This window comes from Anaerolineae bacterium, assembly GCA_025062375.1.
Taxonomy (GTDB): domain Bacteria; phylum Chloroflexota; class Anaerolineae; order SpSt-600; family SpSt-600; genus SpSt-600.
Genome location: JANXAG010000001.1, coordinates 1 through 57,524 on the forward strand (window position 1 = coordinate 1; position 57,524 = coordinate 57,524).

A 57,524-nucleotide genomic window follows, 5' to 3' on the forward strand; every position below is an offset into this window, starting at 1 on the left:
GGAGGAGAACATATGGGAAAGGCTCAGTCCAGTGGGTGTACGACTTGAGCGATGGATCTTCCCTTCACGTCACGGTCGCCCAGTGGTTTACTCCCAATTACCGCAAAGTGGAAGGGAACGGTCTTGAGCCCAACATTCAGGTGGAGCCGAAGGAAGGAGTTGATGCTTGGCTGGAGGAGGCGCTTAATTTTCTGAAAAAAGGAGGTGCTGAATGAAATTTCTCAGAATTTTGATGGTAGCTTTCCTGAGTGCTTTGGCTGTAACGGCTTCTTTCCTGACAGGAATGGGCATTGGAATGTATCAGGTTTCTGCCCCGGCCGTTACACCGGCTGTTGCCCCGGCCAGAGAGGGGGAAAAGTTTGATTTTTCCGTTTTCTGGGAAGCCTGGGAAATCTTGGAAAAGGAGTTCTACGGGGAAGTGCCTTCACCACAGGAAAGGATGTATTCGGCCATAAAGGGTGTGATTTTGTCCCTGGGTGACCCTTACACCTCTTTCCTGGACCCGAAGCATGCTTCCCTGGCCCGAGAGGATATAAAGGGAACCTTTGAAGGGATAGGAGCCATTGTGGATATGAGAGAAGGAAGGCTGGTGATTGTGGAGGTGATAGAAGGGCAACCTGCGGAGAAGGCCGGCCTCAAAAGCGGGGATATAATCCTCAAGGTGGACGATAAACCCATTGAGAACATGAGCCTCCTGGAAGCAGTGCTCCTGATCCGGGGCCCAAAGGGTACCCCGGTTAAGCTTACCGTTCACCGGGAAGGACTTGAGGAGCCCTTTGAAGTAACGATAATCCGCCAGCGGATTGAAATACCCACGCTCTCTTATAAAATGCTGGAAGGGGGCATAGCATACATAAAATTAAGAGAATTCAACGAAATTGCCCCCCGGAAGCTCAAGGAAGCTTTGAAGGAGCTCATGCCCAAGAATCCCAGAGGGATAATCCTTGACCTGAGGGGTAACCCTGGGGGACTTCTTTCGGCAGCGGTGGAGGTAGCAAGCCAGTTTGTGGACCAGAGTCCAATCCTCATTGAAAGATTGAAGAGCGGTGAACAGAAGCTTTTCAAACCTGTGCGCGGTGGCCTCGCTACTGATCCGAGAATCCCTATGGTGGTTTTAATCAATGGGGCCAGCGCCAGTGCTTCGGAAATCGTTGCCGGAGCTATAAGGGACCACAAGAGAGGGATTCTTATAGGTGAAAAAACTCTGGGGAAGGGATCAGTCCAGCAGCCTTTTACCCTCAAGGATGGCTCTGAACTCCGGGTTACTATTGCCCGTTGGTTCACACCTTCGGGCCAAGCCATCCATGGAGAGGGGCTAATTCCCGACATAGAAGTTAAGGCTGGCGAGGAAGGCCAGGACCCTCAGCTGGAAAAAGCGGTGGAGTATCTGCTCACATTGAGAAGGTGAAAGGATGAGCGTGAAAGTTGTGGCCAGTAACCCTAAAGCTTTTCACGATTATTTCATTGAAGACCGATATGAGGCGGGTATTGTCCTTACAGGCTCCGAGATAAAGTCGGTGAGGGAGGGGAGGGTAAACCTGCGGGATAGTTTCGTCCTGATAAAAGACGGAGAAGCCTGGCTTATGGACGCCCATATAGCTCCCTATAAACAGGCAGGGCGTGAAAACCACGATCCCCGTCGCCCCCGCAAGCTCCTCCTCCACCGTTACCAGATAAATCGCCTCATGGGCAAAGTCAGGGAAAAAGGCTACACTATAGTCCCTCTCCAGATGTACATTAAGGGAAGATGGGCTAAAGTGGAAATAGCCTTAGCCAAAGGCAAGAAGCTTTACGATAAGCGCCGAGCCATAGCCGAAAGGGAGGCTGAAAGGAAAATCCGCCGTGCTCTCCGAGGGCTTGATGACTACTGAACTTGCCTTTCCTTAAAATACTGCTGCCCATTCTGGGCCGAGTAGCCACAATAAATAGTTGTCCGTAGCTTTGATGTAGCCTATAAATCGTTTGTTTCTCCCTCTTTTTCCTGAAAACTGGCCTTGCACCTCGCCCCTTGAGAGATATAATTGGGGAAGGGGGTATGAAGGATGGCTTTTGTGCATCTCCATGTCCACAGTGAATACTCTCTTCTGGACGGTCTTCCTCATATTGATGAGCTTCTGGAGGCGGCCCGGAAGATGGGCATGCCCGCTCTGGCTCTTACCGATCACGGCGTCATGTATGGAGCCGTGGAATTCTACCTCAAGGCCAGGGAAAAGGGGGTGAAGCCTATAATAGGGTGCGAAATGTATATCGCCCCCAGGAGGATGCAGGATAAAGACCCCAAGCTGGATAAATTCCAGTTCCACCTTGTCCTTCTAGCCATGAACGATACCGGTTACCGGAACCTGATCAGGATAACCACCGCAGCGCAGCTGGAAGGCTTCTACTATAAGCCCAGAATTGATAAAGAATTCCTGGCCGCCCACTCCGAAGGCCTTATCGCCCTCACCGCCTGCGAATCTGGAGAAATTCCCAAATTGATCCTGGAAGGGAAAAAGGAAGAAGCCTACAGGGCTGCAGCCTGGTTCAGAGAAGTCTTCGGTCCCGAAAGGTTCTTCCTGGAACTCCAGGACCACGAACCCGAAGAATACCGGCTCGTAAACCGGGAACTTGTGGCCATGGGAAAGAAACTCGGGATACCAGTCGTGGCCACCAACGATGTCCATTACATCCACCCGGAAGATGCCCCCTATCAGGACATCCTCCTCTGCCTTCAGACAGGCTCTATCATAACCGATCCCAACAGATTGAGGATGGACGGCCTCACCTATTATATGCGTTCCCCTGAAGAAATGGCTTCCCTCTTTTCCGAAGTCCCCGAAGCCATCAAAAACACCCTCCTCATAGCCGAAATGTGCGAGTTGGACCTGGGACCGAAAACGTTCCATATCCCCCATTTCCCCGTCCCCGATGGATTTACCCCCGATTCCTACCTTGAAGCTCTGGCCCTGGAAGGCCTCAGGAAACGCTACGGGACCATAACCCCGGAAATTGAAGCCCGCTTCCGCCACGAGCTTGAGGTGATTAAAAGCTTGGGCTTTTCCGGATATTTCCTCATAGTGCAAGATATAGTCCGCTTCGCCCGGGAGAGGGGAATCCTGGTAGGGCCAGGACGAGGCTCAGCAGCAGCCAGCATCGTCTCCTATGCTCTTGGGATAACGGAGCTTGACCCTCTGCGGTATGACCTGATCTTTGAACGCTTCCTCAACCCGGGAAGGGTCTCCATGCCTGATATTGATATAGATTTCCAGGATGACCGCCGCGACGAGGTTATAGAATACGTGGTCCGGAAGTATGGCCAGGACAGGGTGGCTCAGATAATAACCTTCGGGACCATGGGCGCCAGAGCTGCCATAAGGGATGTGGGGAGAGCTTTGGACATGCCTCCTGGCGAAGTGGATATGGTGGCAAGGCTTGTGCCTCCAGGGCCCAGGGTCACCATAGATTACGCTCTGGAAGTTTCCCCCAAACTCCAGAAGCTCTACGAAGAAAGCGATTACATCCGCAAGCTCATTGACACCGCCCGCCGCCTTGAGGGGGTAGCAAGGCACGCTTCCACCCACGCTGCCGGCGTCGTGGTGGCCGACGCTCCCCTCACCCATTACGTTCCGCTGCACCGCCCCACCAGGGGAGAGGAAGGGAGTGGAATCGTCACCCAGTACCCGATGGAGATCCTGGAAGAGCTGGGCCTGCTCAAGATCGACCTTCTGGGGCTATCCACCCTCACTCTTATCAGGAAGACTTTGGATCTCATCCGGGAAAGGCGAGGGATAGACCTCAAACCTCAAGATATACCCCTCGATGACCCTGAAATCTACAGGCTTCTCTCTTCGGGAGAAGTCACTGGAGTATTTCAGGTGGAATCGGCGGGGATGAGAAGGACTCTAATGAAACTGCAGCCCACTGTTTTTGAGGACGTGATAGCCGTTCTGGCCCTGTACCGCCCCGGCCCGATGCACTACATTGACCTTTACATAGACCGCAAACACGGCCGGAAGGAGGTGGAATACCGGCATCCAGCGCTGGAACCAATCCTGAAAGAAACCTATGGAATCATGATCTATCAGGAGCAAGTTATCCGCACTGCTATGGACCTGGCTGGCTATTCAGCTTCGGAAGCGGACCTGATGCGTCGGGCGGTGGGCAAGAAGAAAGAGGAGGAGCTCAAGGCCCACCGAAACCGCTTCGTGGAGGGAGCGATCCAGAGGGGAATAGCCCCTGAGGTGGCTCATGAAATCTTTGATGATATTGAATTCTTTGCCGACTACGGTTTCAACAAAGCCCACGCTGCGGCTTATGCCGTTCTGACCTGTCAGACAGCTTACCTTAAAGCGCACTATCCCCTGGAATTCATGGCTGCGCTTCTCACAATAGAGCGCCACAACACCGACAAGCTTCCGCTTCTCATCGCTGAATGCCGCCGGATGGGGATAGAGATTCTGCCTCCGGATATAAACCGCTCGTCCACAGGCTTTACCATTGAGGGGAACGGCATTCGCTTCGGGCTTGAAGGGGTGAAGAATGTAGGGGCGGCGTCGGTAGAAGCGATCCTGAGGGCCAGGGAAAAGGGAGGGCCCTTCAGGAGCCTGGAGGATTTCTGCTTCCGGGTGGACCTGAGGGATGTTGGTAAGAGAGCGCTGGAGTGCCTCATAAAAGTTGGGGCCTTTGATTCCTTTGGAGAAAGGGCTTCCCTTCTGGCAGCGATGGAAAAAATGGTGGCCCTGAGCACTGAGGCCCACAAAGCCAGGGGGATGGGTCAGCTTGTGCTTTCCCTCCCCATTTCTATCAAACTTCCGAAAGTAAAGCCCGCCTCCAGAAAGGACATACTGAGCTGGGAGAAAGAACTGGTGGGTGCTTATATTTCGGAGCACCCCATATCTCAGGTCCTCCGTTCTCTTCCTGGCCATATAGTGACCCATTACCTTGGGGAGATAAACGAGGAGCTGGAGGGGCAGAAAGTTTCCGTCCTTGGTCTTGTCACTTCAATAAGGGAAATAACTTCCTCTAAAGGCAAACCCATGGCTTTTGCCCAGATTGAAGACCTGCAGAGCAGCATCGAAGTGGTAATAAGGCCTCAGGTGTGGGAAAAGACAGCCCCTCTGTGGGAGGAAGGGCGAATTCTCCTTGTAAAGGGTAAGGTGGAGACAAGGGAGGGCAAACCATCCATCATTTGTGAAGATGCCCAGAACCATGTAACGCTGATAAAGCCAGTTGAGCCCCCAAGGCACCTCCACGTGACCATTAGGCGCACAGGCAATCCGGAGGCTGATTCTGCGCTTCTGGAAAGAATTTACCATCTCCTTACCCGCTACCAGGGCAAGGACAGGTTCACCATCTATCTGGAAGATTACGTCCTGGAATTTCCCGAAGCCCAGACCCGTTACTGTTCGGAGTTGGAGGAAGAACTTTTCTCCATCCTCGGCCCTGGTGCAGTGAGGGTAGAGATTACCAATCCGTAAACTGACTAATACAAGTTTTTCCTGGGGCGGAGGTTTTACGGGATATCTGGCCTTTAGTGTTTCCCGAATGCGTTCCCGGCCTCCTTGATTCCAAGGCAATAGACAACGCCACTGGTGGGAGAAATTTGTAGAAGGCTGGGTTCTTTAATAGTGAGACTTAACCCAAAGGTTTGCAGTTCGCTCCAGAGGTTAGCACCCTTATAGGTTAAAGCCTGGTCTTCGGAGGGGAATTCTTTCAATTGCTGGCCCTTAGTTGGTGTGTCCTGCACAGCTTTCCATCCCGGAGCGGAGACAAACCCAAAAGGCCCTCGCTTTTTCCCACCCTGAGCTGGCAAGGAAGGAAAAGGCTAAAAAACCTTTAGTTCTCTACCGATGCTAGAGCGTCTATAACCCCGGGTTATCGTAACAGTAAAGCTTGCCTGGATTTTCCTATGTCCTTCTATTTAAGGGTGGGCTTGAGGCCATAGGAAAGCAGGCAATTGTCATTACATCGTCCGGCAAGCCCCGGAGGTGTTCATAGTGCATTGATAAAAATAAAACGGGGCCGACGGGCCTCGAACCCGCGACCTCCGGCTTGACAGGCCGGTATTCTAACCAGCTGAACTACGGCCCCAAAACTGCGGGGGTGGGACTCGAACCCACAACCAGACGGTTAACAGCCGCCCGCTCTCCCCGTTGAGCTACCCCGCATCCTATGGCGCATAGGGGACTCGAACCCCTACTACGGGCTTGAAAGGCCCGTGTCCTAACCCTTAGACGAATGCGCCTCTAATTGCCGAGGGTCGGAGTCGAACCGACGACCCTGCGGTTTTCAGCCGCATGCTCTACCACCTGAGCTACCTCGGCCCAGAGCGGGCGATGGGATTCGAACCCACGACCTCTTCCTTGGCAAGGAAGCGTTCTACCGCTGAACTACGCCCGCACTTTCTATTTATGGACCCGGCCGGATTCGAACCGGCGCTCTCCTCGGTGCAAACGAGGTGCCTTCCCACTTGGCCACGGGCCCCCCTTTTTAAAGAACGGGGAGGCAGGGATTCGAACCCTGGAAGGAGCTTTTTAGGCCCCTTAACCGCTTAGCAGGCGGCCCCGTTAGACCTCTCCGGCACCTCCCCTTTTAACGTGCCACTGGGGGACGAGGATTCGAACCTCGACTGGCGGATCCAGAGTCCGCTGTCCTGCCGATTAGACGATCCCCCAATTTTCGGTATATATTTTATCACTGCCTTCTTTTCCTGTCAAGCACCGGCCATTGTCAAGCCCTGGCTTTTATTGTATAATCCCAAAAGGGGCGAAAATGGGCCGAGTTTTTGTAGCTTTAGACCTTGAAACCACAGGGTTTGACCCAGAAAGAGATGCTATCATTGAAATAGGCGCCGTTAAATTCCGCGGCGATAAAGTCCTTGGCACCTTTTCTTCCCTCGTAAATCCTGGTCGCCCAGTTCCCTTTAAAGTCCTGCACCTTACAGGCATAACCCAGGCCGAGCTGGATAAAGCCTCCCCCCTTCGTTCCCTCCTCCGTCCTCTGGAAGAATTTGTGGGGGAAAGCATAATTGTAGGCCACAGCATTGATGTAGACCTGGCATTCCTCAGGCGGTGGGGTCTTTTTATCTTCCATCAGGCTCTGGACACCTTTGAACTGAGTTCAATTTTTGTTCCCTACGCTGCCCGTTACAGTCTCGTGAAATTAGCCGAAACCCTCGGAATAAAGGTCATAACTCACCACAGAGCTTTAGATGATGCCATTACTTCCATGCGCCTCTTCAATGCCCTCCTAGATAAAGCCCTTGAACTTCCAGCCGAAACCCTGGAGGAAATTATAAACCTTGCAAAAAAGGCACGCTGGCCTATTGAGGCCTTCTTTCAAGAGGCCCTGGAGAGAAAACGGCGCCTCCCTTCTGCTCCGAGCCTGGCCCAGCAACTTAAAGCAAAAGGCCTGCTGGGGGAAACCCCCCTTACCTTACTCCTCAGGGAGGAAACTCCACCCCTCAAACCCGAAGCAGAAAGGAAACCCGTTGACCCCAATTTGATGGGAAGCCTCCTGGAGGAAGGAGGGCTATTTGCCAGGCGCTTTCCTGGTTACGAATACCGCCCACAGCAGGTGGAAATGACCAAAGCCGTGGCCAGAGCTTTGAACGAAAGCCACCACCTTCTGGTTGAAGCTGGCACAGGGGTGGGAAAGTCTGTGGCCTATCTCCTGCCCGCCATTTACTTTTCAGTCCAGAACGGCGAAAGAGTAGTGGTCTCCACCAACACGATAAACCTCCAGGACCAGCTCTACCGGAAAGATTTACCAGACCTCAAAAGAATTTTGCCCTTTGACTTTAAAGTGGCAATTCTGAAAGGACGCTCCAATTACCTGTGTATGCGAAAGCTTTCCATAATGCGTAATAGGGTGGAAATGCGCCCCGACGAAGCCAGGCTTCTGGCCAAAGTCCTGGTCTGGCTTCAAAGCACTTTATCAGGGGATGTAGCCGAGCTCTTTATCCCTGCAGTTGGGGAAAAGGCTGCCTGGGAGGAAATAGCCTCTGATCCCGAATCATGCCTGGGAGAGCGTTGCCCCTACCATCGGGACAAACGATGCTTTTTCTATGCAGCCCGAGATAGTGCCGAAAAAGCCCACATAGTGCTCATAAACCACGCCCTGCTCCTCTCTGACATAGCCCTGGAACATAAGGTCCTGCCCGATTATCGCTTCCTGATAATAGACGAAGCCCACCATTTAGAGGATGCGGCCACAAAGCAATTGGGCTTTTCAATAGATCAGGTGGGGATTGAAGGGCTTCTCACATGGCTTGGGCGCGACGAAAAAAGCGGAGACCTCCTGGGCCAGCTTCTAAGCAAAATAAGCCCCCTCGTATCCCGAACCTTCCGACCCCAGCTTGAAGAATTTATCCAGGCCAAAAGGAGAGAGATCAAACTTCTGCAGGAACACATCTTTTCACTTTTCTCCATATTGAAGGAATTCTTTACCCTTAGAAAGGATGAAGCGGGCGATTCCGAATACGATTATAAAATTAGGATTACCAGAGCCATAAGGACTCAGCCTGATTGGGCCAGAGTGGAAATAGCCTGGGAATCGGTGAATCGATCCCTTTCCAGGCTTATAGATGGGCTTTCACGCTTCCTCAGAGACCTTCAGAGTCTATCAGAAATGGCCGAAGATTATTACCTTGAAAGCTTACTTCAAGAACTCGGGGGAACCTTATCCCGCCTTTTGGAGTGGCAGGCGAGAGCACACACTATCCTCGTGGCCCCATCCGAGCAGGGAATATACTGGGCCCACCTGAACCCTTCCGGCGGATACATCTCCCTAAATGCAGCCCCCCTCCATGTAGCTCCGGTGTTGGAAAAAAGCATCTTTAGCTCCAAGGAAAGCGTGATCCTGACCTCCGCTACCCTAAGGGTGGGAGAATCCTTTGAATACATACGGGAACGCCTGGGGATAACCGAGGCAGAGGAGCTGGCTCTGGGTTCCCCCTTTGATTATCGCTCCTCAGCCCTTCTTTATTTACCCTCTGATATCCCTGAGCCCGATACCCCTAACTACCAAAGGATGGTAGAAGAGGCCATCCTTAAGCTCGCCAAAGCTTTGGAGGGTAAAACCCTTGTGCTCTTCACTTCTTACCGCCAGCTCCAGCGGACGGCCAAAGCCATAACCCCTGCCTTAGCCGAAGAAGGGATCCTGGTCCTAGAACAGGGCGAGACCGCTTCTCGCACCCAGCTTCTTGAAACCTTCCGCACAGCCGAGAAGGCTGTGCTCATGGGCACAAGGAGCTTCTGGGAGGGAATCGACGTGATGGGAGAAACTCTCAGCTGTGTAATTATACCAAGGTTGCCCTTTTCAGTGCCCACGGACCCCATCTTTTCCGCGCGAAGCGAAACTTATGAGGACCCCTTCCACCAGTATGCCCTTCCTGAAAGCATTTTAAGACTCCGTCAGGGCTTTGGCCGCCTCATAAGGAGCAGGACCGACCGGGGCATCGTTGTCATACTGGATAAGCGCATCCAAACAAGACAGTATGGTAAACTTTTCCTCCAATCTCTACCCCCCTGCACCGTGATGAAAGGCCCTCTTGAATTTCTGCCCTATGAGGCTTTGAAGTGGATGAACAAGTTAACAGGACCAGAACTTACCACGGGAAAATAAAGATGGCTACTCAGGTCACCCGCCTGAAGATCGCCCATCAGTGCTCAACCAGTTGAGCCGGGTTTATATAACAAGATAAAACTTCAAGGAGGGAGGCCAAATGGGAATGAGAGAGCTAATAGAGGACCTCAGGAAGAAAAGAGAAGAAGCTCGGCTCGGAGGGGGATTAAAAGCTATAGAATCCCAGCACTCCAAGGGCAAACTTACCGCGAGGGAGAGGCTGGAGAAACTGCTGGATGAGGGTTCTTTCAAAGAGATAGACGTTTTTGTCACCCACAGGGCCACCGAGTTCGGAATGGCCGAAAGGAAATACCTGGGAGATGGAGTGGTAACAGGGTGGGGTACTATCAACGGAAGGCAGGTTTTTGTCTTCGCTCAGGATTTTACAGTTTTCGGGGGTAGCCTGGGGGAGGCCCACGCCGCTAAAATCTGTAAAGTAATGGACATGGCCATGAAGATGGGGACGCCCATAATTGGCATCAATGATTCCGGAGGAGCCCGCATTCAGGAGGGTGTCATGAGCCTGGCTGGCTACGCCGAAATCTTCCTGCGCAACACCCTCGCCTCAGGCCTCATCCCCCAGATATCGGCCATTATGGGGCCATGTGCGGGTGGGGCTGTTTACTCTCCAGCTCTAACCGATTTCATCATTATGGTGAGAGGTATTAGCCACATGTTCATAACCGGCCCTCAGGTTATAAAAGCCGTTACCCGGGAGGATGTGACTTTTGAAGAACTGGGCGGCGCCGATGTCCACGCCACTAAAAGCGGGGTTGCCCACTTTGTAGCCGAAAATGAAGACCACTGCTTCCAGCTTATAAGAAGCCTCCTGAGTTACATACCCCAAAACAACATGGAAGACCCCCCCTTTGTCCCTACCGACGACGATCCCTATCGCCAGGATCCGGAACTGGATGAAATAGTTCCCGAAAGCCCTACTAAGCCTTATGATATCAAAGAGGTTATAAAAAGGGTTGTGGACAAGGGCGAGTTCCTGGAGGTCCACGCCGCTTACGCCCCCAACATTGTAGTAGGATTTGCCAGGCTTGGGGGATACAGCGTTGGGATAGTGGCGAACCAGCCCAAGGTTCTGGCTGGGGCCATTGATATAGATGCCTCTGTAAAGGCAGCACGCTTTGTCCGTTTTTGCGATGCCTTCAACATACCCCTTGTAGTTTTTGAAGACGTGCCAGGCTATCTCCCGGGCGTTGCCCAGGAGCATGGAGGCATAATCCGCCATGGAGCCAAGCTCCTTTACGCCTTCTGCGAAGCCACTGTCCCCCGCATCACGGTTATAACCCGTAAGGCCTACGGAGGTGCTTACTGCGTAATGAATTCCCGCCACATAAGGGGGGATCTCGTCCTGGCCTGGCCTACGGCTGAAATAGCCGTTATGGGCCCTGAAGGTGCTGTAAACATCGTCTTCCGCAAAGAACTGGAACAGGCACCGGATCCTGAAGCTATGCGGGAGAAACTCATAGAGGAATACAGGGCTAAATTCGCCAACCCATACGTAGCAGCTTCCCAGGGCTTCATAGATGACGTGATAGAGCCCCATGAAACCCGCCCTCGCCTTATAGAGGCCCTGAAAGCCCTGCAGAACAAGCGAGACTCCAATCCACCCAAAAAGCACGGCAATATTCCCCTCTGATGGGTAGAAATGGTTAAGCTCATAATCCAGATACCGTGCTACAACGAAGAGAAAAACCTCCCCCAAACTTTAAAGGATATCCCAAGGTCCATACCTGGTGTGGACCGGGTGGAAATCCTGGTGGTGGACGATGGGAGCACTGATGGAACTGTGAGGGTGGCCCAGGAAATGGGAGTGGACCATATACTCAAGCTCCCGGGCCACATGGGGCTGGCTAAAGCCTTCAAAGCGGGTATTGAAGAGGCCCTCAGGCTTGGGGCGGATATAATCGTTAACACTGACGCCGATAACCAATACCCTGGTAAATACATCCCCCTGCTGGTGGAGCCTATCCTTCGAGGGGAAGCAGAGATTGTAGTGGGAGACCGTGGAGTGACCAAAGTGCCTCATTTTTCCCCGCTCAAGCGTTTACTCCAGAACTTCGGTAGCACAGTAGTGGGTTTAGCAGCTGGAATGAAAATTCCCGATGCCACCAGTGGCTTCAGGGCCATGACCCGTCGGGCTGCCCTTCACACCATTGTAGTAAGCGAGTATTCCTACACCCTGGAAACCTTAATCCAGGCCGGTGTTCAAAAGATCCCCGTGAAATATATTCCCATTGAAACCAACCCCCCGATGCGCCCTTCGCGCCTCATAAAAAGCATCCCCCAATATCTCGCCATTTCTTTCTCCACCATCCTGCGCATTTACACCATGTATCGCCCCCTTAAGGTTTTCCTCCTCTTGGGCACCCTCAGCATCATGGGGGGTGTGGCTATAGGAATACGCTTCCTATACTTCTACTTCACGGGAAGGGGTGCGGGTCATATCCAATCCTTGATTTTGGCCGCAATACTATCCATCGTAGGCTTCCAGATCTGTTTGATAGGTCTGCTGGCAGATCTTGTGGGGTTCAACCGGAAGCTATTGGAGGAAATTTTGTTTAAGGTCAGAAAATTAGAGCTGGAAATTGAACACTTGCGGGAGGAAAAGGGAAATGGAGTTTAAAAACAGGTTAATCCTCGTGGTGGACGACGAGAAAAAATTGGTGGACTTTATCAGGATGAACCTGGAGCTGGAGGGTTTCAGAGTCTCTGAGGCTTACACCGGCATGGAAGCTTTGGAAAAGGTGAAGAAAGAGCTCCCGGATTTAGTGGTGCTGGATGTTATGCTGCCGGACCTTGATGGGTTTGAAGTCCTTGAATACCTGAGGGAATTTTCCCAGGTTCCGGTGATAATGCTCACCGTGAGAAAAGATGAAGAAGATAAAATTCGAGGCCTTGAATTGGGCGCTGATGATTACGTCACCAAACCTTTCAGTCCCAGGGAGCTTGTAAGCCGAATAAAGGCAGTCCTTAGAAGAGTATCGGCTATGGTTCCAGCTAGCGAGGTAGTTAAAGTGGATGATGACCTGAGTATAGATTTCCGCAACCGTGAAGTCATAGTCAGGGGGCAAAAGGTCAAACTCCGCCCCACCGAATACCGCCTGCTCTACCACCTGGTAAACAATGCAGGTTGGGTAATGCCCCACGAGATGCTTCTTTCAAAAGTTTGGGGCAGGGAGTACCGGGACGATGTGAACCTTTTGAGGCTCTACATTAATTATTTGCGCCAGAAAATAGAGCCCGACCCCTCCAATCCTCGCTACATCCTTACGGAAAAGGGGGTAGGTTACAAGTTTATAGATTTCAAGCGGAGAGAATACAATGCTTAGAAAAATTCTTGAGGAAATAGCGTCGGGAAAGGCTATAAGCCTCAGAGAATTAGCCAATCACCTTGGCCTTGAAGAAAAAATTGTGAAGGCTATGCTGGAAGATTTGGAATTGAGAGGCTACCTCTCCTCCCGTTCCCCCGAGTGTTCTTTCCACTGCGAAGGCTGCACCTTGAGGGAAACATGCGGAGTGGCCGGGATTGATAGAATCTGGTTCTTAACGGAGAAAGGAAGGAAAACCATCAAGGAGGAAAAGCATGGTTGAATGGAAAGAAAGGCTGGAAAGCCTTCGGTTAAAAACCCTTAAAGACCTCTTTGGGGTGGAGAAACCCATTATTGGTATGGTGCACCTCTGGCCTTTGCCTGGATCCCCTGGTTATACCGGCTACGGTATGGATTTGATCATTGAAAAGGCCCTTGAAGATGCTCATGCCCTGGTGGAGGGCGGGGTGGATGGCCTCATCGTAGAAAACATGTGGGATCTGCCTTACTTTGTGGGGAGCGAAATCCCACCCGAAGAGATGACCGCCCATGCTGTAGCTGCCCGCAAGGTAGTAGAGGCAGTAAAGGTACCGGTGGGGATAAATGTAGTGCACAACGGCGGAGTGGTAACTCTGGCCATTGCTGTAGCTTCCGGGGCCAGATTCATAAGGGTTTGCCTTTTAACTGGAGCCAGGGTTTGGGATACCGGAGAATTCGACCGCGGTTGTGCTGCCAGGCTCCTGCGCAAACGGAAAGAGCTGGGAGCAGAGCATATAAAAATTTTTGCCGATGTAGATAAAAAACATTCCGTCCCATTTCCCGGCATTGACCTGGCCACCCACATAGAATGGACCGAGTTCTACATGGCCGATGCTATAATCGTTTCGGGCAAAATGACAGGGGATGCTCCTGAGGTGGAAAAAGTAAAGGCTGCCAAGGAGCTCAGTTCCCGTCCGGTCCTTGTAGGAAGTGGTGCTACTTTAGAGAATATCACCGAATTCCTCAAATACGCCGATGGGGCCATCGTGGGCACATACTTCAAAGTCAAAGGTATAGCAGAAAACCCGATTGATTTAGACCGGGTCCAGCGTTTTATGGAGGCGGTAAGAAAAATCCGGGGTAGCCTCTAATGGAGGCGGAAAAGGAGATAGCGCGGCGGGCGCCTTTCCATAATTATAATGGAAGCCCAGGATAGGGCTATAGCTATTATGGATAAAACAATAAATGGGACATTCCAGCCCGAGCTTCCTGAGGAGCGAGCTCCAGGCATGAACATTAGAAGCCGCATTACAATATTAAGGCCCTGGACAAAGACTAAGAGGTTTCGGCCAGCCAGGGGGTTCAAAACCCCCGTATTCAGTCCCAAGAGAGCCAGCAGGAAAAGGACGAAAAGGCTGAGGGGGAGAACAATTATGGAGATTTCCCTCAACATTTTGGGAGGATAAAGGAAGAGGGAGATAACCTGTAAAAGTAAGACTCCGATAAGCCAGTAATATCTTCCCTTCACGAGCCCTCTCCTCGCAATGGAATGTGCTGAAGCCAAGGTTTATTCTCCTCCTAAGTAAGCTATTTTGACTTGAGGGTTCTCCCGGAGCTCTTGAGCTGTGCCTTCTATGGTTATGATACCAGCCTCCAGGACATATCCCCTGTGGGCCACTGAAAGGGCCATGTGAGCGTTTTGCTCCACCAGAAGGATGGTTACTCCCTGGCGGTTAATCTCTTTTATGGTTTCATAAATCTCTTCAATGAGGATGGGAGCCAACCCCATGGAAGGTTCATCCATAAGGAGAAGACGAGGGCGAGCCATAAGGGCTCTTCCGAGGGCTAACATCTGCTGTTCCCCACCCGAGAGGGTTCCGCCCATCTGATAGGCCCTCTCCTTAAGCCTTGGGAAAAGTTTGAAGACCCTTTCCAGGTTCTCCTCTATTTCCCTGCGATCTTTCAGAGTATAGGCTCCCATCTCCAGATTTTCCAGAACCGTTAAGTTGGCGAAGACTTTTCGGCCCTCTGGGACGTGAATTATCCCTTTTTTTACAATGACATCAGCTGGGAGGAGGGTGAGGTCCACTCCGTCGTAGAGTATTCTGCCTTTATCGGGAATAAGGAGGCCAGAAATTGTGCGCAAGGTGGTGGATTTTCCGGCGCCATTAGCTCCAAGAAGGGTTACAATTTCTCCTTCGTTCACGTAGAACGAGATGCCGTGCAGGGCTTTTATTGCTCCGTAGGAGACGTGCAAATCCTCTACCTTTAGAAGTGGTTCCATACCTTTCACCCCCCTAACGGATTGCCAGACGACCCAGATAGGCTTCTATAACTTTCGGATTGTTGCGCACCTCCTCAGGCTTGCCCCGAGCTATCACCTCTCCAAAGTCCATCACTGTGATCCACTCACATATGTTCATTATGAGGCGCATTCTGTGCTCCACCAGAAGGATGGTAAGGTTAAACCGGTCCCGGACGAAACGGATAAGTTCCATTAACTGGTCAATCTCTCTGGGGTTCATACCTGCCGCTGGCTCATCCAGAAGCAAAAGCTTGGGCTTTGTAGCCAAAGCTCTGGCGATCTCCAGTTTCCTCTGCATTCCGTAAGGCAAGCTTCCGGCAATATCGTTCTGTCTATCAGCCAGGCCAAAGATTTCCAGAAGCTCCTGAGCCAGCTCTGTTATCTCCTTCTCCCCTTTGCTGAATTTTGAGGAACGGAGGAAAGAATCAAAAATCCCATAGTTGACAAGGTAGTGGTGGGCTATACGCACGTTGTCCAAAACCGTCAGGTTAGGGAAAAGCCTGATATTCTGAAAGGTACGGCCTATCCCAAGCCTGATTATTTCATGGGGAGGGAGACCCACTAACTCCACACCTCTGAAACGGATGCTTCCGGCTGTGGGCCTGTATACTCCTGTGATAAGGTTGAAGACGGTGGTTTTACCTGCACCGTTAGGGCCTATGAGGCCCACCAATTCTCCATCCCTCAAAGTTATGGAGAAATCGCTCACCGCTTTAAGGCTATCAAAGTAATGGGTTAAACCCTTGATTTCAAGGATTACCGGCCTCTCCTCACTCATGCTTTAGCCTCCGCCGCTTTCCGAACAGGAGGATAAGTCTGCCGCAGGAATGGGATCTCATAGCGTCCCATAAGCCCCTGGGGTCTTAAGAGCATAAGGAGAAGCAAAACCAGGGGGTAAATCACGTAACGCCAGTTCTCAAAGCCTGTGGGAAGAACAAGCCTTAGAACTCCTTCCAGCAAAAATACCCAGAAGAACCCCGTAATTATGGTGCCCGTCATGCTGCCAAGACCACCGAAGACAACGATGATAAGAGGGTTAAAGGAGGGGAGAAATCCGAACATTGTGGGGTGCAGGAAACCTTGGTCATGAGCTCTTATACCCCCAGCCAATCCAGCAAAGACGCTTCCTACTACAAAAGCCAGTATTTTAGTGCGCGCTACATCTATGCCCATAAGGGCAGCTGCCCTTTCATCTTCCTTGATGGAGACTATAGCCCTGCCTACGCTGGAATGCAGGAGATTGCGCATGAAAAGCACTACAAACATGAAGCACACAAAAACCCAGGGCCATGTGGTCCACTTGGGTATTCCTACCATCCCTCTGGCCCCTTTCATCTCAGGGAACGGCAAAATTGTGTCAGAGTTATCTAAGAGGACCTTTACAATGATTGTAAACCCCAGAGTGGCAATCCCGAGATAGTCGGAACCAAGGGTTAGGACAGGAATTCCAAACAGGAAACTCACAATTCCAGCGATGGCTGTTCCTCCCAGCAAAGCCAGGAAGAATACAATCTGTCTTCCCACCGGCTCCGGAAGGCTCTGGATGAAAGAGTAAACAGCTGGCCCCAAGAGAGGGCGGAGATATTTGACAGCTATGGCAAAACCAGCGACAGTGGCAAAGGCGTGGAAGACAAACTCGGTGAAAACACTTACACCGTAGAACCGCTTAAGGAAACTGGCCACGCCCCACATGAACAGCAGAGCCAGTATTGATCCTCCTATAACCACTACCAGTCCTGAGGGGTCTCCTCTTACCCAGCGCCAGGTAATATCAGCGGAAGTGTAAGCTCCCAGGGCATAGAACCCGAATTGACCGAGGGAGAATTGTCCGTTGAAACCATAGATCAGGTTGAGGCCGAGGCTCACCATAGTCATGGCAGCGCCCCAGAAGAGGATTGTCTGCCAGTAAGCATTGAGTCTACCTGTTTCTATCAGGAACTGGACTAAAGCGAAGATTAAAAGGGCACCGGTGAAAAAGAAAACCGCAGGGCTTTTGAGCTTCTGGACCATCCTTTCCTCCTTACACCTTTTCCCCAGGGGCCTCTCCGAAAATACCTTGAGGCCTTATAAGCAAGATGATTATCAGAAGCGAGAAAGCTACTGCATCCCGCATGGGGCTTGAAATTACGCCTGCACTGAGGACTTCAGCCATGCCTATGGTAAGGGAACCTACCAGAGCACCTGGGATACTGCCAATCCCTCCCAGGACTGCGGAGATAAAGGCTTTAAGGCCTGGTAGTATCCCCATCAGGTGGTGGATTCGTTTAAAGGCAATGGCATAAAGGACTCCACCTGCCCCTGCTAAAGCCCCTCCTATGGCAAAGGTTATGGCTATAACATAGTCTACGTTTATTCCCATAAGCCTTGAGGTGGGCTTATCGTAGGCTGAAGCTCTCATAGCCTTACCGACTTTCGTCCTGGTGACTATGTACTGAAGTGCCACCACCAGGAACACCGAGATGCTCATAATTACCAGCATCACGTTGGAAATAGTCAAGTCCCATTTGATTATCCCCGAAGAGGGGAGAACCACCACAAGGCTCAGAATCAAGGTCAGAAGGCCGCCTAAATACAAGAAGAATTGAATGACGGGATTGTGCCGCAACAGCGCGGCCTTAGAGTTCCCCCTGTTGCCCAGTCCATTGAGAACAAAGTATGTGGTAAGAGTGGTCAAAAACAGCCCGCTTACAAGCCCCAGAGCCCAGGGGGGAATATCTTCAGCTCTGAGGACTGTAAGTTCAAAGGGGCGAGGATATGTAATGTAGTTATTGGTGTAAACGAAAGGCAAGGCCCCGAAATACTCAAGGAAGAAGGAAACGCCTATAGCGGTAATTAGAGCGGCAATTCTTGGCATAGCCCTTAAGGGCCTGTAAGCGAACCTTTCTATAGTTACGGCCAAGAGGGAACATGTAATCATGGAGAGGATTATGACAGTGATTGAACCCAACAGCGTTCCAGCTGTGTTATTGATTCCTGGCCATAGTTTAAAGGGCCAGCGGTGGAGTTCCATAGCGGAGATGGCGAAGAAACTGGTCATGGCCCCCACCATGAAAACATCGCCGTGGGCAAAGTTTATCAGCCTTATAATACCGTAAACCATAGTGTAACCAAGAGCGATAAGTGCGTAGAGAAACCCCAGCTGAATCCCGTTTAGGATTTGCTGAACGAAGACTTCAGGGCTTGCCATAACCCTGCGAATAAAGAAAGCCAAAATAATAAAGCCTAAAAAGGCCATTATAACGCTTGTTGTCCGGTTCAAAATCGCACCATTGTACCTTTTGCGTAAAGCTATCCTTCCCCTTTCCTCAAGCTCAGCAAAGGCCATCCTGCACCTCCTTGAATTAAAGGCCGGGGGGAATTCCCCCCGGCCTCCTAATCGGCCCCGCAAGCCTTTACGGGGAAACGATGGTCACGAATTTGACCTGGCCGTCTTTAACATAGAGGATGGCGGCAGGCTTAACGGGGTTGTGTTGATCGTCAAAGGCCACCTCGCCCGAGACCACCTGGAACTTCATCTTCTCCATGGTCTTGGCTACCTGAATGGGATCATCGGTGCCGGCAGCCTGGATGGCTTCAAAGAGGATATAAGCAGCGTCGTAAGCCAGGGTGGCAAGGGCATCCGGGACCTTCCCATACTTGGCCTTGTACTTTTCAACCCACTCCTTTACAACGGGACGTGGGTCTTCAGGAGCGTAGTGGTTGGTGAAGTAGCCGCCATCTACGGCTTTCAGGTCAAGTTGCGGGGAGTCCCAACCGTCACCACCCATCATGGTAGCAGTGATCCCGAGCTGGCGGGCCTGAGCAGCGATCACGTTCACAGTGGAGTAGTAGTCGGGCAAGTAGAGGATGTCGGGCTTGGCTTCCTTGACTTTGGTCAGGATAGCGGAGAAGTCCGTGTCACCGGCGGTGTAGGTCTCCCAGACCACTACCTTGCCGCCGCCCTTCTCAAAAGCATCGCGGAAGAACTCAGCCAGGCCGCGGACGTAGTCGTTACCCTGGTCCAGAAGGACAGCTGCGGTCTTGGCCTTCAGGGTCTCCAGTGCGAACTTGGCACCCACAAGGCCCTGGAATGAGTCAATGAAGCAGGCCCTGAATACAGTGGGTTTGGCCTTGCCTGCCTCATCAATGGTGACTTTGGGGTTAGTGGAAGTGGGGGTTATCTGGAGGACACCCTTGGCCGTAGCGATTTCGGAGACAGGTATTGAGGCCTTGGAGCACACTTCACCGATGATGAACTTAACCTTATCCTGCTCAATGACCTTATTGGCAGCGGCGACAGCAGGCTCAGCCTCGCACATACTGTCCTCAATGATGGGGACGATCTTGCGGCCGAGGACCCCGCCTTTGGCGTTCCACTCTTCAATGGCCAGGAGAGCGCCGTCACGAGTGGACTCACCGTAAGTAGCCACATCGCCGCTTAGGGGAGCCAGAATAGCAACTTTAAGTTCTGCCGGGGCTGGCGTCGGCGTTGGTGGAACTGGGGTCGGGGTTGGCGGAACCGGCGTTGGGGTTGCCGGTGCTGGTGTGGGCGTAGGTGCTGGCTTACAAGCTACAAGCCCCGCTACGATGGTGAGCAAGGTCAGCACCATAAAGATACGCTTACCCATGTTAAACCCCTCCTTAGGAGTTTTCAACCGGCAAAGCCGGTTGTTATTTAATTATAACACAATTTTCCCCCTTGTCAAATTCACCGGGCGGTGATCCCAACTCCGCAACCAGCCTCAGAACGAGGAAGTTTTTATCAAAATGGCATAATTCAGGCGATTCCTTAATAGCCTTTAATCCATCCATATGTTTAGTCAGGCCCCAAGAGGATTGCAGCGCAAAGTAGTAATCTTTTGACGAAAGCTTTTCATCTTTCGCCGCATGCTTTCCCACAGCCTGACTCACTTGAAGGACACCCCTTTATTCTTCTCTTGAAAACCAGCCCTCCTTCTCCATAACTTTTGCCACAATTCTATTGCTCGGAGGATCCCCTCGAGCCACAAAAATGCCTACGTTTTCCCCTACCGCTTTCGCCAGCTCCGCAATCTCTATGTGTGTGAACCCCGGGCAAAGAATGATCGCGTGAACGCCTTCCCTTTTGACAAGGTCCTGACAAACCTGTATTGCCTGAACCTGATTCTGGACCACCCTCACAAACAGCCTATATTTAGGGGTTTCAATCAAATATCCGTGTTTCTCCGGATCTGCATCGGGAGCATGAGCAACAAACAACGCATTGAACGCCATCGCTTGCTACCCCCTTCCCTTAATTGCCTATGGTTCTTCTCAGATTGAGTTTCGGTATGGTTCCTTCATTTGGCTTCTCAGCCTCTCTCCCTGAGAGCACGTACTGCGTGTTGCATAGCAATGTAAGCAAAAGTACAAGCCAGGCCAATGGTTGAACCTGGTCCGGGGTAGGTGCCACCGAATAACGAAGCCGAGGCATTGCCTGTGGCATAAAGACCAGTAATGGGCTCCCCATCCTCCCGCACGACCTGACCCCATTCGTTGGTGAGTAGTCCGCCTGCTGTCCCTAAATCGCCGGGATAGACAGCTGTCGCATAGAAAGGAGGCTGCTCCAGTGGTCCCAGATTGGGATTGGGCTTCACCCGTGGATCACTGTAGAAACGGTCGTACGCGCTTTCGCCACGATGGAAATCCTCATCTCGTCCGCGCCGTGCCATCTCGTTGAAGCGCACTACCGTGCGCTCAAGCCCATCGGGGTCCACTCCGATGCGCAAAGCTAAGTCGCGCAGGGTATCAGCGCACACCAGAAAGTGGGGACCGCTTGCCGAGCGCGGGGTAACGCCAGGAGGCAACGTGCCGAAAGGATAGTATCGGCGATGCCGACTTTCCATAATCAACCAGGCAGGAATAGCTGGAACCTTCTGGTGACGCTCATACTGCCACCGCCAACAGTCCACGTAGGAGGCCGATTCATTCATAAAACGTTCACCCTTGCTGTCCACAATGATGGAAAAGGGCAGAGAACGTTCACCCACTAAAAACAATGCCTGCCCTTGAGGGGTGATCACCACAGGCCCACCCCATGCCTTGTCCATCAGGGCCACAGCCGCGCCAATAGCTTGAGCAGCCCGAATGGCATCTCCTGTGTTCCCTGGTGCACCCACCGTCCAGTTCTTGCTTGTGGGTTTGGGTAAATACTGTTCGCGCATTTCCTGGTTGTGCTCAAACCCACCTGCGGCCAGCAGTACGCCCCCTCGGGCCCTAACCCGCAGTGGACGGCCGTCGTGCTCCACCACTGCACCAACCACGCGCCCGTTTTCGGTGATCAATTCAAGGAAAGGGCTTTCCAACCAGATGGACACGTTCCGCTGTAAGCATAGATACAAGAGCTGGCCAACCAGGGAAGCCCCCATACCCATGGGCACTCGGCCCCACAAACGGGGGACCAAACGCCCGAAGATCCGCAGTACAGTAGTAAACCCCTGCAACGTGCGCAGCGAAACCATAAAGGCAGATACTTCGTTTATGTAAAAGGGGATAGGGGGCGCGCCCGGGTATATGCGGAGTCGCTTCAGCCAAGGCCCAAGCTGACGCCCATCAAAGATGGCACCCTCAACAGCCCGCCCGAACTTGGATCCTCCCGGCTGCTCGGGATAATAGTCCGGGTAGCCGACGGCGGCATGCCAGCGAAACCCCAGCCTGCGCAAAAATTCAACCATCTTTGGACCATATTCCAGAAAGGCTCGCCGCCGCTCAGGGGAAGTCACCGGTCCGACGTCGGGCACCACTGCTTCTAAATAACGCCAGGCATTTTCAAAAGAGTCCTTCAACCCAGCTTCAAGCGATACCGGATTGTTTGGAATCCATAGGCCACCGCCTGACATGGCGCTCGAACCGCCTATCATGTCCGTTTTCTCAATTACCAATGGCTCAAAACCAGCTTCTTTAACGACCAGGGCTCCTACCAAGGCACCTGCTCCACTGCCAACGATAAGCACATCAACCTGATGATCAAAGGAATACATAGCACTCCTCCTCTTTACATAATAAACACCCGGGCGATTAAGCTCGACCCGGACGGCTTTTGTGGTGTGCTTCTTTGCCAGGGTGTTTATCCTCTCTCGCCTGCTGCCTCCCCAGTATAAGAGGAGTGGGTGAGGCTTTTCGTTTTTATCAAGCGTTATAAATATAACGCAAATGTTTTGAAGTTGCAAAATGACAACTGTTCGCACCACCGGCCCACCGCATAGTTTCTGACCAACCAGCAAGGGGCAAAAGGTACCAAACCCCGGTGGTATATGCGTTCACAGCCATCGGATTGAGGGGTAGCCAAAAAGGGCAAACAATCCATAGGACAGGATAAGTGCACCAGCAGTAAGGAGGACAGCAGCTTCATTTGGCGTTCCACTCATCAATGGCCAGGAAGGCGCCGTCACGAGTGGACTCACCGTAAGTAGCCACATCGCCGCTTAGGGTAACCAGAATAGCAACTTTAAGTTCTGCCGGGGCTGGCGTTGGCGTCGGTGGAACTGGGGTTGCTGGTGTTAGTGTGGGCGTAGGTGCCGGTTTACAAGCTACGAGCCCCGCTACGATGGTGAGCAAAGCCAGCACCATAAAAATACGCTTACCTATCACCGGGCCCGGCTGAAAGCGGTTGCCGAGGGAGATCACCGTCCAGCGCCCCCCGAATTTATACCCGTCACTCGTGGAACACGGTCCGTTGCATCTAACCACCAGTAGCACTATAATAAGAGCAAGCAGCGGAGGTGAATTTCATGGTTAAAAGGCAGTTGGAGATATTGCTTTTGAACGCAATCGCAAAGGCTTGCGGGGAAGAAGGGTGGCCTTTTGCTCCGGAGGAAATCAGCGGCTCGCTTGTGGAACGCCCAAGGGAACCCCAATGGGGAGATTACTCTTCGCCCGTGCCCCTGCAGCTGGCTTCACGCTTCAAAAGAGCCCCGCGCCTCATAGCTCAGGCCATCGTGGCTCGCCTGCCAGAAACCGATATCCTGGAAAAAGTTTCAGTGGAAGGGCCGGGCTATATAAACTTTGTCCTGGCCTCTTCCTGGCTGGCAAAGCAAGTAAATGAAATCTTAAAGCAAGGGGAGGAGTACGGGAATGTAAACCTGGGGCAGGGAAGGAAAGTTCAGGTGGAGTTCGTGAGCGCTAACCCCACTGGCCCCCTGACCGTGGGCTCAGGCCGTAACGCTGTGATTGGAGATGTTCTGGCCAACGTTCTGGCTGCAGCGGGGTACAGGGTTCAACGGGAATATTACATTAACGATGCGGGCACTCAGATGCGCCTCTTCGCTGAAACCCTATATGCCCGCTACGCTCAAGCTTTAGGCGTAGATGAACCTATCCCCGAGGAAGGCTACCGGGGATCTTACATGATAGAACTTGGCCGGGAAATCGCTTCCGAAGAAGGCGATAGATTCCTGCATCTGCCACGCCAGGAGGCGGTAGAAGCCATCGGGGAGATAGGGTTGAAAAAGATGCTTGCCAGAATAAAGGCAGACCTGGAATTCATCGGGGTTTACCACGATAACTGGTTCTCGGAGCGCAGCCTCTACAGAGAAGGCCTTTTTGAAAAAGTGATGGCAATCCTCAGGGAGAAAGGTTTCATCGCTGAGAGAGAGGGAGCCATCTGGTTCGTTTCTTCCGAACTGGGTGAGGATAAGGACAATGTTTTGATCCGCAGGACAGGCGAGCCCACTTATTTTGCCTCCGATATAGCCTATCATTACGATAAGTTCTTCCGCCGGGAGTTTGATTGGGTAATTGACGTTTGGGGAGCTGACCATCAGGGGCATGTGCCCAGGATGAAAGCTATGATGAAAGCCCTGGGGCTTGACCCCGAAAGGCTTTCGATAGTCCTCTATCAGATGGTAACCCTGAAGCGAGGCGGTAAGGAAGTAAGGATTTCCAAAAGAACTGGGGAAATTGTGACTTTGCGGGAGCTGGCTGAAGAGGTGGGGCCCGATGCTGTCCGCTTTTTCCTTCTGGCCCGCGCTCCCTCAAGCCATATGGATTTTGACATAGACCTGGCAGTCCAGCAATCTTCTGAAAACCCCGTCTACTACGTCCAATACGCCTATGCTCGCATCTGCAGCATATTCCGCAATGCTGGAGATCTGGACTATTCCGATGGCGATGTCCGGCTCCTTACTCATCCCCGGGAGCTGGATCTCATAAGGCAATTAATCCGGCTGCCTGAAGTAATTGAACTGGTTGCAAGCCAGCTGGCCTCCCACTATCTGGCTTTTTACTCTCAAGAACTGGCCAGTTCTTTCCACCTTTTTTACCGCGATTGCCGGGTTCTTTCCGCAAACCCGGATGATTTAGAACTCACCAAAGCCCGCTTGAAGTTGGTCAAGGCCACCCAAATAATACTGGGCAAAACTCTCAGACTTATGGGCGTAAGCGCACCTGAAAGGATGTAAGGCATGATTTACGTGGGGACAAGTGGATTCAGTTATGACGATTGGGTTGGACCCTTTTACCCCGAGAACATGGCTCATCAGTACTGGCTCCCCTATTATGCTCGCCACTTCAAAGCCTGCGAGCTCAACTTCACCTACTACCGCCAGCCCGACCGCTCTACCCTGAAAGGTTTGGCCAGAAGAGTCCCGAAAGGTTTCCTCTTCACAGTGAAAGCCTATCAAAAGATAACCCACTCCCGCGATGCAGGGGATGAGGACTTCCGGGAATTTCTAAGGGGTATAGAGCCCCTGATGCAGGAGGGAAAGCTGGGCTGTATCCTCGCTCAGTTCCCTTATTCCTTCACCCCTTCCCGTGAGAACAGGGATTATTTGAAAGTCATAAGGGAAAAAATACCTGAAATTCCCGTTGTGGTGGAATTCCGCAATGCCCGCTGGCTGGTGAAAGAAACCTTTGATTTTCTGAGGGAGAACAATCTGGGGTTCTGCTGTGTGGATGAGCCTCCCCTCAAAGGCCTAATCCCCCCGATAGCTGAAGCTACCTCCGACGTGGCGTACGTCCGGTTTCACGGCCGCAATAAGGAAAAGTGGTGGGAACATGAAGAAGCGTGGCAAAGATACGATTACACCTATACCCGAGAAGAACTGCAGGAATGGGTACCAAAAATAGGTTACCTTCAGGAGAAGGCTAACATAGTTTTTGCCTTCGCCAACAATCACTGGCGGGGCCAGGCAGTGGATACAGCTCGCCTTCTGAGGGACCTCCTTCGAGAAGAGGGCTATCAGGTAGTTTGAAAGGAGCTTTTGAAGGCTTCTACCTGGCGAAGCATCTCTTCAGCGCTCTGGTAAGCGAGCGGTGTTGAGGACCCCAACATTAAAGCCAGTTCTTCAATCCTGGCTCTTCTTTCCAGCTCTTTAACTCTGGTCACTGTTCGCTGGTTTATTTCCACTTTCTCCACCCTGAAATGAGCATCGCCGTAGGCTGCCAGCTGAGGCAAGTGGGTCACACACAGGACCTGGTGGTGCTCCGAGAGGCGCCACATCTTCTCTCCTACCACCGCCCCCATTCTCCCCCCTATTCCAGCATCAATTTCGTCAAAGATAAGGGTTGGGGTATCGTCCGCTGCGGAAAGCACGGTCTTCAAAGCCAGCATGAGGCGGGAGGTCTCTCCACCCGAGGCCACTTTCGCCAGGGGTTTCAGGGGCTCGCCGGGATTCGTGGAAACCAGAAACTCAACCCGGTCAATACCTGTGGAATCAAAAGCATAGCGTTTATTGTCCACCCAGACCCCATCCGGGTCTTCCTTCCAGGTTATGCTTACCTGGAACCGTGCTTTGGCCATGCCCAGTTCTGCCAGATGCTTTTCAACCCCTTCTGCCAGCGAAGCGGCTGCCTCCCTGCGTCTGAGGGAAAGCTCACAGGCCAAGGCCCCTATCTCGTGCAGAAGTTTCTCCTCTTCCCTCGCCAGCTCTTCAATCCTCTCCTGATTTGTAGATATTTCCGCCAGCTCCCTCCGGGCGGCTTCTGCATATTCCAGAATTTCCTCAATAGTGTCGCCGTATTTGCGCTTCAGGGAATTTATGAGCTGGAGGCGTTCTTCTACCTGCTGAAGCCTTTCGGGGCTGAATTCAATTCTGTCCCGGTAATCCCTGATCCGATGGGCTATTTCTTCAGTCCAGGCCATTGCTTCCTCCAGGGCTTTATAGAGCTTTTCCATCTCCGGCTCTATTTTCCCCAGCCCCTGGAGGGCATTGAGGGCTCGGGCCATCTGGTCCAAAGCTGAGTTTTCCCCTTCGGCCCCTTCGTAAAGGGCGCTGTAAACCTCGTCGGCCAGAGATTGCAATTTTTCGGCGTTTAGCAGACGGCGCCTCTCCTGAGCCAGCTCCTCATCCTCTCCAGACTTCAAATTAGCCGATGTTATCTCCTGAACCTGGTATTCAAGCTGGTCTATGCGTCTGGCTATTTCCCTCTCGTCGCGCCTCAGTTTCTCCAAAAGGGCCCTGACTTCCCGCAGGCGCTTGACCTTTTCAGCCACTTTATTTCTGAGTTCCTCAAGCCCCCCGTATCGGTCTAAGAAATCCCTCTGGCGTGCTGGGCTCAGCAGGGCCAGATGTTCGCTCTGGCCGTGGATATCAATGAGATAGGGAGTTATCTGAGACAAAACCCCTGCAGGCACAGTTCGGCCGTTTACCCGACATATGCTTCTTCCTTCGCGGATTTCTCTGGATATGATGAGGATGTTGTCTGTAATCTCCAGGCCATATTCCTCAAGGGTGGGCTTTATAAGGGAAACGTGAGCTTCGTCCAGGATGAAAACTCCCTCTATGTAAGCCTCTTCTGTTCCTGACCTTATGACGTCGCTTGTAGCGCGGCCTCCGAGGAGGGTGCTTATAGCATCAATAATTATAGACTTGCCTGCACCTGTTTCTCCAGTAAAAATATTGAAACCCGCCCGCAAGCGCAGGCGCAACTCATCAATTATCGCAAAGTTCCTGATAGTTATCTCGCTCAGCACGCTTCAACCACTTTCCATAATATATTTTAGAGCCTCTGGTGGATTTCGGCAAACTACCTCAAGGCTGGAGGCCTTCTTCCAGTTTCCGGAGGAATTCTCTATCTTCTTCTGTAAGGCGGGCCTTTTTGAGGAGGTCAGGGCGACGTTGCCAGGTAATGAGTAAAGATTGCTGCCTGCGCCAACGCGCAATGGCTGCATGGTTTCCCGAAAGTAGAACCTCCGGAACCTTATAGCCTCGAAAATCAGCCGGACGGGTATAGTGAGGATATTCCAGGAGCCCCTGGGAGTAGGAATCTTCAAAAGCTGCCGCCGGATCCCCGAGCACCCCGGGGATTAGCCTGGCTACGGCGTCCACAATCACCATGGCAGGGATTTCTCCTCCAGTAAGAACGTAATCCCCAATGGAGATTTCATCATTGGCCAGATAAAGCCTCACCCTTTCATCAACTCCTTCGTAATGGCCGCAGATCAGGACGATGCGAGAGTGGCGGGAAAGCTCCCACGCCACTTCCTGGGTAAACAGACGGCCCTTAGGGCTCAGGAGGATCACAGGAACATGGGGTTTCTGACCTTCCTCCAGGCCAAGGATGCTTTCCACGGCCCGGAAGATGGGCTCTGGTTTCATAACCATACCCCCACCACCTCCGTAAGGGTAATCATCAGTTACTTTATGCCTGCCAGTGGCGTAATCTCTGATGTTGTGAATGGCAATGGAGACCAGGCCCCTCTCCCGGGCCTTCTTCAGTATGCTCTCCTCAAAAACCCCCGCAAACATTCCAGGAAAGAGGGTCAGGATGTCAAAGTGAATGGCCATATTACCCCGGAACTGAAGGGACTACTGGCGGTTCTCCCTTGATCTTCTCCACGATTTCAAAGGCTTTTCGGACATTCTCGTCGGGCCCTTCCACCAGAAGCACCACTGCCCCCTGGGATTCTCCCAAACCGCCGGCGGCGAGCATGGTGGCTTCTACTCCTGCCAGGATTCTGAGGGCCTCTATCTCCGTCACTACCTCAGCCCCATGGACAACCATAAGGCCCACTTTGTCGCCCGTAGCATACTTGAGGCGATAAATTCCGCATTTCTTTGCTGCTTCCGGGACCGAGGGCACGAGCTTTTCCAGGCCTACTGGGACGATGAGGTGAGCACCTCTGGCCATTATCGTCCCCAAAGCCATCCCTATGGTTCCGCCCAGATCGTTGGACATTAAAATGCCCACATGGCCCTGGGGATCAATAGCATTGGCGCCTTTTATGAACACATCATCCGCACCAAAGGAGCGAATGGCCACTTTGGCTTCAGTGTTTACGGGTTCACCTTTATAGAAAATGAAGGGAGTCTGGCGTATTTCGGGAGGGGTGGATGACAGCTTCCCGTGGCCGATATATCCCGCGGCATAAGTAAATTTATCCAAGGGTTTACCCATGAGCTCTTCGGCAATATAAGCAGTGGTAGTGCCATTGGCCACAATTACCCACCCTTCAGTGAAAGCCCTCTTAACATGAGGGAGCTGGACCACCGCTTTGGCTATAAGCCTCTTGGATTCGGGCGGATTAAGGACCATTACTCCAGCAACGTTTTCCATGGCGGTCACCTCCTGGAAGGTTCTGAGAGTATCTTAAATTAAAAGGCACAGGTTGTCAATGAAATGAAGAAGCTCGCTTTGGTTTTAGAAAAGGCTGAGCTGCCGCGCTTTGCTTTCGTCCTGCACCTCCAGCCTATCCAGTTCTTCCAAAATTTGAGGGATGCGTTTGAAATCCTCTTCCAGAATCTCGCGCCACCTGGGCTGGTGCAGGGCGGCAGCAGGATGCAGAACTGGATAGCAGATCATCTTCCCAACCTTTACAGGTTGACCTCGCACCTTGGTTATGGAAGCTTTGGGGAGAAACTTGGCCAGAGAATACCGCCCGAGGGTTACCACAAGTTTTGGCTTTATTATCTCCAGCTGGCGATCAAGGTAGGGTGCGCACGCATCAATCTCATCCTTCATGGGGTCCCGGTTGCCTGGTGGACGGCATTTGATAACATTGCAAATGTAAACCTCCTCGCGCTTTAAGCCTATACTGGCTAAAAGCTCATCCAGGAATTGCCCCGCTGCTCCCACAAAAGGTCTGCCCTGCCGGTCCTCGTGAAAGCCCGGGGCTTCCCCTATGAACATTATCCGGGCATTTTCAGGCCCTTCCCCCGGAACAGCTCTGGTTCGGCTCTGATGAAGCCGACATTTAGTGCAGTTTTTAATCTCTTCATAAAGGCTTTCCAGTTCACCCATGACTTTCCTCCCTAAGTCTCCGTTCTAAGTTCTCCCGGTTTTTAGCCAGAAGCGAGCGATACTTCGGGGTGTTTATGTCAAAAACTGTCATGATGAGAGCATCTTCCCCATCGGAATAATAACCCTTGCGCCTTCCTACTACCTCAAAGCCATATTTTCGGTAAAGGTTCTGGGCAGCTTTGTTGGAAACTCTAACTTCCAGGGTAGCAAGCTCCGCCCCGAGGCGGAGGGCTAGGTTTATGAGAGAATACAAAGTAAGCTCTCCGATCCCTCTGCCTCTCCATTCGGGCTTCACGGCGAGGGTGCATATGTGAGCTTCACCTACGAGGAACCAGAAGCCGCCGTAGGCTATGAGGGGCCCTTCCCCCTCCTCGGCCTTGAGCCGAACCACCAGGTAGAAGCTGCGGTCATTGCGGGTAAGCTCATATTGATAAGCCGATTGAGACCAGGGCATCTTGAAGCTCGCTTTCTCTATTTCCATAACCTCCGGCAAATCTTCAAGGGTCATGGGCCTGATTATAAAAGGTATTTCCATCACTAAATCCCCTTAAGGTAGATGGGCGAAAGGGAAGCGGGATCATCTTTGTGGGAGGACAGCCATAACTGGTAAGCCATCTGGGCCAGAAACCCAGCCCTCCTGAGGGAAAAGGCGGGATCTGCTACCTTGGCTCTCTTCCCGAAAACTTCTTCTATGAAATCCCTTCCATACTGGTCAATTTCTCCGCAGAAAATAAAGCTACCATTCTGCACTCTGGAAGGCAACTCCTCCCAGGCCAGAGCCATATACTCGGTGAGCCTTTTCCATCGCTTCCCCACCCTTTTATAACCTGCGGTATAGATTCTGCCGCGCCCCGCCTCTAGGACACTCCATACCGGTAGAGGCTGGTAAGATAAGGGGTAGGCCAGGAAATCCAAAGTTGGAACACCCACCAGGTCAATCTTAAGGGAAAGAGCGAGACCTTTAGCCACAGCCATCCCTATACGCAGTCCAGTGAAAGAACCTGGCCCGAGGGCTACCCCGATTGCCTTGAGGTCTGCGGGCTTCAGGCCCTGAGTCTCCATCATCCTGACAATCCTGGGCATAAGCTGGAGGGTGTGACTTTCACGGGAAAACCAGTTCTCCTCCGCCAGGATTTTCTCCCCGTCAAAAAGGGCTATGCCCGAAAATTTAGTGGAGGTATCAATGGCCAGAAGCATAGTTTTCATTTAAAACCGAACGCCGATTCTTTGAAAGCGTCTAAAAGCTGAACATACCTCTTACCACTGGCTTCCATCAGAAGGCTTCGCTGATGTCTATCAAGGTGGTTGAAGGTTATCCACAGCCTCTCTGGTGGGATTATCTCCCGCGCTCTATCAGCCCATTCTATCACGCATACCCCGTCGCCGTAAAGCTTTTCTTCTATCCCGATAGCCAGGGCCTCCTCCACGGGATCGCTGAGGCGGTAAAAATCAATATGGTAAAGGGTCAGGCCGGATGAGGTTCTGTACTCGTTTATTAGGATAAAAGAGGGACTTGTTATGGGCTCTTCCACCCCCATCCCGATTCCTATCCCCTGGACAAAGCAGGTTTTTCCGCTTCCTAAGGGGCCTTCCAGACAGATCACATCCCCAGCCTGGAGAAGCCTCCCAAGCCTTATTCCAAGGCGTCTTGTTTGCTCTTCGCTGCGGCTTATGAAAGAAATAACCGCTCCCTTGAGGATTGGGCTCATTTTCTCTCCTTCAAGGGGTAATTATACACCAGATTTGGAGGAGGAAACAAAGCTTCCGAAAGCAGGCAAGTGCTGGCTCAGGAAAGATAGAACCCCTCAACATTTAAGGTTGCGCAGTGCACCTTGGATGCACATGCGGTCACAGGCTCCGGGAGATTCAATTGTGAGGAGCAACGCCGATGCCGAGAGGCTTCCCCCTTTCGTCTTCAATTGCTTCCAGATATTGGCCACGGGATTCCTCATCGGCAGCGCCGCTGCGAGCAATGATAGAAACCAGGCCCTCAGCTTTCTGGCAATCTAAGAAGTGGCAGATGCATTCCTTGTGGGAAAAGGGAAGCAGGCCATCAGGTTTGCCTGTTTTTCCAGTTTTTGCAAAGAGGCCTTAAGTAGGAAAGCTGGAGGCAGGTTATACGGTGCAATTGGCTTTCCATCTCACAAAAAGTGCATCTGGCATTGTGGTCCGAGGCGACATTGGCCCCGTTGGGGCGGGTGCCATCGTGAAAAGGAGCCGGCGTATGGCCCTTTTGCTCCCCCAGAAGAATCCATCCATAAGGTGGAAACGCAGCTTCATGGGCGAGCCTCTTCGAAGGGTTGATGAATTTTAAAACCAGAGGAAGACTTTACGGGCTCCTTCTTCCCCTGACCCTTTATCCGCTGCGCGCCAGCCGATAAGTTTGACTCACGGACCTTCATTCTGTTATAATGGTAAAAACCAACCAAGGGGGCCATCATGGATATAGGAAAAGCTTTCAGTTATGTATTTGAGGACAAAAATTGGCTTGTCAAACTTCTCATCGGCGGCGTACTTCTCCTTATTCCCATCGTTAATTTCATCTCCATAGGCTATGCTCTAAGGACCCTTCGCAATGTTGCCGAAGGAGAGGAAAAACCTCTTCCCGAGTGGGACAATTGGGGTGATTACTTCACCAAAGGGCTGATGGTTTTCCTGGCCACCCTGCTTTATTTGTTACCCTTCTATATCCTCTTAGGCATTGGTGGAGCCCTTGTAGGCATTGCTGGGGCCAGAGAAGAGGGCGCTTTGGCCTCTATTGCTGCCTTATGTGGCTCTCTCGCGTACTGCCTGACCAGCGTTTACGGCTTAGCTTTTAGCCTCTGGCTCCCAGGAGCTTTAACCTTTTACCTGTTTAAAGGAAACTTCGGCTCCATGTTCAGCTTCAGCGAAATATTTCGCTATATCTCCGCCAACATCGGCAATTACCTTATAGCCTGGATAATTTCCGTTGTGGCATCGTTCGTGGCTTCTTTCGGGGTGATTCTCTGCGTCATAGGCGTTATATTTACCCTTTTCTGGGCTTACCTGGTCTGGGCCCACCTATTCGGCCAGGTTTGGAGGGCGGCTTCAGGAAAAGCAGTAGTGTAAATCGTATGAGACGGATCCTGTTTTTCTTAGCGGTTCTGTTTTTGTTTACCCAGCAAACCCTGGCCCAAACACCGCCCCCCCCATTATCCCTCCCTGAAAAGGGGGATGAAGGGGGGGTGGTTAAAGTTTATTTGTTCCATAGCCCTGCTTGCCCCCATTGCCGCCGCATAATTGAAGAATTTTTGCCGAAAATCCAGGAAAAATACGGAGCTTCTCTGGAAATCACCCTCCTCGATGTTCAGGAACCGGAGAACTACCTATTCCTGCTCACAATAGAAGAACAGGCGAAAATCCCACAGGAATACCGCGGTATTCCTTTAATGGTCATCGGGCGCCACATTCTGATCGGAGCGTTAGACATCCAGCAACGCATGGAAGAAGTGGTGGATTTTTACCTCAAACAGGGAGGGGTGGATTACTTAATCCCGCCGGAGAAAATAAAGGAAACCTTCATGCTCCCTACCCCTCAACCCCAAACCAGGCCAGTGCACCTCGCTTATTTTTACCTTTCTGGCTGTCACGAATGTGACCGTGTTTACCAGGACCTGGAATATCTGAAGAAACGCTACCCTTATCTTAAGGTTCATGCCTTTGATGTGCAGAAAGAGGCCCCACTTCTGGAGTGGCTGGGCGATAAGTTCGGTATCCCTCAGGATAAAAGATTAACAGTTCCGGCAATTTTTGTCGGAAACGATTACCTTTTGGGGAAAGATGTCGCCTTTGAAAGGCTTGAAGAATTGATTGATAAATACTCCTCAAGAGGAGCAGAGCCCTTCTGGGAAAACTGGGATAAAGAAGAAGCGGTGGCTGGTATTTTGAACCGCTTCCAATCCTTCGGACCCTTTACCGTAGCAGTGGCCGGGCTTGTGGATGGTCTTAACCCCTGCGCCTTTGCCACTTTGATTTTTCTCATTTCATACCTCACCATTACAGGACGCAACAGATTTCAAGTTTTAGCGGTGGGTTTAGCCTTTACCTTGGGGATCTATGTAGCGTATTTGAGCATAGGAGCTGGATTCCTGAAGGGGCTCCAATCCCTCCCCTGGCTTCGCGGATTTTCCAAAGGCATATATGGCATAACAGCAATCCTATGCTTTGCCCTGGCTTTGGGCAGCCTCAGAGATTACCTCAAAGCCCGACGCGGTGCTGTAGAAGAAATGAGCCTGAAATTGCCTGTCCGTCTGCGTCGTGTGGTGAACAAAATTATAAGGGAAAGCATGAAAGCCCGTCACCTTGTTCCCCTCTCCCTGCTGGTAGGCTTTACCATAGCTCTGATTGAATTCACCTGCACCGGACAGATTTACCTGCCCACGCTCCTCTTCGTCCTGGGCATTCCCGAGATGCGAGCGAAGGCTTTCGCTTACCTTCTTCTCTACAACCTGGCCTTCGTCTTCCCAATGATAGCAGTTTTCACCACAGCCTTCTTTGGAGCTTCCTCGGAACAGCTTGGCCTTTTCCTGAACCGACACCTGGTTTCTATAAAACTGGCTACGGCCTTAATTTTCCTGGCTCTGGGCGGCTGGCTCATATATGCCTTCTTAACCTGAAGAGAAGGACCATGGTAAAGGTTGGAGATAAAATCTTTGTAGAAACAAACTTCCGCGAAGGCAACGTCGGGCTCATAAAGCTGGAAGAAGGCGCAATTCTTGTCAATGTCCCTCCCTCCCCTGCGGAGGTGGATAGATGGCTTCAAGAATTAGAGGAAATTAACGGCGGACCATTGCTTTACGTTGTGGTCACCGATTGCCACCCTCTCCGCCTCCTGGGCCTGTTAAAAGTGCCTCTGCCCAGGATTGCTCACTATAATATGCGGGAAGAATTGCTCGGTGCCAGATCTTACTACAAGCTCATCTTTAGAGAAAGCTACCAGAAATTTTACGACGGAGAACCCCCTGAAACCTTTGAGGCCTTTTTGCCCACATTAGCTTTCAAGGGAATCATGACCCTGCACCGTGGTCGGGATATAGTTAAATTGATATCAGCAAGCGGACCTACTTCAGCCAGCATAGCTGTTTATTTGCCCCGGGATAAAGTCCTTTTTGCCGGCGCACTGGCGGTTCAGGGAACCCATCCGGATTTAAGATTGGCCCTGTCGGGCAGATGGATCAGGAATCTGAAGCGATTAAAGGCTTTGCCCGTAAATACCGTGATCCCGGGACATGGGAGCCCCTGTGGGCCCGAGATTTTTGACAAGATGATAGAATATCTCACCAGCGTAAGGAGAGCCGTAAAGGAATTCTATCTGGCTGGGAAAGGACGCCCCGATATATCCAGGCTCGTGAACAATTTGTTACCCCTCTTTCCCTACCCCCCTGAACAGGAGGAGGAAGTGCGCAATCTCCTCAAAGCCGGCCTCTCTCACCTTTACGACGAAATCAGAGCTAGAGAACTAAAAGCTACGAGCTAATTCTTGTTGGCCGAAATTTAACCCGAGAGAAAGCCTGCTTTCTTTTAATTCTCCCGGTTTTGATATATAATTGAAAAGTGACCTTAACCTCTTCAGCGGAGGCGCTTATATGTACAAGATGTACGGTGACCTCGCCGTCTATAGCGGAAGAGCCCATCCTGAGCTTGCCAGGGAAATCGCCAGCTACCTGGGAGTAGAACTCGGAAAGATTGAAATCTTTGAATTCCCCAACGAGAATATCTTTGTCCGGTTGCTTTCCAGTGTAAGAGCCAAAGACGTATTTTTTATTCAACCCACATGCTCCCCTGTAAACCGCAATCTGGTGGAACTCCTTATAGCCATTGATACCCTGAAGAGGGATTCGGCCGGGCGGATAACCGCTGTTGTTCCCTATTACGCTTACGGCCGAACCGATAAAAAGGACGAACCAAGAGTGCCGATAACCGCCAGGCTTGTGGCAGACCTCATAACCGTAGCTGGAGCTGACAGAGTTCTCACTGTGGACCTGCACGCACCTCAAATTCAGGGGTTTTTCAACATACCGGTGGATGAAATCCACGTCTCCTTCCTTTTGGAAGAATATTTCATAGAGAAAAATATTCCCGACCTCGTGGTTCTGGCCCCCGACGTTGGTGCAGTCAGAAGAGCCCGCAACTTCGCCGAAAGAATTGGAGCCCCATTGGCTATCGTGGAAAAAAGACGGTACACCGAGCCAGGGGGCTCAAGAGTGATTGATTACGGGATAATTGGAGATGTAAAAGACAAAAACGTTCTTATAGTTGATGATGAGATTGATACCGCTTCCACCATCGCTCACGCTTATGCTGCCGCCAAGAAGTTCGGCTGCAAAGATGTTTACGCTTGCGCTATCCACCCCATCTTCTCACCACCGTTTTGCTATCAAAACCTGGAAGGTCTTGAAATAAAGGAAATCGTCGTCACCAATACCGTCCCCATAAGCCCTGAAAAAAGAGCAAGGTTGCCTAAAATCCAGGTTATATCCATAGGCCCATTGCTTGGAGAAGTTATAAGACGCATCCACATGGGCGTATCGGTAGGGGCGCTGTTCAACGAATGAGGAGGATAAATTGCTCAAAAAGTTACTGAGCACGGTCTTGGGCGAATCCAACGAGCGGGAGCTTAAAAAACTTGAACCCCTGGTTCAAGAGATTAACTCCCTGGAACCAGAAATGGAAAGACTTTCAGATGAAGAACTCCGGAAGCTTACTGAGGAGTTCAGGAAAGAGCTTCGCAAAGAAACAGCCTCGCTGAGGGAAAGGGTGGAGGAAAAGAAAGCGGAGCTCGAAGCTGAAGAGGAGCCAGATTTAAGGGAAAAGCTTGAGGAAGAGTACAACCGCTTGGATGAAGAGCTGAGGAAAGCTGAAGAGAAATTTTTAAATCGCATTCTCCCCAAGGCCTTTGCGGCTGTAAGAGAGGCTTCCAAGCGCACTATAGGCCTTCGCCATTTTGACGTCCAACTTATGGGAGGGATCGTCCTCCACCAGGGCAAAGTGGCTGAGATGAAAACCGGAGAAGGCAAAACCCTGGTGGCCACACTGCCCGTTTATCTCAACGCCCTCACCGGCCGCGGGGTCCATGTGGTAACCGTAAACGATTATCTGGCTAAAAGAGATACCCAGTGGATGGGCCCCATTTACCACCTCCTGGGCCTCAAAGTAGGAGTTATTCAATCCTTAGCCGCTGATCCTGCTATGAGCTCTTTTATTTACGACCCCGATTACCTATCCGAAGATGACCGCTATCAACACCTGAGGCCTGTCTCCAGGCGTGAAGCTTACCTTGCCGATGTCACTTACGGCACCAATCACGAGTTTGGGTTTGATTACTTGCGGGACAACATGGTCCAGGACCTTTCAGAATGCGTGCAGAGGGGGCTAAACTACGCCATTGTTGACGAAATAGACAACATCCTTATAGATGAAGCCAGGACCCCTCTTATAATCTCGGGCCCGGCTCAGGAATCAGCCGAACTTTACAAAACTTTCGCCCACCTCGTTCCGCAACTTACCCCCGGCATTGATTATCAGGTGGACGAGAAAGCGCGCATCGCAACCCTGACCGAGGAAGGGATTGAGAAGGTGGAAAGGATGCTGGGGATTGAAAACCTCTATTCCTCTCAGTATTTCCACCTTTTACCTTATTTGGACAACGCCCTTAGGGCTTATGCCCTCTATCACCGGGATAAGGATTACATCGTCAAAGACAACGAGGTCATAATAGTGGATGAATTCACCGGCAGGCTCATGTATGGCCGCCGCTATTCCGAAGGCCTCCACCAAGCTATAGAAGCTAAAGAAGGAGTCCCAATCCAACGGGAAAGCCTTACCCTGGCTACAATTACTTTCCAGAACTACTTCCGCCTTTACAAAAAGCTTGCCGGCATGACGGGCACCGCCGCTACCGAGGCCGAAGAATTCTACAAGATTTATGGCCTTGATGTAGTAGTAATTCCAACCCACAAACCCATGATACGCATTGATTACCCCGATGTAGTTTACAAAACAGAGGAAGCCAAATTCAGAGCTGTAACCAAAGAAATCCTTCAGCTTCACTGTCAGGATCGACCGATCCTCGTAGGCACCCTTTCCATAGAGAAATCCGAGCATTTAAGCTCGAGGCTTTCCCCTCAGAGGCTCCAGGACCTGGCGAGAGTCATCATCCTCAGAGATGCTCTAAACTCTCGAAACGACATAGATTCCAGCCAAAGGGAAAAATGGAACAAAGCCCTCAACGTTCCCCTCGAAAAACTTGACCCCAGAGAAATAAACTCTATGGCGCGGAAACTGGGGGTCAACCCCAACATCCTGGCTCACGAGAACATCCTCCGGCTGGCGCAGGTTCTGGGGGTGGAAAATGTTCAGAAGCTGGAGAAAATTCTGCGGGAAGGAATACCCCACCAGGTTCTGAACGCTAAATATCACGAGAAAGAGGCCCAAATAATTGCCCAGGCCGGGAGGCCAGGAGCTGTCACCATCGCCACCAACATGGCTGGAAGAGGCGTTGACATCCTCCTGGGAGGCAACCCGGAGGGGTTAACCCGGGAGAAACTTCGCCAGGAAGGCTTTGATTTAACCCAGATCCGTTCTTCCGAGTGGGATGAAGCCCTCAAGATGCTGCGCCGTGGCGAGGACCCATCAGTTCGTTTCCCCACTCGTTGGGCACAAGTATTGGCAGAGATGTATAAAAAATGCCAGGAAGACCACCAAAAAGTAGTAAAACTCGGTGGCCTCCACGTAATTGGCACAGAACGCCATGAAGCTCGCCGAATTGACAACCAGCTCAGGGGAAGGGCAGGCCGTCAGGGTGATCCTGGCTCCTCTCGCTTTTACGTCTCTCTGGAGGATGAATTAATGCGAAAGATGGGAGGAGCTCAGGGCCTGCTGGAAAAAGTATGGGCTGATGAGGACATGCCCATCGAACATGGTTTGGTTACGAAAGCCATAGAACAAGCCCAGATTCGGATGGAAGGCTATAACTTTGACTACCGCAAGCACGTTCTGGAATACGACGATGTGGTAAACAAACAGAGGGAAGTAATCTACCGGCAGCGAAGGGAAATACTCAGGCAGAAGAACCTGCGGCCCTTCGTTATGGATATCCTGAAAGAGAAACTCTCAGCTCTGGTGGATTCCTATGCAGCTTCAGGAGAGGACGGCCGTCCCGATTGGAAAAGCCTTCATTCGGCAGTAAAAGCAGTGATACCGCCTGAATTCCTTCCTTCCCCTGATAGCTGGCGAGGCAAAAGCTCCCGTCAGATAGAAGAAGAGCTTCACGTTTTGGCTGAAAAGGCCTATGATACCCTCTCTTCGGCCATGGCCCGCGAGTTCTGGGATACTATGGCCGAACAGGGCAAACGCCTCATGGACCTTTCTCTGGAGCCCAATCCGATCTTCCGTTTAGTTTATGATTTTATATCTTCAGAACTGAAGGAGGAGCTGGAATCCATTAAGGGCAAGCCCTTCTCAGCTCTGGGGCGAACTTTGAGGGAAAGGCTCGAAAAGCCAATAGCTAAGGCATTGGCTCTGGGGCGGGATCGCTTCGTAATGCTCAGAGCGGTGGATTCCCTTTGGGTCAGGCACCTTACGGACCTTGATGAGCTTAAAGAAGGCATTGGGCTGAGAGCTTTCGGGCATCAGAACCCCCTCATAGCTTTTAAGCGGGAAGCTCATGAAATGTATGAGAACCTCCTGGCTCAGATAAGGGATCAAATAGCCCAGGGAGTCCTTTACACCTTCGTTGCGGTGAAGAAACCAGAACCTGCGATGCCGCGATTGAGAGTTCCTGTCCCAGCGCAGGTCCCACAGGGTCAGAGACGCCCTGGACGAAATGAGCCCTGCTGGTGTGGAAGTGGGAAAAAATACAAACACTGCCATATGCGACAGGATGAGGCGATGGGCAGACGTTAGAAAGGTATCAGACTATGGAGGAGAAAGACTTCTTGGAAGGCTTTGACCCGGAGCTCCGGGAGTTCGTAAGGGAGAAAATTGATTCTTTTATAAAATGGGACCTCCTCAAACTTCTCTATTCTAACCCCCACACCGTTGATACTGCCGAGAGGTTAGCCCGTCAGTGTGGGAGGTCCGTAGAAAGCGTCCTTAAAAATCTGGAAGAGATGGTTCGGGAAGGGCTTCTGGAAATGCACCTTGTAGCAGGCATTCCGGTCTATTCCATCACGAAAAATGAAAACACCCGCAGGCTCATAGAAAACTTCCTGGAGGCTTGCAAAAATCGCCAGGTAAGGGTGAGGGTGGTTTACCACATCTTGAAGAGACAGGAGGTGAGTTTTGAAAAGGGTTAAAACGGGGATTCCAGGCCTTGACGAAATGCTCTCGGGAGGGTTCTTCCCCGCCAGCGTCAACCTGGTGGAGGGAGCTCCAGGGACAGGTAAATCCACCCTGGGGATGCAATTTATCTACAACGGTATTGTCAAGTTTGATGAGCCTGGCTTGCTTATCACTTTTGAACAATTCCCCGAACAATATTATAGAGATGCGGAAAATTTTGGGTGGAATTTCCGCAATCTGGAAAAAGAAGGTAAGCTCAGGGTCATTATGACCAGCCCTGAAATCTTCAGACTGGATATGGAAAGGGTGAGCGGGATGGTGGAGCAAGCAGTTATAGAAATGGGGGCCAGAAGGATTGTGATAGATAGCATAACCCACTTTGAACGATTAACTTCTGACCCCGTGGAGTTGAGAAACCTTGAATATTCTCTCGTCAATGCTCTGAAGCGCCTGGATCTGACCGCCATCCTCACCCGGGAAAGCCCCACCCTCTTAGGGGGCGAAACGGGAACTTATCCGCTAAGTTATATCGTGGACTCTTACATCCTCCTTAGGTATGTGGAAATAGATAGCCGGATCCACAAAGCCATCCTTGTCCTAAAGTTCCGGGGGAGCGACCACGCAAAAGACATACGCCGCTTTGAGATAACTCCAAACGGCATTGAGATCCTGGAGAGGTTTGAGGGTAGGGAGGGCCTTATGAGTGGAACTCCCCGGCGTATGGCTGAATCCTTTATAGAAGCTTTTGTAAGGAAATAAAGAGAGCATGGAGAACTTATTGCAACTTTTTTCCTGGACCCTTTTTAGCTTAATTCTGGTGGTCGTGATGTTTATCGCCAGGTTTTACGAGAGAAAAAGCGGCCGGAGGACCTTCTACCAGTTTTATCCCCTGGCTATTTTCCTTTTTCTGGCAGCAGCTTTAATCTACACAGGAAAAGGGGGCGATTTCGTAGGAGATTTCCGGGGAGACGTCTTCTTTTCCCTGGGAGGATTGCTTACTTCTGCACTGGCGGCTTACCTCTTTGAACTGATGATGGGGAAACGATGATAGAATTAGGGGTTGCCCTTTTAAGTTCTGGTGCCCTGGTAGGCGCTATATACCTATGCTTCGTGCTTATGGAGCTCAGCCGCAAGCTGGGTCAGGTTCTAAAAATGCCACCTTATTATCTGGTTTTTTACCCTGCTGGTATCTGTCTGATGGTAGCGCTTTTTGCCAGGTTGATCAAAACTTCTCTGCTTCTTGTCCCTCAAGAAGCGAGGCCCCCTCTCTTGAACTCATCCCAGTTCTACTCTGTGGCTTATCATTGGCCTCTTTTGCTGGGGATGCTTCTGGCTTTTTTGGTTACAATAAAATATTGGGGGTGGATTTTCTGGGAAAGGTAGTGGGAGATGTTTCCGGATTATGTGGTGGGGGATCTCTTCTCAAAACTGCAGGGAATTTTCCCGGCGGCTGAACCCATCCTGGCCCTTTACTGGCAGGAAAGAAACGGCTTTAGGGTTCTGACCCGGGGTGGGGAAAGGTGGGTGCCACTAGGGGAGGCGGGGGCAGAAGGATGGGTTTTGAAACTGCTTTCTTCAATTATAGTGAAGGATTGGAGGAAAGAAAGGGAAACTTTGCCGGTGAGCTATTCCCTCCACGGAACCCCAGGAGCCTGGATGGCTACACCCCTGGTAGGCAAGGAAGGGCCCCTGGGGGTTCTATCCCTATCCAGCCCTTTACCTGGGGCCTTTGACGAACACCACCTCAGACTTCTTGAATCTTTTGCCTCTAACCTGACCCTGAGCCTTGAGAATGTTTTACTTAGCGAAAGGCTTCAAAAGCAGAGAAGAGGTTTTGAGCTTGTCCGGAAGATAAACCTTCAGATGGCTTCCGCCTCTGATCTCAAATCTCTGATTAAAGTAGCTCTGGATGGACTTGTCAGGCTGTTTGGAGCCAGCGCTGGGTGGATAGACCTCCTTGAACAGGGGGCAATGGGAAGCCCGGAAGGGGTTGAATGGGCCAGAGGTTTCCTGGCTAAGGCTTTAGATAAAGGAGCTGCTGTAATAGCTGAAGAGTTAGGTTCAGGTTCTCCTTTCAGTTCTGTCCTTTCCCTCCCTCTGAAGAAAGGGTTTAAAAAGTTCGGAGCAATGGCTCTGGCCTTTTCCACGCCCCACTACTTCGATGAAATTGAACTTTACTTGGCTGAAGTTTTGGCCGAACAGATAGCACTGGCAGTGGAGAATTTCGCCCTCATTGGGGAAAAAGAGCAAAGAATCAGAGCTCTATCCCTCCTCAATGACCTAAGTAAAACTATCTCCTTGAGCCTCAACCTGGATGAGATAGAAATTACGGCGAGAAATTTCCTCAGCCGGACCTTTCCAGTTAAAGCCGGCGCCCTCTATCTGGAATCGGCAGGAGAAATGAAGCAGGTGGCACGCTGGGGGGAAGAACCAAAGCTGGTGGATTTTATCAGCCCTGGAATTATTGAGGAGCGTCTTGAAAGCTACAGCCCCTTTGAAATAACAGGACCCTATGGTATGCCCACTTTTGTGGCCCCAATCCAGCTGGGCAACAAATCCATGGGTTTCATTTTGCTTATAGGCTACAAACTAAGCGAGGAAGAACAGCTCTTTTTGAGCTCAGCATGCAGCATTTTGGCAGGAGCTTTCCACAGGGCTTACCTCTCAAGGGAGATGGAAAACCGCCTGGCTGAAATGGTCACCCTCCATGCCATATCTGAACAGGTAATGTTGAGCCTTGAGCTTCCAGTAGTCCTGGAAACCATTGTGGAAATAATAAAGCACGTGATGGATTGCCGTGCGGCCTGTATCTTCCTGCTGAACGAAGAAACCGGTTTGCTGGAGATCAGAGCTTCCAGTGGAATAACCTCTCGCTGGCGGACAGAGGCTAAACTTCGGGTTGGGGAAGGGATAAGCGGCAAAGTTGTCGCTCTTGGTCAGCCCATTTACGTTCCGGATACTTTGCTTGAACCCGATTTCATATTCTTTGATCGCTCAGTTCGCTCCATTTTGGTAGTGCCTCTGAAAGTAAGGGGCAAAGTAATTGGCACTTTGAGCGTTGACCATACCATCCCCAATGCCTTTACTTCTGACGATGAGAGGTTTCTGTCCATTGTGGCTGTTCAGGCCGCAATCGCTATAGAGAATGCCACCCTCTACGAACGCATCAAGGAGAAAGCAGAAGCTCTTAAAAAGGCCTACGACGAAGTAAGTGAGCTGTCTCGTTTTAAGAGCGAACTTCTCCAGAACGTGTCCCACGAGCTTCGCTCCCCCCTTACCTTCATAAAGGGTTACGTGGAGCTCCTGAAGGAAAAGTCCATGGGTCCACTAACGCCCGAACAGGAAGAAGCCCTTGAGATAGTTTCCGAAAAAACGGACATCATGACCAGGCTTGTGGAAGAGATGATTGTCATGCAGAAGTTGGAGAGGGAAAAGTTGAAGCTTGAGCCAGTTTCCCTGGAAGAAATCGCCCATCTGTCCGTTCGCTCTGCTACTTTCATGGCCCAGAGCGCTGGGATTGAATTTAAGATAGAAATACCTCCAGGTCTTCCCCCGGTGATGGGCGATAAAAGCCGGCTCATTCAGGTTTTTGACAACCTCATCAATAACGCTATAAAATTCAGTCCCAACGGTGGGACTATAACAGTGCGCCTCAAAGACATGGGAGAGTATATCCAGGCGGAGGTAGAAGACACAGGTATAGGCATACCTGAGGATAAGCTGGATAAAATCTTTGAACGCTTTTATCAGGTAGATAGCTCTTCCAAGCGCCAGTTCGGAGGCATGGGGCTTGGCCTGGCCATAGTAAAAAGCATAGTGGAGGCCCATGGTGGAAAGGTCTGGGCCAGGAGCAAACTGGGGAAAGGCAGCACTTTTTACTTCGTAATACCTAAGGCTTGAGGAGGCTTATTATGGCTATCACCACTTTCGGCCAGCTTATGGAGGAAGCACGCCGAAAAGGCCCCAAAATTGTAGCGATTGCTGCAGCCCATGAGGAAGAAGTCCTCCTGGCGGCCCAGGATGCGGAAAGGCTTGGCTTGGCTGAGTGCATCCTTGTGGGCGATCACTCTCTAATTCGTCGCATCGCTTCCGAGGAAGACATTGACTTGGGACGCATGATGGTAATCCATGAACCTGATCCCATGTTAGCTGCCCGAAAGGTTATGGAGCTGGTCAGCCTTGGCCATGCCCAGCTGGCTATGAAAGGAAAGGTGGAAACAGGTCATTTCCTCAGGGCTGCTCTGGATAAAGAGATAGGCATAAGGATGGGGAAACTTCTGACCCACGTCGGAATATTTGAAATTCCCGGTTTTGACCGTCTTATCTTCATAAGCGATGCCGGCGTCGTGGTGGCACCTACCCTGGAAGAGAAAGTGGTCATAGTTCAGAATGCCATAGACGTGGCCCAGGCTCTGGGAATAGAATGCCCTAAAGTGGCTATTCTGGCTGCTACGGAAATGGTGAACCCCAAGATCCCCTCTACCCTTGATGCAGCTAACCTTTCTAAAATGGCCGACAGAGGCCAGATAAAAGGGGGAATAGTGGATGGCCCTCTGGCTTTGGATAACGCAATAAGTGAGGAATCGGCTAGGATAAAGGGAATCCAGAGCCCTGTTGCAGGCAAGGCCGATATCCTCATTACCCCGGATATAGAGGCAGGGAACGTCCTGGCCAAAGCTATAACTTATTTTGCCGGGGGAAAAATGGCCGGCGTAGTAGTCGGAGGTAAATGCCCACTGATAGTGGCTTCTCGCTCCGACCCGCATGAGACCAAGCTCATATCTATAGCTCTGGGGGTCCTTTTAGCTCCAGCTTAATGAGGAAGCCATGTTCTTTCCTCAGCTCAGAGAAAAAATAAAGCAGTTCCCCAAAGTAGATCTGCACCGCCACTTGGAGGGCTCTATCCGTTTTTCCACCATAGTGGAGATAGCCACGCGAGAACAAATCCCTCTGCCTACACGCGATCCAGAAGAACTCCGGCGTTATGTCCAGGTGAACGAGCGGGAAACACCGGATTACCATGCTTTTCTAGAAAAATTCCGAATTCTAAGGCGCATTTATTCCAGCCGGGAAACAATCCAGAGGATCGCCTACGAAGCTGTTGTAGACGCTGCCGAGGATAACGTCCGTTATTTGGAATTGAGGTTTAATCCCTTAGCTTTAGCTCAAATGCAGGGTTTCCCAATCCGGAAGGTCAGCGAATGGGTCATTGAAGCGGGTCTGAAGGCTGCTGAAGAGAGGAAAATTCGCCTCAATTTCCTCATAACTATAACGAGGGATACTGATCTGGATACGGCGAAGGAGTTAGTCCAACTGGCTCTGGAACTCAGGGGTAAGAGAGTGGTGGGGCTGGACTTGGCAGGCGATGAAGTTAACTACAGAGCTTACCCTTTCGCCTCCCTTTTCAGGGAGGCACGTCGCAAAGGCCTTGGCATAACCATTCACGCTGGAGAAGTTACCGGGCCAGGAAGCATATACGAAGCAGTGGAAATCCTGGGGGCTCACAGGATCGGCCATGGAGTCAAAGCCATTGAAGATGTGAACGTTCTGGACCTACTTATGTTCAAAAAAGTTGTGTTAGAAATGTGCCTGACCAGCAACCTTCAAACGGGCGCCGTCAAAAGGCTTGAGGAGCATCCATTTATGGCCCTCTTCCGCCTCGGAGTTTTTGTAACTTTAAATACCGATGACCCTGGAATTTCCGGCACAAGCTTGACCGATGAATATTTGCTGGCTCTCAGGGGATTGAAGATAACGCAGGAAGAGCTTCTGGCGGTAATCAGGAACGGCATTTTGGGAGCTTTTATCTCCCCCGCAGAAAAAATAAAGCTGGCAGAAGGCTTCAACCGGGAATTCCAGAAGTTTAACCTTCCCTCTATGCCCAAAGAAGAGGAGGTGTGGATATGGCCATAAGGAATTTCGCTCAGCTTGTAGAGGCAGCCAAAACACGAGGTCCTAAACGCTTAGCCATTGCTTTTTCCCATGAACCAGCTACAATCATAGCGGCGCGAAAAGCTTACGATGAAGGGATCGCTATCCCCATCCTTATGGGAGAGGTGAAGCTCATAAGGGAAATTGCTGCTCGCGAGGGGGTTAACCTTAACGATTTTGAGCTTGTTCAGGAGAGCAACGAACGGGAAGCTTGTGCTCGGGTGGTGGAAATGGCCAGAACTGGCCAGGTAGACCTTATAATGAACGGTCTGGCTCAGCCGGGCCACCTTTTAAGAGCGGCTCTGGACAGAGAAAAAGGCCTCCGCACCGGGAAATTGGTCACTGATGTAAGCATCTTCGAGATCCCGGGCTGGGACAAGTTGCTATTCATAAGCGATATAGGGGTGGTGGTTTCCCCCACCCTGGAACAGAAAGTGGAGATTGTCCAGAATGCCATAGATGTGGCGCATGCCCTTGGAATAGAATGCCCCAAAGTGGCCATTCTGGCGGCCACAGAGATGGTAAACCCTAAAATTCCCGTCAGCATGGATGCAGCTAACCTAGCCAAGATGGCCCAACGCGGACAGATAAAAGGCGGGATAGTGGATGGACCTCTGGCTTTGGACAATGCTATCTCCTCTCGTTCAGCTGAAATAAAAGGCATAAAAAGCGATGTAGCCGGCGACGCTGACATCATAATCGCTCCTGACATAGAAGCCGGCAATATCCTGGCCAAAGCTATAATCTACTTTGCTCGGGGCAAAATGGCAGGGGTTGCAGTGGGGGCTAAATGTCCCCTGGTCCTTCCATCCCGGGCCGATCCCCCTGAAACCAAGTTCGTATCCATAGCTTTCGGGGTATACCTGGCTTCATAAGTTGACCAGGAAGGGGTTATGAGTTTTCTCTTGGCCAATAGTTGTGGAGGGACCATGCCCGGGATAAACGATGGTTTCGTCGGGCAGGGTGAGGAGTTTGTTCTGAATGGAGTCCATGAGAACGTGGTAATCTCCGCCGGGGAAATCCCAACGCCCGATACCCATGTAAAAGAGCACATCACCACTGAAAAGGATGTTCTCTTCCGGGGAATAAAGGGATATACTTCCCGGGGAATGGCCGGGAGTGTGGAGGACCCTGAGGTAAGCTTTGCCGATTTTTACCACATCTCCTTCCTGAAGGTACAGATCCGGAGGAGGACTTGAGGCGATAAGCCCTAAGAAAAGTAGCCCGCCTCCTTTTCGCAATAGATTTTCGTCCTCTTTGTGGATGGCGAGAGAGGCGCCAGTGGCTTCAATAATGTTTTTATTGGCCATTATGTGGTCAAAATGGCCATGGGTGTTTATCACCAGAGATATTTTAACCCCAAGTTTATCTACTACCCTGAGGATTTTTCCCGCATCCCCTCCGGGGTCAATTATCACCCCTTTGCCGTTGAGCTCGTCGGCAACAACATAACAGTTGGTTTGAAGTGGACCCACTGTGATGCGTTCTACAATCATGGAACCCCTCCTTTCTTGGGGTAGGAGTTTAGCACAAAAGTAGCGAACTGTCCAGAACTGAAGCCGGGAAAAAACCTCTCCAAAGGCGGGAAAATTGGTGATAAAATTGGCAACGCTTTTGCTTCGGAGACCTGGGGGTGCGTTAAATCAGTCACGGCTGGGTCTAAAGCTTGGGCCTGGAAAGATAGGGCAAACTCGAAAAGGGCAGCCGAGGGTCAGGAGGTAAAAATGAGAAGAAACAAAAACCTTTTACTCTTAATCGTGGGTGCTATTGGCCTTCTGGGGATAGGATTCATCTGCGGTTTCCTTGCAGGGTTGGGAGTTTCTCTTCTGCCCAGCGGGCCTTTCCCGGTTCCGGTTCAAACCCCTACACCTTCTTTCCCTCCCCTGCCTCCTGAGGGTTTCTGCGTGCCGAAGACCGCAGCCCAGGAAGCTTTAGCGGTCGCCGTTCTGGACGGAGATACCATTGATGTGAGCTTGGAAGGAAAAATTTATAGAGTTCGCTACATAGGAATAGATGCCCCTGAAGCCGATGAGCCCTTGTTCCGGGAAGCAACTCAGGCTAATGCTTCTATGGTTCTCAACAAAAAACTGATTTTGGTCAGGGATGTATCTGAGACCGACCGACATGGGAGATTGCTCCGGTATGTTTTTGCAGACGGAGTTTTTGTCAATTATGCTCTGGTCAAGAATGGCTATGCAAAGGCTCTAACTTACCCGCCCGATGTCTCGTGCGCTAATTTGTTCCTTGAGGCCGAAAGAGAAGCGCGCGAAGCAAACCTTGGCCTATGGAAGGAAGCAACCCCCACCCCTGTCGCTTCCGCTTGCGATCCTTCTTATCCTGAGGTTTGCATTCCTTCCCCACCACCGGACTTAGACTGTAAAGATATTCCTCACAGGCGCTTCAAAGTCCTTCCTCCCGATCCTCATCACTTTGATCTGGATAAGGATGGCATAGGGTGTGAACGGTAGCTCTAATGGCGGCGGTTTCTCTTCAATGTTCTGAGGAACTCCTCCAACGGGAGTGTGTTGACCACATCTTTCGGTTCAGCCCAACCGCGGCGAGCCATTGCTACTCCGAATTCAAGGGCATCAAGGCCATAGAGGTTATGAGCATCGCTGTCTATGGCCAGTTTTATCCCCATTTCCACAGCCCGGCGGATGTAAACATCATCCAGGTCAAGCCTATCAGGGGTGCCATCTACCTCCAGGATGGTCCCCGTCTCCCTGGCTACTTTTAAGACTTCGTCCATATCCACAGCGCTTTCTTCTCTCTGACCCAGGATGCGTCCCGAGGGATGACCTATTATATCAACGTAAGGGTTGCGCATAGCGTTTATAACTCTGGCCGTAATGCGTTCTTTTTCCTGCCTCAGCCCTGTATGAATGGAGGCGATGACTAAATCCAGTGAAGCTAACACTTCATCGGGATAATCGAGGGAACCATCAGCCCTAATTTCCACTTCGGCGCCTTGCAAAAGCTTAAAATCATTCCAGCGTTCGTTGAGTTTCTGGATGATGGCCCTTTGTTCCATAAGCTTTTCAGGGCTGAGGCCCCTGGCGATCCCAAGCCCGTGGCTGTGGTCGGATATAACCAGGTATTGATAGCCCCGACGACGGGCAGCCTCGGCTATCTCTTCAATAGATGAAGCTCCGTCGCTCCAGTTAGTGTGAACATGGAGATCGCCCTTTATATCTCCGAGCTCTATAAGGCGCGGAAGCCTTTTTTCTCTAGCTGCTTCAATCTCCCCTCTGTTTTCCCGCAGTTCAGGCGGAATCCATTCCAGACCTAAAATCCGATAGACATCTTCCTCCTCTGGGCAAAGGATTTCCTCTTCACCACGCTTAAAGCCGTATTCGCTCAGGCTGAGGCCCATTTCCAGAGCTATCCCTCTCAAAGCTACGTTGTGCTCTTTAGAGCCAGTGAAGTATTGAAGGAGCGAGCCATATCTCTCAGGTGGGAGAACTCTCAGGTCCACCTGAAGGCCGTTGTGGAGAAAAACCGTGGATTTGGTGGGTCCTTTCATGGAAACCTCGGCGACGTGGGGCAAGCGAGTGAAAGTTTCTATAACCTCCTCTGGTCTGTAGGATGAAGCCAGAATATCAATATCCCCTATGGTGGCTTTCATGCGGCGGAGGCTTCCAGCAGCGGTAACCTTTAAAGCATGAGGGGTGGCGTCCATGATAGCCTGGATTATTTCCCTGGCCACGGGGAGGGCCGTAGCCAGGGGAATGCGCTCTGAACGCCGGTAAAGAGCTTCAATCCCGGCTAAAATTTTGGCTTCAGATTTAACCCCGAGGCCCGGAAGGGTCCGGAGTTTGCCCTCCCTGGCGGCCCTCTCCAGTTCAGGGATGGAGGTTATCCCCAGTTTTTCCCACACAAGCTTGGCTGTTTTTGGCCCTACTTCCGGAACCTGAAGCAGACTTACCACACCCGGTGGTATTTCTTCCTTAAGCTCCTCGTAATAACTCATTTTCCCGGTGCGGAAAAGTTCATCCAGTTTCTCCGCCAGGGACTTGCCCACCCCTGGAATTTCGGTGAGTTTGCCTTCTCGCCAGACATCCTCAATATCGCGGCCCAGATATTCAATGTTATCGGCGGCTCTCCGGTAGGCCAGGGCCTTGTAGACGATTTCCCCCTTTATCTCCAGCATGTCGGCTATACGCCTCAAAATCTCCGCTACTTCTTTATTGGTCACCTCCGCACCCCCACATTGTAGTAGCGTCCCTTCCAGGCCACTCCTTTTCCAATAAGCGAGCACCTCACGGAGTTAATAATCATAAGCAGAGTCAAAGCGACGGTCAAGACATTGAAAAAGGGCGAGAGCATTGATAGTTTAAACCGGCGAGCCACTGTGTAATGCATGAGCCAGGCTAAGGCGATTTGAAAGGAAGGGACCCAGAAGGTCAAGAACTGAAATTCCCGCAAGGCTAAACTCTGAAAAACCAGAAAGTAAGGGTAAAGGAAAAGGCTCCAGCCAGCAATGATGTAAAGCGCAGCCGTCGTCAGAGAGTAATCCAGCGCGCCGAATATACTTTTGGACAGGCCGTTCCATATCTCCCAAAAATCGCGGTAAAACCGCACCGAGACCAGCTCTGTTCCGTCCATTATGGCAACCCGCCCGCCTGTTTTTTTGATTTCCCTGGCTAGAGCTATATCGTCCACTATGTTATCGCGTATTGCCTCGTAGCCTCCAGCCCTGCGGTAAGCCTCCCTTCTTACCAGCATAAAGGGGCCGATAGCCATTGCCGCGCGAGGATGAGGTATTGAATTCATGAAACCAAGGGGCCAGAATCCCAGCAAGCCGAAAGGTATCACCGGTAAAAGCACCTTCTCCCAGAAAGATACGCAAACGATTCTGGGTATCAGGCTTAAAAAATCAATCCTGTCAGCAACAGCTGCTCTTAGAGAAGATGAAATGGAATAGGGGGAATGAACGGTATCCGCATCGGTGAAAAGGAGCCATTCTCCCTGGGCTGCCTCCGCCAGCTGATAACAGGCGTAGTTTTTGCCTATCCATCCGGGGGGTAATGGTTTACCTTTGATCAGAGCAAGGCCTGGAGTCCTGGCAGCCATTGTTTCGACGATCAGAGCGGTCCTGTCAGAAGAGTCATCGTCCAAAACTATTATTTCCTTTGCAGGATAATCTTGGGCCAGAAGAGATGAAACGCAATTCTCAATATTGCGCTCCTCATTTCTGGCCGGGACCAGCACCGAAACCATTGGCAAATAAGACGGCAATGGGCCTTCGGCTGGCGGTTTGCGGATTAAACGCAGGTTATTTAGGAGGTTGAGGAAAACCAGTAAGATGCAAACGGTTATGACCGTTTGGTAAAGGGTCAACATGGCTCAAACCTTTAGCGCTGAATCACGCCTTTTGGCTCAAACCAGCCGCTTTTCTGGCGCACAGCGGTCTCGTGGGGGCGATCCAGGATTTTCTTAAAAGCCAGAATCATCATTAAACCCAGAATCTTAAGCCACTCCCCTAAAGGAACCCACAGCAAAGCCAGCAGGACCATGGAGCCGAGACCGACACCAGCGCTGACGTTGAAGTTGCGGGTTACGGCCCAGGCAAGGCTCAGGAGTATCACCCCCAGCAATATAGCCTGAGGTATAACATTGAGCAGAAAGCCCAGTGCTACCGAGATTCCCTTACCTCCTCGGCCTTTGAGAAAAAGGGGGAAACCGTGTCCGAGAACTGCAGCCAGACCGGCCAGGTAGATAATTAGCTCATTACTGGTAAAGTGAGAGGCGAGCCTGTAAACAACAAACCCCTTGGAAACATCCAGAAATCCCGCCAGGAGGCCGGGGAGGGGGCCAGCAAGATGCCAGACATTTCTTGCCCCCACGTTGCCTTCGCCTTCGTAACGGACATCCTTACCGGCAATTAGGCGAGCTACGATGTATGAAAAGGGTATTGAACCGATAAGATAAGATAAAGCTATAATTGCGAGAATTCCCCAAATCATAACCATCTCCTCCCGCCAAAAATCTTCCATCAAATGATAGCACAAGCGATTCCACTCTGTCAAAATTTATCCCAAAAGCCCCAAATTTACGGTGGCTAACTCTGACACTGGAGCAGTTATTTTTTACACAGAGCTATTTCCTGGTCATCCGTCCAGGTTTTCGGACAGCGGGAGCTGGAAAGTTCTGAAGATTTTCTCAGGGTAAGAGGGGCCATGCATATCTATCGCAAAATTTTCCAGGGCAGGATGGGATTATATGGGAAAAATGCCAGTCTTATGATGGGCCGGAGAAAAGGGGAAGAAGTGATAGCGGTTTCAGTCAGCAATTGGCTTTTACAGCCCTGGCGGTCATTGTGCCCTGCATCTTGCTGACGGAAGTGCTTAAAAACTCTTAGCCTTGGTTATAATTTATTTAATACGAAGGGCTTCAATGTGGGTTTTATTTTATTAAAAATAGCCGAAGCGGGTCATCCAGGAGGGTTTTGTTTTCAAAATTAGCGCAAGGGGTAAAGAAAGGAGGACAGATGATCAAAATACCGCGGGCCATGTCCACCCAGCATCCCGATAATGTCTCTCTGCCCTTTTTTGCTGAAACTCCTGACATGTCAGGAGAGGATGAAATTCAGGAAGCCTATTACGCTTTCTCCCACCTGGGATGTGATGAACAGATGTGGGACAGCGAGGGAAAAGAAGTAGACGACTTCGTGGTTAAGAAGCTGCTTACGAGATACCCCCATTTCTTCAAAAAAAAGCGCCTTGGAGAAGAGGTCTTTTTGACTTTACGGGTGCCTAACCCTTCTGTGGAGAAAGAGGAGGCCAAAATTCTGGTTGAAGCCCTGGAGAGCATTCCACGTTCTATGGATGCAGCCAGGCTTTTTTACGGAGATACGTCTCCTTCTCCCATCTTTGAAGTAATACTTCCCATGACCACTTCTGCAGAGGAGTTAAATCAAGTGTATTTCTTTTATAAGAACTTCATCTCAGGCAAACAGAATCAGCCCATTTTTGAAGGATCTGTAACGGTTGCGGAGTGGGTCGGAGAATTTTTACCGGAAAAAATTAATGTGATTCCACTTTTTGAAGATGTGACTTATATACTGAAAGCGGATGAAATTCTCAGAGAATACCTCAGAGACAAACCAGAGAGCTACCTGCGAGTTTTCCTGGCGAGGTCCGATCCTGCCTTAAACTATGGCGTCGTGGCAGCGATTCTCGCTAACAAAATTGCTTTGAGGAAAATTCACAAACTCTCTCAGGAGCTGGAAAAAGAATTCTACCCCATTTTGGGAACAGGTTCTCCGCCTTTCCGGGGCAATCTCACACCCTATACGGTGGATTATGTGCTTTCAGAATACCCCTACGTTGAGACCTTCACCGTGCAGTCCGCTTTCAAGTACGACTATCCCATCGAAGACGTAATATCCGCTATAAAAAAGATTAAAAATTTCGTAAGGTATCCTCCGGAGGATTTTGAGGAAAAGTTCGCCCTAATGGTTATCGAAAAGACCTCCCGGGAATATAGGGCTATCATTGAACAAATAGCAGACCTGATCAACTTTCTTGCTCGCTATGTGCCAAGGAGGAGAATGAGGAAGCTTCACATAGGACTTTTCGGTTATTCGCGCCAGCTTGGAAGGGTTACTCTTCCGAGAGCCATAAGTTTCTGCGCGGCCTGTTATTCTCTGGGACTTCCCCCAGAAATTCTCGGGCTTTCAGCCCTGACGCAAGAAGAACTTCACGAACTTAAATCTATTTATCGGAACCTGGAATTTGATCTCTCCATTGCGCTGAAATATTTCAATCCGAAGGTGTTGGAAATAATTCCCTCGGTTAAAAAACCTCTGCTTGAGGCTTTAAACCTTATAAACTCTCTAAACATCAAGGTGGAACCCGATTTGGAGCACCGCGAAATCACGGGGAGGATAGTAAAGGATTTAAAAAGAGACTTTTATGCTCGTTTAACGGATCTTATTGTAGAAGCCGGGCTTCTCAGAAGGTTTCTGGGCTAAAACCCTTCCACACAATACCTTCATTGCCGGCATAGTCAGAAGAAGCTCCCCCATATGGAGCCTCAAAGCTTTATCGCCTCTGCCATCCAATCAAGTTGCTAAAAAGCTTACTAAATGCTATAATTTAAACCAGGCAAAATAGCATCCAAGGAAAAGTGGGGTTTCCCCACTTTTCTCATTGTAAAGAACTTAAAGGAGTGGAAAGGGATGAAAAATGAAGTGATATTAGCCATAAAGCAGCTGAGTGAGGAGAGAAAACTACCACCAGATATAATCCTCAAGGCGGCCGAAGATGCTGTAGCTTCCGCCTACAAAAAAGACTATGGCCCGGCCATGAACGTGAGGGCCAAAATAGATGTGAAAACCGGGCAGATAAAGATCTTTGTGGATAAAATGGTCGTGGAAACAGTAACTAACCCTAAAACCCAGATTTCTCTGGAGGAAGCTCTGAAAATAAACCCTGAAGCTCGCATAGGCCAGATGATATCGGTGGAAAACACCCCGCCTGGCTTCGGCCGTATTGCTGCTCAGAACGCAAGACAGGTTATCCTGCAACGCATAAGGGAAGCCGAAAAAGACTACGTCTACAGCACCCTGGCTGACAAAGAGGGTGAGCTTATACTTGGCGTTATTCAAAAAGTAGATCATGCCACAGGCAACGTTATCGTCAATATAGATAAGCTTGAAGCCATAATGCCTCCGAAGGAGAGAATCCCCGGGGAAAAGTATCAGGTTAACCAGAAAATGCTCTTCTACATTGTAGAAGTTTACAAATCAGGGGCTGGGCCCAGGATTATCCTTTCCAGAGCTCATAAGAATTTCCTGAAGCGGCTCTTTGAAAGGGAGGTCCCAGAAATAGCCCAGGGCCTCGTGGAAATCAAGGCTATAGCCCGGGAGGCGGGCTCTCGCTCCAAAGTGGCCGTAAAGGCCATCCAGCCAGGCCTCGACCCCATAGGGACATGTGTAGGCCAAAAGGGAGTCAGAATCCAGAATATTCAAAAGGAGCTCAATGGGGAAAAGGTTGAAGTAATAGAATGGAGCCTGGATCCAGCTGCTTTTATAGCCAATGCCATGAGCCCTGCCAGGGTTATTAAAGTTATCCTGCAGAAAACTGAAGAAGGCAGAACTGCTACCGTAATAGTTCCCGATAACCAGCTTTCACTGGCAATAGGTAAAGAGGGTCAAAACGCCAGGCTTGTGGCTAAACTTACAGGCTGGCGGATTGATATAAAGAGTGAAAGTGAGGCCAGGGCTGAAGGTCTGCTGGAAGGGGAGGAAGATAAGAGGGACCTCTTATCCATAGCTCAAGCTATCCTTACCGGGCAGAAACCTGAGGTTATATTGGCTCAGAAGGCTCCGCCTGAACTTCCTGAACTGGAATCAGAACAGCTTCCTGTTCAGGGTGAAACCTCTCCAGAGCCCGCCGAACCGGAAGAAGTCACCCCCCAAGAGGGAGAGGCTGAAGGGTTTTCTCTGGAATACCTTCAGGAAGAACTCCTCAAGATAAAATCCTTTGGCCTGGATGAGGAAAAGCCTAAGAAAAGGAGAAAGTAAGGGGAAATGTCACCCAAGCACATACCCATGCGCACCTGTGTGGGCTGCCGGGAGGTCAAGCCCAAACAGGCGATGATGAGGATTGTCAGGACAACGGATGGACAGATTGAGGTAGACCCAAAAGGTAAGAAGCCTGGGCGAGGTGCTTACCTTTGCCTTAGGAAAAGCTGTTGGGAGACAGCCCTGAGGCGCAGAAGTCTTGATTACGCCCTTAAAATTGCAGTTCCGCCAGAGGTGGAAGAGAGGCTTAAAAAGCTGGCCCAGCTTATCCCTGAAGAGGAGCTTGTGGGAATAACCTGGCAGGAAAAAGAGAAGCTGGTGACCAGCCTCTATAATGGAGGAGAAAATGCCAGTTGATGAGAAAATTCGCAAAAAAGGGAGAAAGTTTCCCAAAAAGGGGTTTGCAGGCAAAAAATTTAAGCCCAAGCCGCGCCCCAAGGTGATCCTTGAGGAGGAGCCAGCGCCTCCAGAACCCCCTCCCTCGAAGAAAATCGTCATTCCAGACAGTATTACGGTCAGGGAGCTGGCCCAGCTTATGAACATAAGCCCTATTGATGTGATCAAAGAGCTTATGAAAAACGGGGTTATGGCTAACATAAACCAGCGCCTTGACCGAGATACGGCTGTCATTGTAGCTGAGGAACTGGGCTTCACAGTGGAAGAGCCTGCTCCACCTCCGGTAGAAGAACTTCCTCCGGCCCCCAAAACCATACGCCAACTTATCTACGAAGGCGAACCGCCTGAAAAGATGGTGCCAAGGCCTCCAGTTGTTACTGTATTGGGCCATGTGGACCATGGTAAGACCACACTTCTGGATGCTATTCGCCATACCAATGTGGCGGCAGGGGAGGTGGGAGGGATAACTCAGAAGATAGGGGCTTACCAGGTGGATGTAAATGGCAAAAAGATAACCTTCATAGATACCCCTGGCCACGAAGCTTTTACTGCCATGAGGGCAAGAGGTGCTCAGGTAACTGATATAGCCGTGCTGGTGGTAGCTGCTGACGATGGGGTAATGCCCCAAACGCTGGAAGCAATTGACCACGCCAGAGCCGCTCAGGTTCCGATAATTGTAGCTATCAACAAAATTGACAAACCTGAAGCTAATGTAGAGAGGGTCAAGCGCCAGCTGGCAGAAGTAGGCCTCATCCCGGAGGAATGGGGAGGTAATACCATATGTGTTCCGATATCGGCTAAAAAGGGCATAGGGATTGATGAACTTCTGGAGAATATACTTCTGGTAGCGGAGCTGGAAGGGCTAAAGGCCAACCCCAACCGCCCTGCTGTTGGGACGGTTATTGAAGGCAAGATGGACGAAAGGCGCGGCCCTGTAGCCACCGTGCTGGTCCAGAACGGAAGTCTGCGCCGCGGAGAGATCATCGTAGTAGATGATATTTACGGACGGGTCAGGGCTATGTTTAATGACCGGGGAGAGCCTATAAATGAGGCCCCTCCGTCCACACCTGCTCTCGTCCTGGGTCTGCCCGAGGTTCCCCCAGCTGGTGCGCTGTTTGAGGTGGTCAGGAATGAAAAAGAGGCCAAGGCTATAGTGGAAAAGCGCCGTGCTGAAAAGGCTGTACCTAAACCAGCACCACAGGTGATAACGCTGGAAGCTCTGCATCAGATGATGCAGGCAGGGGAGGTGAAAGAACTTAACGTTATCATTAAAGCCGATGCTTACGGTTCTCTGGAGCCCATTGTAAGCTCATTAAGCAAAATGAGTACTGAAGACCTGCGCATCAAAATAATTCATAAGGGGACAGGGAACGTAAGCGAGTCCGATGTAATGCTGGCAGTGGCTTCAAAGGGCCTGGTTATAGGCTTTAACGTGGATGTAGATCCAGCAGCGCGGGCTCTGGCCGAAAACGAGAAGGTTGAAATTCGTTTGTATCAGGTAATTTACCATCTCCTGGAAGATGTGGAAAAGGCTCTCAAAGGCTTGTTGGAGCCCGAAGTTAAGGAAAAGATTCTGGGTCATGCTCAGGTTAGAGCTATATTCAGAGTAGCTAAAGGTCAGGTAGCGGGAGTTTACGTCCTGGATGGAGTTGTTGTAAGGGGAGCAAGAGCCAGGATAATCCGCAACGGAGAGCTGGTATACGATGGCAAAGTAGCTTCCCTGCGCCGATTCACAGAGGACGTTAAAGAGGTCCGCCAGGGGTTTGAGTGCGGGGTTGGTCTTGAGAGCTTTGGGGATTTTGTGATAGGCGATATCATTGAAATTTACGAAAGGGTGAAGGTGGTTTAAGATGGTTAAATCCATGACCCGTCGTCAGAAAAGGGTTGGAGAACTAATTCGGCGGGAGATAAGCACTTTGCTGGAAAGAAAAGTCAAAGACCCCCGTCTGAGTTTCGTAACGGTGACAGATGTGGAGGTTAC

Annotated in this window: 53 protein-coding genes and 8 tRNA genes (1 of these 61 running past the window's edge); 32 read left to right on the forward strand and 29 right to left on the reverse strand. The window is 51.0% G+C overall.

All coding sequences use genetic code 11. From position 1 onward, the window contains the following. From NZ653_00005 to NZ653_00020, 4 genes are all read left to right on the forward strand, one after another. Positions 1-215 (forward strand): S41 family peptidase (locus NZ653_00005; protein MCS7285518.1); only part of this gene is annotated, 215 nt, incomplete at its 5' end. Next, positions 212-1,408, forward strand: a complete 1,197-nt coding sequence (locus tag NZ653_00010; GenBank protein MCS7285519.1) for a S41 family peptidase — start codon at positions 212-214, stop codon at positions 1,406-1,408. The genes NZ653_00005 and NZ653_00010, both read left to right, overlap by 4 nt. Before the next feature lie 4 nt (positions 1,409-1,412). Further along, positions 1,413-1,871, forward strand: a complete 459-nt coding sequence (gene smpB, locus NZ653_00015; GenBank protein MCS7285520.1) for an SsrA-binding protein SmpB — start codon at positions 1,413-1,415, stop codon at positions 1,869-1,871. Positions 1,872-2,042: 171 nt separating this feature from the next. After that, the gene (locus NZ653_00020; protein ID MCS7285521.1) at positions 2,043-5,456 is read left to right on the forward strand and encodes a DNA polymerase III subunit alpha; all 3,414 of its coding nucleotides are present in this window, start codon (positions 2,043-2,045) and stop codon (positions 5,454-5,456) included. A 539-nt stretch (positions 5,457-5,995) separates the two neighbouring features. Here NZ653_00020 and NZ653_00025 read toward each other — a convergent pair. The 8 genes from NZ653_00025 to NZ653_00060 all read right to left on the reverse strand — a co-directional run bounded on the left by NZ653_00025 (position 5,996) and on the right by NZ653_00060 (position 6,653). After that, positions 5,996-6,069: transfer RNA gene (locus NZ653_00025), tRNA-Asp, on the reverse strand. Positions 6,070-6,073: 4 nt separating this feature from the next. After that, a tRNA-Asn gene (locus NZ653_00030) sits at positions 6,074-6,146 on the reverse strand. Positions 6,147-6,151: 5 nt separating this feature from the next. Continuing rightward, positions 6,152-6,223: transfer RNA gene (locus tag NZ653_00035), tRNA-Glu, on the reverse strand. A gap of 6 nt (positions 6,224-6,229) precedes the next feature. Beyond that, positions 6,230-6,302 (reverse strand) — tRNA-Phe (locus NZ653_00040). A gap of 4 nt (positions 6,303-6,306) precedes the next feature. Beyond that, positions 6,307-6,378, reverse strand: a tRNA-Gly gene (locus NZ653_00045). Between the two features lie 12 nt (positions 6,379-6,390). Then, a tRNA-Ala gene (locus NZ653_00050) sits at positions 6,391-6,462 on the reverse strand. A 14-nt stretch (positions 6,463-6,476) separates the two neighbouring features. Beyond that, positions 6,477-6,568: transfer RNA gene (locus NZ653_00055), tRNA-Ser, on the reverse strand. 13 nt (positions 6,569-6,581) lie between these two features. Next, positions 6,582-6,653, reverse strand: a tRNA-Gln gene (locus NZ653_00060). Between the two features lie 97 nt (positions 6,654-6,750). Between NZ653_00060 and NZ653_00065 the strand changes: the two genes are divergently transcribed. The 6 genes from NZ653_00065 (at position 6,751) to NZ653_00090 (ending at position 14,056) form a co-directional block, all read left to right on the forward strand. Next, the gene (locus NZ653_00065) at positions 6,751-9,603 is read left to right on the forward strand and encodes an exonuclease domain-containing protein (protein MCS7285522.1); all 2,853 of its coding nucleotides are present in this window, start codon (positions 6,751-6,753) and stop codon (positions 9,601-9,603) included. Positions 9,604-9,709: 106 nt separating this feature from the next. After that, the gene (locus tag NZ653_00070; GenBank protein ID MCS7285523.1) at positions 9,710-11,254 is read left to right on the forward strand and encodes an acyl-CoA carboxylase subunit beta; all 1,545 of its coding nucleotides are present in this window, start codon (positions 9,710-9,712) and stop codon (positions 11,252-11,254) included. Between the two features lie 9 nt (positions 11,255-11,263). After that, the gene (locus NZ653_00075; protein ID MCS7285524.1) at positions 11,264-12,241 is read left to right on the forward strand and encodes a glycosyltransferase family 2 protein; all 978 of its coding nucleotides are present in this window, start codon (positions 11,264-11,266) and stop codon (positions 12,239-12,241) included. Beyond that, positions 12,231-12,947, forward strand: a complete 717-nt coding sequence (locus NZ653_00080) for a response regulator transcription factor (protein MCS7285525.1) — start codon at positions 12,231-12,233, stop codon at positions 12,945-12,947. Before NZ653_00075 ends, NZ653_00080 begins: the two co-directional genes overlap by 11 nt. Then, positions 12,940-13,209: a winged helix-turn-helix domain-containing protein gene (locus NZ653_00085; protein ID MCS7285526.1), complete on the forward strand. Its 270-nt coding sequence runs from the start codon at positions 12,940-12,942 to the stop codon at positions 13,207-13,209. The genes NZ653_00080 and NZ653_00085 overlap by 8 nt, the downstream gene beginning before the upstream one ends. Further along, positions 13,202-14,056, forward strand: coding sequence for a BtpA/SgcQ family protein (locus NZ653_00090; protein MCS7285527.1), 855 nt, complete (start codon positions 13,202-13,204; stop codon positions 14,054-14,056). The genes NZ653_00085 and NZ653_00090 overlap by 8 nt, the downstream gene beginning before the upstream one ends. On the opposite strand, the gene NZ653_00095 is transcribed toward NZ653_00090, so the two are convergent. The 10 genes from NZ653_00095 to NZ653_00140 all read right to left on the reverse strand — a co-directional run bounded on the left by NZ653_00095 (position 14,053) and on the right by NZ653_00140 (position 22,797). Further along, on the reverse strand, positions 14,053-14,433 hold the full coding sequence (locus tag NZ653_00095; GenBank protein ID MCS7285528.1) for a hypothetical protein: 381 nt from the start codon (positions 14,431-14,433) through the stop codon (positions 14,053-14,055). The two genes, NZ653_00090 and NZ653_00095, sit on opposite strands and share 4 nt — an antisense overlap. Before the next feature lie 39 nt (positions 14,434-14,472). Continuing rightward, positions 14,473-15,189: an ABC transporter ATP-binding protein gene (locus NZ653_00100; GenBank protein MCS7285529.1), complete on the reverse strand. Its 717-nt coding sequence runs from the start codon at positions 15,187-15,189 to the stop codon at positions 14,473-14,475. Positions 15,190-15,202: 13 nt separating this feature from the next. After that, a complete protein-coding gene (locus NZ653_00105; GenBank protein MCS7285530.1) occupies positions 15,203-15,988 on the reverse strand; it encodes an ABC transporter ATP-binding protein in 786 nt (261 codons plus the stop codon). After that, positions 15,985-17,220 (reverse strand): branched-chain amino acid ABC transporter permease, encoded by a 1,236-nt coding sequence (locus NZ653_00110; protein MCS7285531.1) that lies wholly within the window; start codon positions 17,218-17,220, stop codon positions 15,985-15,987. Before NZ653_00110 ends, NZ653_00105 begins: the two co-directional genes overlap by 4 nt. 10 nt (positions 17,221-17,230) lie before the next feature. Continuing rightward, a complete protein-coding gene (locus tag NZ653_00115; protein MCS7285532.1) occupies positions 17,231-18,397 on the reverse strand; it encodes a branched-chain amino acid ABC transporter permease in 1,167 nt (388 codons plus the stop codon). Between the two features lie 205 nt (positions 18,398-18,602). Next, positions 18,603-19,817, reverse strand: a complete 1,215-nt coding sequence (locus tag NZ653_00120; protein MCS7285533.1) for an ABC transporter substrate-binding protein — start codon at positions 19,815-19,817, stop codon at positions 18,603-18,605. Between the two features lie 43 nt (positions 19,818-19,860). Further along, the gene (locus tag NZ653_00125; GenBank protein ID MCS7285534.1) at positions 19,861-20,100 is read right to left on the reverse strand and encodes a hypothetical protein; all 240 of its coding nucleotides are present in this window, start codon (positions 20,098-20,100) and stop codon (positions 19,861-19,863) included. Between the two features lie 15 nt (positions 20,101-20,115). Continuing rightward, positions 20,116-20,442 carry a DUF6506 family protein gene (locus tag NZ653_00130; GenBank protein MCS7285535.1) on the reverse strand — a complete coding sequence of 109 codons (327 nt, stop codon included), beginning with the start codon at positions 20,440-20,442 and terminating at the stop codon, positions 20,116-20,118. 77 nt (positions 20,443-20,519) lie between these two features. Continuing rightward, positions 20,520-22,187 carry an FAD-binding protein gene (locus tag NZ653_00135; GenBank protein ID MCS7285536.1) on the reverse strand — a complete coding sequence of 556 codons (1,668 nt, stop codon included), beginning with the start codon at positions 22,185-22,187 and terminating at the stop codon, positions 20,520-20,522. A 367-nt stretch (positions 22,188-22,554) separates the two neighbouring features. After that, on the reverse strand, positions 22,555-22,797 hold the full coding sequence (locus tag NZ653_00140; GenBank protein ID MCS7285537.1) for a hypothetical protein: 243 nt from the start codon (positions 22,795-22,797) through the stop codon (positions 22,555-22,557). Between the two features lie 140 nt (positions 22,798-22,937). Here NZ653_00140 and argS point away from each other — a divergent pair, with 140 nt between their 5' ends. Further along, positions 22,938-24,605: an arginine--tRNA ligase gene (gene argS / locus NZ653_00145; protein MCS7285538.1), complete on the forward strand. Its 1,668-nt coding sequence runs from the start codon at positions 22,938-22,940 to the stop codon at positions 24,603-24,605. A 3-nt stretch (positions 24,606-24,608) separates the two neighbouring features. Further along, positions 24,609-25,397: a DUF72 domain-containing protein gene (locus NZ653_00150; protein MCS7285539.1), complete on the forward strand. Its 789-nt coding sequence runs from the start codon at positions 24,609-24,611 to the stop codon at positions 25,395-25,397. Here the strand turns inward: NZ653_00150 and recN are convergent. From recN to tsaE, 7 genes are all read right to left on the reverse strand, one after another. Next, on the reverse strand, positions 25,385-27,118 hold the full coding sequence (gene recN, locus NZ653_00155; GenBank protein MCS7285540.1) for a DNA repair protein RecN: 1,734 nt from the start codon (positions 27,116-27,118) through the stop codon (positions 25,385-25,387). The genes NZ653_00150 and recN overlap by 13 nt on opposite strands. Positions 27,119-27,176: 58 nt before the next feature. Further along, complete coding sequence (gene trmD, locus NZ653_00160) at positions 27,177-27,926, reverse strand: tRNA (guanosine(37)-N1)-methyltransferase TrmD (GenBank protein MCS7285541.1); 750 nt, start codon at positions 27,924-27,926, stop codon at positions 27,177-27,179. Positions 27,927-27,933: 7 nt separating this feature from the next. Continuing rightward, positions 27,934-28,701, reverse strand: coding sequence for a hypothetical protein (locus NZ653_00165; GenBank protein ID MCS7285542.1), 768 nt, complete (start codon positions 28,699-28,701; stop codon positions 27,934-27,936). A gap of 84 nt (positions 28,702-28,785) precedes the next feature. Then, complete coding sequence (locus tag NZ653_00170; protein MCS7285543.1) at positions 28,786-29,385, reverse strand: uracil-DNA glycosylase; 600 nt, start codon at positions 29,383-29,385, stop codon at positions 28,786-28,788. Beyond that, a complete protein-coding gene (gene rimI, locus NZ653_00175) occupies positions 29,378-29,920 on the reverse strand; it encodes a ribosomal protein S18-alanine N-acetyltransferase (protein ID MCS7285544.1) in 543 nt (180 codons plus the stop codon). Before rimI ends, NZ653_00170 begins: the two co-directional genes overlap by 8 nt. A gap of 2 nt (positions 29,921-29,922) precedes the next feature. Continuing rightward, complete coding sequence (tsaB, locus tag NZ653_00180; GenBank protein ID MCS7285545.1) at positions 29,923-30,591, reverse strand: tRNA (adenosine(37)-N6)-threonylcarbamoyltransferase complex dimerization subunit type 1 TsaB; 669 nt, start codon at positions 30,589-30,591, stop codon at positions 29,923-29,925. Beyond that, a complete protein-coding gene (gene tsaE / locus NZ653_00185; GenBank protein MCS7285546.1) occupies positions 30,588-31,094 on the reverse strand; it encodes a tRNA (adenosine(37)-N6)-threonylcarbamoyltransferase complex ATPase subunit type 1 TsaE in 507 nt (168 codons plus the stop codon). The genes tsaB and tsaE overlap by 4 nt, the downstream gene beginning before the upstream one ends. A gap of 127 nt (positions 31,095-31,221) precedes the next feature. On the opposite strand from tsaE, the gene NZ653_00190 reads away from it, so the two are divergent. The 14 genes from NZ653_00190 (at position 31,222) to NZ653_00255 (ending at position 46,493) form a co-directional block, all read left to right on the forward strand. Then, complete coding sequence (locus tag NZ653_00190) at positions 31,222-31,395, forward strand: hypothetical protein (GenBank protein MCS7285547.1); 174 nt, start codon at positions 31,222-31,224, stop codon at positions 31,393-31,395. Between the two features lie 429 nt (positions 31,396-31,824). Next, the gene (locus NZ653_00195; GenBank protein ID MCS7285548.1) at positions 31,825-32,475 is read left to right on the forward strand and encodes a DUF4013 domain-containing protein; all 651 of its coding nucleotides are present in this window, start codon (positions 31,825-31,827) and stop codon (positions 32,473-32,475) included. Between the two features lie 116 nt (positions 32,476-32,591). Beyond that, on the forward strand, positions 32,592-34,022 hold the full coding sequence (locus tag NZ653_00200) for a hypothetical protein (protein MCS7285549.1): 1,431 nt from the start codon (positions 32,592-32,594) through the stop codon (positions 34,020-34,022). Positions 34,023-34,033: 11 nt separating this feature from the next. Next, positions 34,034-34,882, forward strand: coding sequence for an MBL fold metallo-hydrolase (locus NZ653_00205; GenBank protein ID MCS7285550.1), 849 nt, complete (start codon positions 34,034-34,036; stop codon positions 34,880-34,882). Positions 34,883-34,991: 109 nt separating this feature from the next. Continuing rightward, a complete protein-coding gene (locus NZ653_00210; GenBank protein MCS7285551.1) occupies positions 34,992-35,960 on the forward strand; it encodes a ribose-phosphate pyrophosphokinase in 969 nt (322 codons plus the stop codon). 10 nt (positions 35,961-35,970) lie between these two features. Further along, positions 35,971-39,309, forward strand: coding sequence for a preprotein translocase subunit SecA (locus NZ653_00215; GenBank protein MCS7285552.1), 3,339 nt, complete (start codon positions 35,971-35,973; stop codon positions 39,307-39,309). 14 nt (positions 39,310-39,323) lie between these two features. Next, a complete protein-coding gene (locus tag NZ653_00220; GenBank protein ID MCS7285553.1) occupies positions 39,324-39,701 on the forward strand; it encodes a hypothetical protein in 378 nt (125 codons plus the stop codon). Continuing rightward, positions 39,688-40,446, forward strand: a complete 759-nt coding sequence (locus NZ653_00225; GenBank protein ID MCS7285554.1) for an ATPase — start codon at positions 39,688-39,690, stop codon at positions 40,444-40,446. The genes NZ653_00220 and NZ653_00225 overlap by 14 nt, the downstream gene beginning before the upstream one ends. A gap of 7 nt (positions 40,447-40,453) precedes the next feature. Then, a complete protein-coding gene (locus tag NZ653_00230) occupies positions 40,454-40,735 on the forward strand; it encodes a hypothetical protein (GenBank protein MCS7285555.1) in 282 nt (93 codons plus the stop codon). Then, positions 40,732-41,070, forward strand: coding sequence for a hypothetical protein (locus tag NZ653_00235; protein MCS7285556.1), 339 nt, complete (start codon positions 40,732-40,734; stop codon positions 41,068-41,070). The genes NZ653_00230 and NZ653_00235 overlap by 4 nt, the downstream gene beginning before the upstream one ends. Before the next feature lie 6 nt (positions 41,071-41,076). Further along, positions 41,077-43,587 carry a GAF domain-containing protein gene (locus NZ653_00240; GenBank protein ID MCS7285557.1) on the forward strand — a complete coding sequence of 837 codons (2,511 nt, stop codon included), beginning with the start codon at positions 41,077-41,079 and terminating at the stop codon, positions 43,585-43,587. Between the two features lie 11 nt (positions 43,588-43,598). Beyond that, complete coding sequence (locus NZ653_00245) at positions 43,599-44,504, forward strand: bifunctional enoyl-CoA hydratase/phosphate acetyltransferase (GenBank protein MCS7285558.1); 906 nt, start codon at positions 43,599-43,601, stop codon at positions 44,502-44,504. 10 nt (positions 44,505-44,514) lie between these two features. Further along, positions 44,515-45,600 (forward strand): adenosine deaminase, encoded by a 1,086-nt coding sequence (gene add, locus NZ653_00250; GenBank protein ID MCS7285559.1) that lies wholly within the window; start codon positions 44,515-44,517, stop codon positions 45,598-45,600. Next, the gene (locus NZ653_00255; protein MCS7285560.1) at positions 45,591-46,493 is read left to right on the forward strand and encodes a bifunctional enoyl-CoA hydratase/phosphate acetyltransferase; all 903 of its coding nucleotides are present in this window, start codon (positions 45,591-45,593) and stop codon (positions 46,491-46,493) included. Before add ends, NZ653_00255 begins: the two co-directional genes overlap by 10 nt. Here the strand turns inward: NZ653_00255 and NZ653_00260 are convergent. Continuing rightward, positions 46,488-47,114 (reverse strand): MBL fold metallo-hydrolase, encoded by a 627-nt coding sequence (locus tag NZ653_00260; protein ID MCS7285561.1) that lies wholly within the window; start codon positions 47,112-47,114, stop codon positions 46,488-46,490. The genes NZ653_00255 and NZ653_00260 overlap by 6 nt on opposite strands. A 228-nt stretch (positions 47,115-47,342) precedes the next feature. Here NZ653_00260 and NZ653_00265 point away from each other — a divergent pair, with 228 nt between their 5' ends. Next, positions 47,343-48,086 carry a thermonuclease family protein gene (locus NZ653_00265; GenBank protein MCS7285562.1) on the forward strand — a complete coding sequence of 248 codons (744 nt, stop codon included), beginning with the start codon at positions 47,343-47,345 and terminating at the stop codon, positions 48,084-48,086. Between the two features lie 2 nt (positions 48,087-48,088). Here NZ653_00265 and polX read toward each other — a convergent pair whose 3' ends face one another. From polX to NZ653_00280, 3 genes are read right to left on the reverse strand one after another with little or no spacing between them, the layout of a single operon-like run. Continuing rightward, positions 48,089-49,813 (reverse strand): DNA polymerase/3'-5' exonuclease PolX, encoded by a 1,725-nt coding sequence (polX, locus tag NZ653_00270; GenBank protein MCS7285563.1) that lies wholly within the window; start codon positions 49,811-49,813, stop codon positions 48,089-48,091. Then, on the reverse strand, positions 49,810-50,961 hold the full coding sequence (locus NZ653_00275; GenBank protein MCS7285564.1) for a glycosyltransferase: 1,152 nt from the start codon (positions 50,959-50,961) through the stop codon (positions 49,810-49,812). Before NZ653_00275 ends, polX begins: the two co-directional genes overlap by 4 nt. 11 nt (positions 50,962-50,972) lie before the next feature. Continuing rightward, positions 50,973-51,584 (reverse strand): glycerol-3-phosphate acyltransferase, encoded by a 612-nt coding sequence (locus NZ653_00280; GenBank protein ID MCS7285565.1) that lies wholly within the window; start codon positions 51,582-51,584, stop codon positions 50,973-50,975. 524 nt (positions 51,585-52,108) lie between these two features. Between NZ653_00280 and ppcA the strand changes: the two genes are divergently transcribed. The 5 genes from ppcA to rbfA all read left to right on the forward strand — a co-directional run. After that, positions 52,109-53,593: a phosphoenolpyruvate carboxylase gene (gene ppcA / locus NZ653_00285; protein MCS7285566.1), complete on the forward strand. Its 1,485-nt coding sequence runs from the start codon at positions 52,109-52,111 to the stop codon at positions 53,591-53,593. A gap of 207 nt (positions 53,594-53,800) precedes the next feature. After that, complete coding sequence (nusA, locus tag NZ653_00290) at positions 53,801-55,147, forward strand: transcription termination factor NusA (GenBank protein ID MCS7285567.1); 1,347 nt, start codon at positions 53,801-53,803, stop codon at positions 55,145-55,147. Between the two features lie 6 nt (positions 55,148-55,153). Then, on the forward strand, positions 55,154-55,504 hold the full coding sequence (locus tag NZ653_00295) for a YlxR family protein (GenBank protein ID MCS7285568.1): 351 nt from the start codon (positions 55,154-55,156) through the stop codon (positions 55,502-55,504). Then, a complete protein-coding gene (infB, locus tag NZ653_00300; protein MCS7285569.1) occupies positions 55,494-57,392 on the forward strand; it encodes a translation initiation factor IF-2 in 1,899 nt (632 codons plus the stop codon). The genes NZ653_00295 and infB overlap by 11 nt, the downstream gene beginning before the upstream one ends. Position 57,393: 1 nt before the next feature. Continuing rightward, positions 57,394-57,524 carry the 5' end (the start) of a 30S ribosome-binding factor RbfA gene (gene rbfA, locus NZ653_00305; protein ID MCS7285570.1) on the forward strand. The gene runs 256 nt beyond the window's last position, so the window shows 131 of its 387 coding nt (coding positions 1-131); the start codon lies at positions 57,394-57,396; the stop codon falls past the right edge of the window.

Bases quoted from the DNA above. Each gene is read 5' to 3' on its own strand.
- smpB (MCS7285520.1), top strand. From the start codon at position 1,413: ATGAGCGTGAAAGTTGTGGCCAGTAACCCTAAAGCTTTTCACGATTAT.
- NZ653_00165 (MCS7285542.1), bottom strand. From the start codon at position 28,701: ATGGAAAACGTTGCTGGAGTAATGGTCCTTAATCCGCCCGAATCCAAG.
- NZ653_00120 (MCS7285533.1), bottom strand. From the start codon at position 19,817: ATGGGTAAGCGTATCTTTATGGTGCTGACCTTGCTCACCATCGTAGCG.
- NZ653_00170 (MCS7285543.1), bottom strand. From the start codon at position 29,385: ATGGGTGAACTGGAAAGCCTTTATGAAGAGATTAAAAACTGCACTAAA.
- NZ653_00210 (MCS7285551.1), top strand. From the start codon at position 34,992: ATGTACAAGATGTACGGTGACCTCGCCGTCTATAGCGGAAGAGCCCAT.
- infB (MCS7285569.1), top strand. From the start codon at position 55,494: ATGCCAGTTGATGAGAAAATTCGCAAAAAAGGGAGAAAGTTTCCCAAA.
- NZ653_00075 (MCS7285524.1), top strand. From the start codon at position 11,264: ATGGTTAAGCTCATAATCCAGATACCGTGCTACAACGAAGAGAAAAAC.
- NZ653_00090 (MCS7285527.1), top strand. From the start codon at position 13,202: ATGGTTGAATGGAAAGAAAGGCTGGAAAGCCTTCGGTTAAAAACCCTT.
- NZ653_00085 (MCS7285526.1), top strand. From the start codon at position 12,940: ATGCTTAGAAAAATTCTTGAGGAAATAGCGTCGGGAAAGGCTATAAGC.
- NZ653_00135 (MCS7285536.1), bottom strand. From the start codon at position 22,187: ATGTATTCCTTTGATCATCAGGTTGATGTGCTTATCGTTGGCAGTGGA.
- NZ653_00110 (MCS7285531.1), bottom strand. From the start codon at position 17,220: ATGGTCCAGAAGCTCAAAAGCCCTGCGGTTTTCTTTTTCACCGGTGCC.
- NZ653_00010 (MCS7285519.1), top strand. From the start codon at position 212: ATGAAATTTCTCAGAATTTTGATGGTAGCTTTCCTGAGTGCTTTGGCT.
- NZ653_00115 (MCS7285532.1), bottom strand. From the start codon at position 18,397: ATGGCAAGCCCTGAAGTCTTCGTTCAGCAAATCCTAAACGGGATTCAG.
- NZ653_00245 (MCS7285558.1), top strand. From the start codon at position 43,599: ATGGCTATCACCACTTTCGGCCAGCTTATGGAGGAAGCACGCCGAAAA.
- rimI (MCS7285544.1), bottom strand. From the start codon at position 29,920: ATGGAAATACCTTTTATAATCAGGCCCATGACCCTTGAAGATTTGCCG.
- NZ653_00105 (MCS7285530.1), bottom strand. From the start codon at position 15,988: ATGAGTGAGGAGAGGCCGGTAATCCTTGAAATCAAGGGTTTAACCCAT.
- NZ653_00220 (MCS7285553.1), top strand. From the start codon at position 39,324: ATGGAGGAGAAAGACTTCTTGGAAGGCTTTGACCCGGAGCTCCGGGAG.
- NZ653_00130 (MCS7285535.1), bottom strand. From the start codon at position 20,442: ATGGCGTTCAATGCGTTGTTTGTTGCTCATGCTCCCGATGCAGATCCG.
- add (MCS7285559.1), top strand. From the start codon at position 44,515: ATGTTCTTTCCTCAGCTCAGAGAAAAAATAAAGCAGTTCCCCAAAGTA.
- NZ653_00100 (MCS7285529.1), bottom strand. From the start codon at position 15,189: ATGGAACCACTTCTAAAGGTAGAGGATTTGCACGTCTCCTACGGAGCA.
- tsaB (MCS7285545.1), bottom strand. From the start codon at position 30,591: ATGAAAACTATGCTTCTGGCCATTGATACCTCCACTAAATTTTCGGGC.
- NZ653_00205 (MCS7285550.1), top strand. From the start codon at position 34,034: ATGGTAAAGGTTGGAGATAAAATCTTTGTAGAAACAAACTTCCGCGAA.
- NZ653_00295 (MCS7285568.1), top strand. From the start codon at position 55,154: ATGTCACCCAAGCACATACCCATGCGCACCTGTGTGGGCTGCCGGGAG.
- NZ653_00260 (MCS7285561.1), bottom strand. From the start codon at position 47,114: ATGATTGTAGAACGCATCACAGTGGGTCCACTTCAAACCAACTGTTAT.
- NZ653_00240 (MCS7285557.1), top strand. From the start codon at position 41,077: ATGTTTCCGGATTATGTGGTGGGGGATCTCTTCTCAAAACTGCAGGGA.
- NZ653_00020 (MCS7285521.1), top strand. From the start codon at position 2,043: ATGGCTTTTGTGCATCTCCATGTCCACAGTGAATACTCTCTTCTGGAC.
- NZ653_00190 (MCS7285547.1), top strand. From the start codon at position 31,222: ATGCACATGCGGTCACAGGCTCCGGGAGATTCAATTGTGAGGAGCAAC.
- nusA (MCS7285567.1), top strand. From the start codon at position 53,801: ATGAAAAATGAAGTGATATTAGCCATAAAGCAGCTGAGTGAGGAGAGA.
- NZ653_00150 (MCS7285539.1), top strand. From the start codon at position 24,609: ATGATTTACGTGGGGACAAGTGGATTCAGTTATGACGATTGGGTTGGA.
- tsaE (MCS7285546.1), bottom strand. From the start codon at position 31,094: ATGAGCCCAATCCTCAAGGGAGCGGTTATTTCTTTCATAAGCCGCAGC.
- NZ653_00195 (MCS7285548.1), top strand. From the start codon at position 31,825: ATGGATATAGGAAAAGCTTTCAGTTATGTATTTGAGGACAAAAATTGG.
- NZ653_00275 (MCS7285564.1), bottom strand. From the start codon at position 50,961: ATGTTGACCCTTTACCAAACGGTCATAACCGTTTGCATCTTACTGGTT.
- NZ653_00265 (MCS7285562.1), top strand. From the start codon at position 47,343: ATGAGAAGAAACAAAAACCTTTTACTCTTAATCGTGGGTGCTATTGGC.
- NZ653_00235 (MCS7285556.1), top strand. From the start codon at position 40,732: ATGATAGAATTAGGGGTTGCCCTTTTAAGTTCTGGTGCCCTGGTAGGC.
- NZ653_00065 (MCS7285522.1), top strand. From the start codon at position 6,751: ATGGGCCGAGTTTTTGTAGCTTTAGACCTTGAAACCACAGGGTTTGAC.
- argS (MCS7285538.1), top strand. From the start codon at position 22,938: ATGGTTAAAAGGCAGTTGGAGATATTGCTTTTGAACGCAATCGCAAAG.
- NZ653_00080 (MCS7285525.1), top strand. From the start codon at position 12,231: ATGGAGTTTAAAAACAGGTTAATCCTCGTGGTGGACGACGAGAAAAAA.
- NZ653_00230 (MCS7285555.1), top strand. From the start codon at position 40,454: ATGGAGAACTTATTGCAACTTTTTTCCTGGACCCTTTTTAGCTTAATT.
- NZ653_00070 (MCS7285523.1), top strand. From the start codon at position 9,710: ATGAGAGAGCTAATAGAGGACCTCAGGAAGAAAAGAGAAGAAGCTCGG.
- ppcA (MCS7285566.1), top strand. From the start codon at position 52,109: ATGATCAAAATACCGCGGGCCATGTCCACCCAGCATCCCGATAATGTC.
- NZ653_00255 (MCS7285560.1), top strand. From the start codon at position 45,591: ATGGCCATAAGGAATTTCGCTCAGCTTGTAGAGGCAGCCAAAACACGA.
- NZ653_00280 (MCS7285565.1), bottom strand. From the start codon at position 51,584: ATGATTTGGGGAATTCTCGCAATTATAGCTTTATCTTATCTTATCGGT.